The organism is Streptomyces sp. NPDC033845, assembly GCF_055576225.1.
On sequence record NZ_JBVIRI010000019.1, the window covers coordinates 56372 to 114042 of the forward strand.

The following is a 57671-nucleotide window of genomic DNA, read 5'->3' on the forward strand; positions in this document are numbered from 1 at the left end:
GTGCAGATCAACGTCATCGGCACGGCCATGTTCGTCATCGCGGTGCTGGTGGTCCTGTCCGGCCAGTGGGTCGGCAACCGCCGCAAGAAGGCACAACCCAAGTAACACCTCATGACTCTGTAGGGAGTTGGAAGACATGGCCCCAGTCGCCATGCGAAGCGCCACCCGGTCCCTGGCCGACGTCCTGCCCGTCTCGTACTGGCTGGACGACCCCGGCCGGCCCGCCCCGCAGCCCGCCCTCACCGGGGACGAGCACTGCGACCTGCTGGTCATCGGCGCCGGATACAGCGGTCTGTGGACCGCGCTGCTCGCCAAGGAGCGGGATCCCGCCCGGGACGTGGTCGTGATCGAGGGGAAGGAGGCGGGCTGGGCCGCCTCCGGCCGCAACGGCGGGTTCTGCGCCGCCTCCCTCACCCACGGGTTCTCCAACGGGCTGGCCCGCTGGCCGGAGGAGCTGCCCCGGCTGGAGGAGCTGGGCGCCCGCAACCTCGACGCCATCGAGGCGGCCGTCGCCCGCTACGGCATCGACTGCGACTTCGAACGCACCGGTGAGATCGACGTGGCCACCGAACCCCACCAGGTCGAGGAGCTCCGCGAGCTCCACCAGGAGGCCGAACGCCTCGGCTTCGGCGGCTCGGAGTTCCTCGACAGGGACGCGGTGCGCGCCGAGGTGGACTCCCCGACCTTCCTGGCCGGGCTGTGGGACCGGGACGGGGTGGCCATGCTCAACCCGGCCAAGCTGGCCTGGGGCCTGAAGGCGGCCTGCCTCGGGCTGGGCGTGCGGATCTACGAGAACACCCGCGGCCTGAAGATGGCCTCCACCGGCTCCCAGATGGCCGTGGCCACCCCCTACGGCCGGGTGTTCGCCCGCCGGGTCGCGCTCGGCACCAACATCTTCCCCTCGCTGGTCAAGCGGGTCCGCCCGTACACCGTCCCGGTCTACGACTACGCGCTGATGACCGAGCCGCTGACGCCCGCCCAGCTGGAGTCGATCGGCTGGCGGAACCGGCAGGGCCTCGGCGACAGCGCCAACCAGTTCCACTACTTCCGGATCACCCCGGACCACCGGATCCTCTGGGGCGGCTACGACGCCGTCTACCCCTACCGGGGCAGGCTCAACGAGGAGTACGACCACCGGCCGGAGACCTACCTCAAGCTGGCCGGCCACTTCTTCACCTGCTTCCCGCAGCTGGAGGGGGTGCGGTTCAGCCACGCCTGGGGCGGGGCCATCGACACCTGCTCCCGGTTCTCCGCCTTCTTCGGCACCGCCCACGCCGGAAAGGTGGCCTACGCGGCCGGGTTCACCGGGCTCGGGGTGGGCGCCACCCGCTTCGGCGGGGACGTGATGCTGGACCTGCTGGACGGGGCGGACACCGAGCGGACCCGGCTGCGGATGGTCCGCTCCAAGCCGATGCCCTTCCCGCCGGAGCCGATCGCCTGGACCGGCATCACCCTCACCAAGTGGTCGCTGGCCCGGGCCGACGCCCGGGGCGGCCGCCGCAACCTGTGGCTGAAGACCATGGACCGGCTGGGCCTCGGCTTCGACTCCTGAGCCCGGCCGACGGCCCGGGGCCGGGCCCCGGCGCCCGGTCCGCGCCCCGGCGCGCGTCCCGTCCCGGCCGTGTGATCCGTTTCACCCCCACGGGGTGCCGGAACCCGCGTCATGGTCCGGCCCGGCCCCGCTCTCTCCCGGTGACGGATGTCGACCACGGGGAGACGGAGGCCGGGCGATGCACGGCGCGGAGTTCACGACGGCAGTGGAATGGCTGGTCTCGGTGGCGCCCGACCCCGACACCTGCCGGTGGGACTGGGAGCGCCACCCGCTCGGGGTGGCGCTGCTGCCCGCCGGCCGGCGCTGGGACGTGCTGATCCTGCCGGGCCGGCTGGCCCGGGAGACCTTCGAGGTGCTGACCCGGCTGCTCGACCCGCCCGGCCCGGTGCTCGCCGATTTCGGCGACTCCCGGCTGGGCTTCTTCGTGCCCCCGGGCACCGCCTCCCGCTGGCTGGGCACCGGGGTGCGGGGGGCCGGTCCGGGCAGCTGGATCGTGGTGCCCTACCCCGGCCGGGCCACCGGCGGGGTGCGCTGGCTGGTGCTCCCGGACGGCCGCGGCACCCTGACCGACCCGGCCGTGCTGGAGCTCGCCATGCACGAGGCGGCGGCCAACGTGATGACGGAAGGGGACCGGAGGCCTTGACAGGGACATTGGTCTGGACCATGTTGTGGTGCGCGATCAGACCCCTCCATCCCCCCATGAACCGGAGGCAGTTGTGCGCCACGCCCTGCGCGGGAACCCACGCAGAACCCTGTCCGTCCTCACCGCCGCGGCGCTGGCCGCCGCCGGCCTCCTCGCCGCGGTCCCCACGGCCACGGCCGCCGACGCGGACCTGGTCCGCAACGGCGGATTCGAGACCGGCCTCACCGGCTGGAGCTGCTCGGCCGGCAGCGGAGCCGTCGTCGGCACCCCCGCCCACAGCGGGTCCGCCGCCCTCAAGGCCACCCCGGCCGGCCAGGACTTCGGCCGCTGCTCCCAGACCGTCACCGTCAAGCCCGGCTCCACGTACAGCCTCTCCGCCTGGGTGCAGGGCTCGTACGTCTACCTCGGCGCGACCGGCACCGGCACCACCGACGTCTCCACCTGGACCCAGTCCCCGGGCGCCTGGAAGCAGCTCACCACCAGCTTCACCACCGGCCCCGCCACCACCTCGGTGACCGTCTACACCAACGGCTGGTACGGCCAGCCCGCCCACTACACCGACGACGTCCAGCTGATCGGCCCCGACCCCGGCGGCTCCGTGCAGCTGCCCGCCGCCCCGGCCGGACTGGCCGCGGGCACCGCCACCTCCACGGCCGTACCGCTGAGCTGGCAGCCCAGCGCCGGCGCCACCGGCTACCGGGTCTACCGGGGCGACACCCAGGCCGCCCAGGTCACCGGCACCTCCGCCACCGTCACCGGGCTGAACCCCTCGACCTCGTACACCTTCCAGGTCGCCGCCTACAACGCGGCCGGGGAGTCCCCGAAGTCGGCCCCGGTCACCGTGGTGACCGGACCCACCGACCCCGGCGGTCCGGGCGGCCAGCTGCCCGCCCACGCCCTGGTCGGCTATCTGCACGCCAGCTTCGCCAACGGCTCCGGATACACCCGGATGGCGGACGTGCCCGCCTCCTGGGACGTCATCAACCTGGCCTTCGGCGAACCCACCTCGGTCACCTCGGGCGACATCCGCTTCCAGCTCTGCCCGGTCACCGAGTGCCCGAACGTCGAGTCCGTCGCCGAGTTCAAGGCCGCCATCAAGGCCAAGCAGGCCGCCGGCAAGAAGGTGCTGATCTCCATCGGCGGCCAGAACGGGCAGGTGCAGCTCGCCTCCACCGCGGCCCGGGACGCCTTCGTCAGCTCCGTCTCGAAGATCATCGACGAGTACGGGCTCAACGGCCTGGACATCGACTTCGAGGGCCACTCGCTGTCCCTGAACACCGGGGACACCGACTTCCGCAACCCCACCACCCCGGTGATCGTCAACCTGATCCAGGCGGTGAAGACCCTCAAGGCCAAGTACGGCCCGGACTTCATCCTGACGATGGCGCCCGAGACCTTCTTCGTCCAGCTCGGCTACCAGTTCTACGGCTCCGGGCCGTGGGGCGGCCAGGACCCCCGGGCCGGCGCCTACCTGCCCGTCATCCACGCCCTGCGCGACGACCTGACCCTGCTGCACGTCCAGGACTACAACTCCGGCCCGATCATGGGCCTGGACAACCAGTACCACTCCATGGGCGGCGCCGACTTCCACATCGCCATGACCGACATGCTGCTCACCGGCTTCCCGGTGGCCGGCAACACCGCCCGGGTCTTCCCGGCCCTGCGCGCCGACCAGGTGGCCATCGGCCTTCCGGCCACCACCAACGCGGGCAACGGCCACACCTCCCCGGCCGAGGTCAACAAGGCCCTGGACTGCCTCACCAAGAAGACCAACTGCGGCAGCTACCAGACCCACGGCACCTGGCCCGCCCTGCGCGGGCTGATGACCTGGTCCATCAACTGGGACCGGTTCGGCGGCTGGGAGTTCAGCCGGAACTTCGACGCGTACTTCCCCTGACCGAGGCCCCTGCCTCGCCCCTGACCACGGCCCGTACGGCCAACAGCAGGGGAACGCACAGCAGCACGCTGGCCAGCACGTCCAGCGGCCAGTGAAAACCCCTGAGGACCAGGCCGGTGGCCGTCGCCGCGGACAGCGACAGGGCGACGGGCACCGGCCAGGCCCGTTCGGTGGACGGGGCGGTCAGCAGGGCCGCCCCCAGATAGGCCACCAGCGCGGTGGCGGTGTGGCCGGACGGGAAGTAGCCGGCCGCCCAGGGCTCCAGCGGGCCCGGCCGCGCCGTCCACTCCTTCAGCGGCACGATGAGGGCCGGCACCAGGGCCATCGCCAGCCCGGCGGCCAGGGCCGCCCGGCGCAGCCCGCGCCGGAAGGCGAAGACCATGGCCAGCGCGAGGACCGGCACCGCGACCGGGATGTTGCCGAGATCGGCGAGGCGTTCGGTGACCGCGTCCGGGACCGTGCGCACCAGGGCCCGGCTCAGCGCCTCGTCCGGGACCAGCAGCGGGCCGGTGACCAGCACCTGCCAGGTGATCAGCGCGAAGAGCGCGACGCAGAGCAGCGAGAGCGGCAGCGGGGAGAGTGCGGAGAAGGTGGCCGGCCGCCCCGGAACAGGGGGGATGGTTCCGGGGCGGCCGCCCGGACCGGTTCGGCGCGCGCCCCGGGGGGTTTGGGGCGGGCGTTCGTCCGATCGGTGAGGAGTGATGTGCTGCGCGAACGCATGTCCAGTACGGCGCTGGGGAAGCCCGGTACCGGGATCGCCCGGGGTTTCCCGCGGGCGGTGTGTCTCACTCATCTGCAGAAACCGTACGGCAGCGAAAGGGGGACCGACAGCGGGAACGCGCTCCCGCCATCGGCCCCCCACACCTTCTTCACAGCCCCCGACCGGTTACCGGCGGTATCGGCCGGGTGAGGCGCTCAGGTGTTCCCGACCTTCGGTCAGATGCGCGCGAAAGCGGCCTCGATGATGTCCAGACCCTCGTTCAGCAGGTCCTCGCCGATCACGATCGGGGGCAGGAAACGGAGCACGTTGCCGTAGGTGCCACAGGTGAGGACGAGCACGCCCTCGGCGTGGCAGGCCTTCGCCAGGGCGGCGGCCGCCTCCGGGTTCGGGGTCTTGGACACCGGGTCCTTGACCAGCTCGATCGCGATCATCGCGCCGCGGCCGCGGATGTCGCCGATGATCTCGTGCTTCTCCTGCATGACCGCCAGACGGGCCTTCATCAGGGCCTCGATCCGCTGCGCCGCGGCGTTGAGGTCGAGCTCCCTCATGGTCTCGATGGAGCCCAGCGCACCGGCGCAGGCCACCGGGTTGCCGCCGTAGGTGCCGCCCAGGCCGCCCGCGTGCGCGGCGTCCATGATCTCGGCGCGGCCGGTCACGGCGGCCAGCGGCAGACCGCCGGCGATGCCCTTGGCGGTGGTGATCAGGTCCGGGACGATGCCCTCGTGCTCACAGGCGAACCACTGGCCGGTGCGGCAGAAGCCGGACTGGATCTCGTCCGCGACGAACACGATGCCGTTGTCGTTCGCGAACTTCACGATCGCCGGGAGGAAGCCCTCGGCCGGCTCGATGAAGCCGCCCTCGCCGAGCACCGGCTCGATGATGATCGCGGCGACGTTGTCGGCGCCGATCTGCTTGGTGATCTGGTCGATCGCCTGGGCGGCGGCCTCCGGGCCGCAGTTCTCGGCACCGGTGGGCCAGCGGTAGCCGTAGGCGACCGGGACACGGTAGACCTCGGGGGCGAACGGACCGAAACCGTTCTTGTACGGCATGTTCTTCGAGGTCAGCGCCATGGTCAGGTTGGTGCGGCCGTGGTAGCCGTGGTCGAAGACCACGACGGCCTGGCGCTTGGTGTACGCACGGGCGATCTTGACCGCGTTCTCCACGGCCTCCGCGCCCGAGTTGAACAGCGCCGACTTCTTGGCGTGGTCGCCCGGGGTCAGCTCGGCGAGCGCCTCGCACACCTCCACGTAGCCCTCGTACGGGGTGACCATGAAACAGGTGTGGGTGAAGTCCGCGAGCTGGGCGGAGGCGCGGCGCACCACGGCCTCGGCGGAGGCACCCACGGAGGTCACGGCGATACCGGAACCGAAGTCGATCAGACGGTTGCCGTCGACGTCCTCGATGATGCCGCCGCCCGCGCGCGCGGTGAAGACCGGCAGCACGGAACCCACGCCGCCCGCCACCGTCTGCAGGCGGCGGGCCTGCAGCTCCTGCGACTTCGGGCCGGGGATCGCGGTGACGAGCTTGCGCTCCTGCGGGACAGCGGTCATAGGGGGCTCCTGGGGGTGTTTTCGGACGCACTTGTGTCTTTGTCCGCAGGCTAGGCCCGGGGGAGGGGGTGCTGCATGCTCCGTTCGGTAGTGGTGCCCGCGTGTCCTTGTCCGCGACGGCCATACGAAACGTCCGAGGGACCACGACCGGATACCGCGGCCGGAGCGCCCACGGGCACTAGATTGATCCGGCGCAGCACCGGAACTGGCAGGGGGCAGGGGTTCATGGACACGGACGGCACACAGGACGCGGCGGCGCGCACCGGGGGCACCACCCCCGGCATCCCCCGGCCGGCATCCCCCCCGAAACCCCTCCACGCCCCCGGCGCCCACCCCCCGCCGCCCCCCACCCCCGCCGGCTCCCCCCTCACCGACTGGCTCCGCACACCGCGCCACTCGGACGGCCCGGGCATCTGGGCGTACGGCCATGTCCCGAGGGCCGCCGAGGAACCCGAGCTCACCCCCACCCGGCAACTGGTCAGCGGCGCCCTGATCGCCCTGCTGGCCGGGCTGCTGCTGTGGTCGCTGCTGTGGAACGGCTATCTGGGCGGCTTCTGGCTCTGGCCCCTCTACATGTTCACCCCCGACTCCTGGGCCGGCCGGACACCCTCCGTGGTCGCCGCCTACATCTGGTACGCCATCGTCGGAGGCGCCCTCCTGATCGGCTTCGGACGGCTCGGCCGGTGGGCCGAACTCGCCGCACGGATCGTCGGCGGTCCGTCCCGGCGGGCCGCCCGGACCGGCCGCCCCGCCGTCCCGCCCCCGCCGCAGCCCGGTGGGCCCGGGGATCCGGTCGGGTGGCCGGAGTTGCGGGAGGCCGGGCTGGCGGGGGCCGCCGAGCGGTTGAAGGGGGAGGCGGAGGCCGGGGGCGGGCGGATGAACGACGTGGACGTGGCCCGGATCCGGCGCGCCTTCGAGGGGGTGCTGGTGGACCCCGGGCGGCGGGCCGCCTTCGCCGAGGCCGTCCGGCAGAAGGGCGCCGCCGCCTGCGTGCACCCCTCCGGCGCCCGCGACCTGCCCGCCCGGTCCGCCCGGCACGACCTGCTCGCCCGCCAGGTCCGCCTCGGCACCGTCGAGGACGGCCCCCGCAACCCCTACCCCCGCCGCGGCACCGGCCTCGCCCTCGACCCCGCCGTCCTCGGCACCTCGCTGCTCGCCGTCGGCCCCTCCGGCGGCGGGAAGACCACCCGGCTGGTGCGCCCGGTCACGGAGTCCCTCGCCCTGCAGGCCCTGGCCGGGCAGGCCGCCGTGGTCGCGGTCGCCGCGGCCGGCACCCCGCTCGGCCCGGACCGGTCCTATGACGTGGTGATCCGGGTCGGCGACCCGGCCACCGTCTACGACCTCGACCTCTACGGCGGCACCACCGACCCCGACGAGGCCGCCGGCCTGCTCGCCGAGGCCTTCGCCGGGGACGTCCCCGACCTGGACATCCGCCGGGCCACCACCGCCCTCGCCCAGTTGCTGGGCCCCTTCCGGGCCGCCCACGGCCGCTTCCCCGGCGTCCCCGAGCTCCGCGAGCTCCTGGACCGGCTGCCGGCCGCCGTCGACGGACTCCGCGCCGCCCTGGAGGCCGCCGGAGCCCACGCCATGCTCCGCGAACTCGATGCCCGGGACCGGGCGCACGGAGCCCACGGTGACCCCGGACCGGTGCTCGCCGACCGGGTCGCCCTGCTGGACCGGCCCGCCTTCGCCGGCTTCTTCGACACCACCGGCCGGCAGGGCCGCCCGTTCTCCCTCCGCTCCCTCGAACACCCCGTGCGGGTCCGCATCGACCTCCCGGAACGCGGCCACGCCGACGCCTCCCGGATGCTGGCCCGGCTGCTGCTGGCCCAGTTCACCGCCGGGGCCGCGGCCCGCGCCGACCGCTCCCTGTTCGCCTTCCTGGTCCTCGACGACGCCGCCCACACCCTCACCCCGCGGACCGTCCGCGGCATCCAGCGGCTCCGCTCCGCCAACGCCGGCGTCCTGCTGACCCTGCGCACCCTGGACGAGGTGCCGGAGGCCCTGCGCACCCCGCTGCTGGGCGCGGTCGGCTGCCGGATGGCCTTCTCCGGGGTGACCACCTGGGACGGGCAGCGGTTCGCCGAGGCCTGGGGCACCGAGTGGGTGGAGGCCCGTGACGTCACCAGCCGGACCGTGTTCGCCGACCAGCCGCTGACCCGCGCCGTGCACGCCTTCCGCAAGCTGGTCACCGGCAAGGCGGTGACCACCGACGCGATCACCGTCCGGCAGGTGGAGCGGGAGCGCTGGTCGGCCTCCGACCTGGCGCACGCGGTCCCGCCCGGGCACGCGGTGCTGTCGCTGACCTCGGTGGCGGGGGAGCGGGCCGCCCCGCTGCTGGTCCGGCTGGACGGCTGAGCCCCGACCCGTACGGGGTGGCAGAATCGAACCGAGCCGTTCATACGACACGGCGAAAACGACACGGTCATGTCCGCGACGCCGTCCCGTCCCCCGAAAGCCGCCGATGCCGCTCACCCTCGCCTCGCTCGTCCAGCACTCGGCGCTCAAGCTCAGCGTCCGGGCCGGGGAGGACCGTCTCGACACCCCGGTCCGCTGGGCCCATGTCAGCGAGCTCGCCGACCCCGTCCCCTACATGGAGGGCGGGGAACTCCTGCTGATCACCGCGATGAAACTGGACGCGGAGGACCCGCAGGAGATGCGCCGCTACGTCCGCCGGCTCGCCGCCGCCGGAGTCGTCGGCATCGGCTTCGCCGTCGGCGTGAACTACGAGGCCGTCCCCGAGGCCCTGGTCGAGGCCGCCCGGGCCGAGGACCTCCCGCTGCTGGAGGTCCCCCGGCGGACCCCCTTCCTCGCCATCAGCAAGGCCGTCTCGGCGGCCCTGGCCGCCGACCAGTACCGGGCCGTCACCGCCGGGTTCGAAGCCCAGCGGGAACTGACCCGGGCCGCGCTCTCCGCCGACGGCCCCGCCGAACTCCTCAGCCGGCTCGCCGCCCACGTCCACGGCTGGGCCGCGCTCTACGACGCCTCCGGCGCGGTGGTCGCCGCCGCCCCCGACTGGGCCGCCCGCCGGGCCGCCCGGCTCACCGCCGACGTGGAGCGGCTGCGCGAGCGGCCCGCCCCGGCCAGCGCCGTGGTCGGCGGCTCCGAGGACCGGGTGGAACTCCAGTCCCTGGGCACCGGCCGCCGGGCCAGGGGCGCCCTCGCGGTGGGCACCGGGGCCCCGCTCGGCACCGCCGAACGCTACGCGGTGCACTCCGCGGTCGCCCTGCTCACCCTCACCACCGAACGCACCCGCTCCCTGCACGAGGCCGAGACCCGGCTCGGCTCCGCGATCCTGACGCTGCTCCTCGCCGGACAGCCCGACCACGCCCGGGCGGTCGCCGGGGACCTCTACGGGGCCCTCCTGGAGGCTCCGTTCCGGATGGTCCTGGCCGAACCGGCGCTGCCCGGCACCGCCCAGCCCGAGGGCCTCGCGCTGCTCGGCGACGCCGTGGAGACGGCCGCCGCCCGCACCGGCGAGGCGGTCCTGCTGGTGCCGGAGGAGGGCCGGCTGGTGGTCCTGGCCGCCGACGGCGGCGCCGCCGTCCAGGCCGTCACCGACCACGCCGAGGCCCTGGAGGCCCGCCGCGGCCGGGAGGCCACCGGACCCGAACCGGACGAACTGGTCATCGGCCTGTCCGCGCCGGCCGGCCCGGCCGGCGCCGCCGCCGCCCGCAAGCAGGCGGACCAGGCCCTGGCGGTGGCCCGCCGCCGCGGCCGCCCGCTGGTCGAGCACGCCGACCTCGCCGCCGGATCCGTCCTCCCGCTGCTCGCCGACGAGGCGGTCCGCGCCTTCGCCGACGGCACCCTGCGCGCCCTGCGCGAGCACGACGAGACCGGACGCGGCGACCTGGTGGCCTCCCTCCAGGCCTGGCTCTCCCGGCACGGCCAGTGGGACGCGGCCGCCGCCGACCTGGGGGTCCACCGGCACACCCTCCGCTACCGGATGCGCCGGGTGGAGGAGATCCTCGGCCGCTCCCTCGACGACCCCGACGTCCGGATGGAGCTGTGGCTGGCCCTCAAGGCCACCGCCCCCGGCAGCTGAGCCCGGAACCCGGAACTGACAAACCGGCGAAGACCGGGCGGGTGGTGCTCCACCGCGGACAAGCGCCGGATTCGGCCCGCACCCCTACCGTGAGGGGGACAGGCAGCAGCACCCACCGCACACACCCCGAAGGGCCGGGATTCGCATGACTTCCACCCACGCCTTCTGGCTCGCCGGCCGCCAGGCCACCGGCGAGGACAGCTTCGACGTCACGTCCCCCTGGGACGGCCGTCTCGTCGGCACCGTCAGCGTGCCCACCGACGCGCAGGTCGAAGAGGCCGTGGCCGCGGCGTACGCCGTGACGGCGGAGTTCTCCGCCACCCCCGCCCACGTACGGGCTGCTGCCCTGGACCACGTCTCCAAGCGGCTCACCGAGCGCACCGAGGAGATCGCCCAGCTGATCTCCGCCGAGAACGGCAAGCCCATCAAGTGGGCCCGCGGCGAGGTCGGCCGCGCCGTGTCCGTGTTCCGCTTCGCCGCCGAGGAGGCCCGCCGCTTCAACGGCGGTGACGCCCAGCGCCTGGACACCGACGCCGGCGGCACCGGCCGCCTCGCGCTGACCCGCCGCTTCGTCAAGGGCCCGGTCCTCGGCATCGCCCCGTTCAACTTCCCGCTGAACCTGTGCGCCCACAAGGTCGCCCCGGCCATCGCCGTCGGCGCCCCCATCATCCTCAAGCCGGCCCCGGCCACCCCGCTGTCCGGTCTGATCCTCGGCGAGATCCTCGCCGAGACCGACCTGCCGGCCGGCTCCTGGTCCGTCCTCCCGGTCGCGAACGACAAGATGCCCGCCCTGGTCAAGGACGACCGCCTGCCGGTCATCTCCTTCACCGGCTCCGACACCGTCGGCTACGCCATCCAGCAGTCGGTGCCCCACAAGCACTGCACCCTGGAGCTCGGCGGCAACGCCGCCGCCGTGGTCCTCGACGACTGGTCCTCCGAGGCCGACCTCGACTGGGCCGCCACCCGCATCGCCACCTTCGCGAACTACCAGGCCGGCCAGTCCTGCATCTCCGTGCAGCGCGTGATCGCCGACGCCTCCGTCTACGACCGGCTCGCCGAGAAGGTCGTCGAGAAGGTCCGCGCCCAGGTCACCGGCGACCCGAACGACTCCGCCACCGACGTCGGCCCGCTGGTCTCCGAGGCCGCCGCGATCCGCGTCGAGTCCTGGGTGGACGAGGCCGTCGCGGCCGGCGCCAAGCTGCTCACCGGCGGCGGCCGCGAGGGCGCCTCCTACGAGCCGACCGTGCTCGCCGACCTGCCCGACGGCGTCACCCTCGCCTGCGAGGAGGTCTTCGGACCGGTCCTGACCCTGCACCGGGTCGAGGGCACCGACGAGGCCTTCGCCAAGGTCAACGACTCCAAGTTCGGCCTGCAGACCGGCGTCTTCACCCGCAACGTCCAGACCGCGTTCCGCGCCCACCGGGAACTGGAGGTCGGCGGCGTGATCATCGGCGACGCCCCCTCCTACCGCGCCGACCAGATGCCCTACGGCGGCGTCAAGCAGTCCGGCGTCGGCCGCGAGGGCGTCCGCTACGCGATGGACGACTACACGTACGAGCGAGTCCTGGTCCTGACCGGCCTCGACATCTGATCCCGTACGGCCGAAGAGCCGACGGCCGGAGCCCACTGTGCGGGGGCTCCGGCCGTCCCCCTTTTCCCGGGCGGGCGGAACGGGTACGAGTCACTGGCAGAGCAACACCCACCGGTAGCTCCACCCCGACTCTCGGCGGCGAGGTGAGTCCCCTCATGTCCGCAACACAGCCCGACCGGTCCGCACCCTCCGGCCAGTCCGCGCCACCCGCACCCCCCGACGGGCCCGACCGGCCCAAGGTGACCGAGCGCGAGGCCCGGCAGGTCGCCGAGGCGGCCCGCGAGGCCGACTGGCGCAAGCCCAGCTTCGCCAAGGAGCTCTTCCTCGGCAGGTTCCGGCTCGACCTGATCCACCCCCACCCGATGCCCGCCGAGGAGGACGTCCGGCGCGGCGAGGCCTTCCTGGAGCGGCTGCGCGCCTTCTGCGAGACCTCGATCGACGGGGCCCGCATCGAACGCGAGGCGCGGATCCCCGACGAGACCGTGCGCGGGCTCCGGGAACTCGGCGCCCTCGGCATGAAGATCGACCCCGGGTACGGCGGGCTCGGCCTCACCCAGGTCTACTACAACAAGGCCCTCGCCCTCGTCGGATCGGTCAGCCCCGCCATCGGCGCCCTGCTCTCCGCCCACCAGTCGATCGGCGTACCACAGCCGCTGAAGATGTTCGGCACGCAGGCACAGAAGGACGCCTACCTGCCCCGCTGCGCCACCACCGCCATCAGCGCCTTCCTGCTCACCGAGCCGGACGTCGGCTCCGACCCGGCCCGGCTGGCCACCACGGCGGTGCCCGACGGCGAGGACGCGTACCTCCTGGACGGGGTGAAGCTCTGGACCACCAACGGGGTGGTCGCCGACCTGCTCGTGGTGATGGCCCGGGTGCCCCGGAGCGAGGGCCACCGGGGCGGCATCACCGCCTTCGTGGTGGAGGCCGACTCGCCCGGCATCACCGTGGAGCACCGCAACGCCTTCATGGGTCTGCGCGGCCTGGAGAACGGGGTGACCCGCTTCCACCGGGTCCGGGTCCCGGCCGACCAGCGCATCGGCGCCGAAGGGGCCGGCCTCAAGATCGCGCTGACCACCCTCAACACCGGCCGGCTCTCGCTGCCCGCCATGTGCGTCGGCGCCGGCAAGTGGTGCCTGAAGATCGCCCGCGAGTGGTCCGGGGTCCGCGAGCAGTGGGGCCGGCCGGTCGCGGAGCACGAGGCCGTCGGCGCCAAGATCTCCTTCATCGCGGCCACCACCTTCGCCCTGGAGGCGGTCGTCGACCTCGCCTCCCAGATGGCCGACGAGGACCGCAACGACATCCGCATCGAGGCCGCCCTCGCCAAGCTGTACGGCTCCGAGATGGCCTGCCTGATGGCCGACGAACTGGTCCAGATCCGCGGCGGCCGCGGCTTCGAGACCGCCGAGTCGCTGGCCGCCCGCGGCGAGCGGGCCGTCCCCGCCGAACAGATGCTCCGCGACCTGCGCATCAACCGGATCTTCGAGGGCTCCACCGAGATCATGCACCTGCTGATCGCCCGGGAGGCCGTGGACGCCCACCTGTCCGTGGCCGGAGACCTCATCGACCCCGACAAGGACCTCGGCGACAAGGCGAAGGCCGGCGCCCGGGCCGCCGGGTTCTACGCCCGCTGGCTGCCCAGGCTCGCCACCGGCGCCGGCCAGGTCCCCGGCACCTACCGGGAGTTCCACCCGCGCGGCCACACCGACCTCTCCACCCATCTGCGCTACGTGGAGCGCACCAGCCGCAAGCTGGCCCGCTCCACCTTCTACGCCATGTCCCGATGGCAGGGCCGGATGGAGACCAAACAGGGCTTCCTCGGCCGGATCGTGGACATCGGGGCGGAACTCTTCGCGATGAGCGCCGCCTGCGTCCGCGCCGAGCACCTGAGGGCCTCCGGGGACCACGGCCGGGAGGCGTACCAGCTGGCCGACGCCTTCTGCCGGCAGTCCAGGATCCGGGTGGAGGAACTCTTCGGCCGGCTCTGGAACAACACCGACGACCTCGACCGCAAGGTGGTCGCCGGAGTCCTCTCCGGAACCTACGCCTGGCTGGAGGAAGGGGTCCTGGACCCCTCCGGGGACGGCCCCTGGATCGCCGACGCCACCCCCGGCCCGACCCGGGGGGAGAACGTGCACCGGCCGATCCGCTGAGGCCGTGTCCGGACCGCTCCGGGTTGCGGCAACAATGGGGGGATGAGCGACAGCCCATCCCCCCTCGCCGATCCGCACCTCCTCTTCGACAGCGCGGACGGCCGCCGGGACATCGTGGTCCTCGGCTCCACCGGGTCCATCGGGACCCAGGCGGTCGACCTGGTCCTGCGCAACCCCGACCGCTTCCGGGTGACCGGTCTCTCCGCGGCCGGCGGCCGGGTGGGCCTGCTGGCCGAGCAGGCCCGGCTGCTGCGGGTGCGCACCGTGGCCGTGGCCGACGAGAGCGCCGTGCCGGCGCTGCGGGAGGCGCTCGCCGCGCAGTTCGCCGGCGAGCCGCTGCCCGAGGTCCTCGCCGGACCCGGGGCGGCGGCCCGGCTGGCCGCCTCCGAATGCCACACCGTCCTCAACGGCATCACCGGCTCCATCGGCCTCGCCCCCACCCTGGCGGCCCTCGAAGCCGGCCGGACCCTGGCCCTGGCCAACAAGGAGTCGCTGATCGTCGGCGGCCCGCTGGTCAAGGAGCTGGCCGCGCCCGGCCAGATCATCCCGGTGGACTCCGAGCACGCCGCGCTCTTCCAGGCCCTCGCGGCCGGCACCCGCGCCGAGGTCCGCAAGCTGGTGGTCACCGCCTCCGGCGGGCCGTTCCGCGGCCGCACCCGCGCCGAGCTCGCCGAGGTCACCGTCGAGGACGCCCTGGCCCACCCCACCTGGGCGATGGGCCCGGTCATCACCGTCAACAGCGCCACCCTGGTCAACAAGGGCTTGGAGGTGATCGAGGCCCACCTCCTCTACGACATCCCGTTCGAGCGGATCGAGGTGGTCGTCCACCCCCAGTCGTACGTCCACTCGATGGTCGAGTTCACCGACGGCTCCACCCTCGCCCAGGCCACCCCGCCGGACATGCGCGGCCCGATCGCCGTCGGCCTCGGCTGGCCCCGGCGGGTCCCCGACGCGGCCCCCGCCTTCGACTGGACCAAGGCCTCCACCTGGGAGTTCTTCCCGCTGGACACCGAGGCCTTCCCGGCGGTGGGCCTGGCCCGGCACGTGGGCGCCCTGGGCGGCACCGCCCCGGCCGTGTTCAATGCGGCGAACGAGGAGTGCGTGGAGGCGTTCCTGGCCGGTCGGCTGCCGTTCACAGCAATCATCGATACGGTCGCTGCCGTGGTCGATGAGCACGGGACGCCGGCGCGGGGAACCTCCCTGACCGTCGAGGACGTCCTCGAAGCGGAGACCTGGGCCAGGGCCCGGGCCCGGGAGATGGCGGCGAAGGCCGCCGTGGAGGCGCGCGCATGACAGCTTTCATGACGGTGCTGGGCATAGTCGTCTTTGTCGTCGGCCTGCTCGTGTCCATCGCCTGGCACGAGCTGGGGCACCTCTCCACCGCCAAGATGTTCGGCATCCGGGTGCCCCAGTACATGGTCGGCTTCGGCCCCACCCTCTGGTCCCGGAAGAAGGGCGAGACCGAGTACGGGATCAAGGCCATCCCGATGGGCGGCTACATCCGCATGATCGGGATGTTCCCGCCCGGCGAGGACGGCAGGATCACCGCCCGCTCCACCTCCCCGTTCCGGTCGATGATCGAGGACGCCCGCTCGGCGGCCTACGAGGAGCTCAAGCCCGGGGACGAGAGCCGGCTCTTCTACACGCGCAAGCCGTGGAAGCGCGTGATCGTGATGTTCGCCGGACCCTTCATGAACCTGGTCCTGGCCGTGGGGATCTTCGTCACCACCCTGATGGCCTTCGGGGTGAACACCCAGACCACCGTGGTCAACTCGGTCTCCGACTGCGTCATCCAGCAGAGCGAGAAGCGGGACAAGTGCGCCCCCGGCGACCCCGCCGCCCCCGCCAAGGCCGCCGGCCTGCTGCCCCGGGACCGGATCGTCGCCTTCAACGGACACCCGACCGAGGACTGGAGCACCCTCCAGAAGGACATCCGGGCCACCACCGGCCCCGCCGTGATCACCGTGGAGCGGGCCGGACAGCGGGTGGACCTCAAGGCGGACGTCATCGCGAACACGGTCGCCAAGACCGACGCCGACGGCCGCTACGTGGAGAACCAGTACGTCACCGCCGGATTCCTCGGCTTCACCCCGTCCGTCGGCTACGTCAAGCAGTCCTTCGGCCAGTCCGTGGACCGGATGGGCGAGATGATGGAGTCCGGGGTGCAGTCGCTGATCGACCTGCCCTCCCGGGTCCCCGCCCTGTGGGACGCCACCTTCAACGGCGCCGAACGCGAACAGGACGGCCCGATGGGCATCGTCGGCGCGGCCCGGGTCAGCGGCGAGATCGCCGGCCTGGAGATGCCCGCGGAGGAGCGGCTGGTCTTCTTCCTCCAGCTGCTGGCCGGCTTCAACCTCTCGCTGTTCCTGTTCAACATGCTGCCGCTGCTCCCGCTGGACGGCGGGCACATCGCCGGCGCCCTGTGGGAGTCGGTCCGGCGCAACACGGCCCGGCTGTTCCGGCGCCCCGACCCCGGCCCGTTCGACGTGGCCACGCTGATGCCGGTGGCCTACGTGGTGGCCGGCGTGTTCGTCTGCTTCACCGCGCTGGTGATGATCGCCGACGTGGTGAACCCCATCAAGATCACCTGATTCCGCGGCGTATACCCGCGGGACCCCGGAGCCGGGCACGATTCGTGCCCGGCTCCCTACGTTCGGGTGGCGGACCCCCTCGGATGCGCGTGCGGAGCACGGGTTGGCGTAATCTCGAAGGCTGGAGCCCGCCGAATTCGGGACCTTGATCCACACCTTGGGGTTGCACAGCAGATGACTGCTATCTCTCTCGGAATTCCCTCCGTGCCGACGAAGCTCGCCGACCGCCGGGTCAGCCGCAAGATCCAGGTCGGTTCCGTGGCCGTGGGCGGCGACGCGCAGATCTCGGTGCAGTCCATGACCACCACCCGGACCTCCGACATCGGCGCCACCCTCCAGCAGATCGCCGAGCTGACCGCGGCCGGCTGCAACATCGTCCGGGTGGCCTGCCCCACCCAGGACGACGCCGACGCCCTCGCGGTCATCGCGAAGAAGTCGCAGATCCCGGTCATCGCCGACATCCACTTCCAGCCCAAGTACGTGTTCGCCGCGATCGACGCCGGCTGCGCCGCCGTCCGCGTGAACCCGGGCAACATCAAGCAGTTCGACGACAAGGTCAAGGAGATCGCGAAGGCCGCGAACGAGACCCGCACCCCGATCCGCATCGGGGTCAACGCCGGCTCGCTCGATGCCCGCCTGCTCCGCAAGTACGGCAAGGCCACCCCCGAGGCCCTCGTCGAGTCCGCCCTCTGGGAGGCCTCCCTCTTCGAGGAGCACGGCTTCGGCGACATCAAGATCTCGGTCAAGCACAACGACCCGGTGGTCATGGTCAACGCCTACCGCCAGCTCGCCGCCGCCTGCGACTACCCCCTCCACCTCGGCGTCACCGAGGCCGGCCCCGCCTTCCAGGGCACCATCAAGTCCGCCGTCGCCTTCGGCGCCCTGCTCTCCGAGGGCATCGGCGACACCATCCGGGTCTCCCTCTCCGCCCCGCCCGTCGAAGAGGTCAAGGTCGGCAACCAGATCCTGGAGTCCCTCAACCTCAAGCCCCGCCGCCTGGAGATCGTCTCCTGCCCCTCCTGCGGCCGCGCCCAGGTCGACGTCTACAAGCTGGCCGAGGAGGTCACCGCCGGTCTGGAGGGCATGGAGGTCCCGCTGCGCGTGGCCGTCATGGGCTGTGTGGTCAACGGCCCCGGCGAGGCCCGCGAGGCCGACCTCGGCGTCGCCTCCGGCAACGGCAAGGGCCAGATCTTCGTCAAGGGCGAGGTCATCAAGACCGTCCCCGAATCGAAGATCGTCGAGACCCTGATCGAGGAAGCCCTCAAGATCGCCGAGCAGATGGAGAAGGACGGCATCCCCTCCGGGGAGCCCACCGTCGCCATCGGAGTCTGACCGGACGGGCCCCGTCCGACCCGGCCGCCGAAACCCGGCCCCGGCCCGTTCCCGCAGTTCGCGGGCGGTCCGGGGCCCTTTCGTGACCGCGTGGGGGCGGCATCCTCGGGGCGGGCCGGGTACAGTGCGGAGATCAGCAGACCTGCACGGTGAGGCCCCCCACGTGTTGACGCAGACCACCACCCGGGTCCTCGAACCCAGCGATCTCGCGCTCGCCCTCGAACTCCTCGACCGCGAGCCGGTAGCGAACGCCTTCGTCACCTCCCGCGTCCGGGTCGCCGGACTCGACCCCTGGCGCCTGGGCGGCGAGATGTGGGGTTTCTACAGCGACGGGGAGCTCCGCTCCCTCTGCTACGCCGGGGCCAACCTGGTGCCCGTCTGCGCCACCCCCGAGGCCGTCCGGGCGTTCGCCGACCGGGCCCGCCGCACCGGCCGCCGCTGCTCCTCCATCGTGGGCCCCGCCGAGGCCACCGCCCTGCTGTGGCGGCTGCTGGAACCCCACTGGGGACCCGCCCGCGAGGTCCGCTCGCACCAGCCCCTGATGACCACCGAACGGCCCTCCCCGGAGATCGCCCCGGATCCGCTGGTCCGCCGCATCCGCAAGGACGAGATGGACCTGATCATGCCCGCCTGCGTGGCCATGTTCACCGAGGAGGTCGGGGTCTCCCCGCTGGCCGGCGACGGCGGACTCCTCTACCAGGCCAGGGTCGCCGAGCTGGTCTCCACCGGGCGCTCCTTCGCCCGGATCGAGGACGGCACCGTGGTCTTCAAGGCGGAGATCGGCGCCGCCACCTCCCGCGCCTGCCAGATCCAGGGCGTCTGGGTGGCCCCCGAGTACCGGGGCCGCGGCCACTCCGAGACCGGGATGGCCGCCGTGGTCGCCCACGCCCTGCGCGATGTCGCCCCGGTGGTCAGCCTCTACGTCAACGACTACAACACCGCCGCCCGCGCCGCCTACCGCCGGGTCGGCTTCCGCGAGGTCGGCGCGTTCATGAGCGTCCTGTTCTGATCGCGACCGAGCCCTTCCGCCGCGGCCGCCGAAGTAAGGTCTCCGCATGTCTGAAACCCCCGCCGGCCTCAGCATCGGCCCCCTGGACCTCGCCGCACGCGTCGACGAGGCGCTGCGGGTCCAGGCCGTGGCCTTCGGACTCGGCGAGGAGGAGGTCTGCATCCGGCGCCACATCGTCCAGCGCCACATGACCTGCCCGGGCGCCCGCGCCCTCGGCGCCTTCACCGAGGACGGGGCCCTCGCCGGATTCGTCTACGGCATGCCCAACGACCGCGGCCACTGGTGGTCCACCATCGTCGAACCCCATCTGCGGGCCCGGGGCGAGGACCACTGGCTCGACGACTCCTTCGCCATCACCGAACTCCACGTCCACCCCGGCTTCCAGGGCCGCGGCGCCGGCCGCGCGCTGATCACCGAGATCACCGACACGGCCACCGAACCCCGCTCCATCCTCTCCGCCATCGACACCGAGTCCCCGGCCCGGGCGCTCTACCGCTCGCTGGGCTACACCGACCTGGCCCGCCGGGTCCTCTTCCCCAGTGCCGCCCGCCCCTACGCGGTCATGGGCGCGCCGCTGCCGCTGCTCCGGCGGTAGCCTCCGGGCATGCCCACGCACCAGACCCCCCGAACCCCCGCCGTGCCGGTCCAGCGGATGTCCCGGCTGATGGCCCGCACCCTGCGCGAGGACCCGGCGGACGCCGAGACCCTCAGCCACCGCCTCCTGGTCCGCGCCGGATACGTCCGCCGCTCCTCCGCCGGGGTGTGGATCTGGCTGCCGCTGGGCAAGCGGGTCCTGGACCACGTCAGCCGGGTCGTCCGCGAGGAGATGGACGCCATCGGCGCCCAGGAGGTGCTGCTGCCCGCCCTGCTGCCCCGCGAGCCGTACGAGGCCAGCGGACGCTGGAGCGAGTACGGGGACCTGCTGTTCCGGCTGAAGGACCGCAAGGGCGCCGACTACCTGCTGGGCCCCACCCACGAGGAGGTCTTCACCCAGCTGGTGAAGGACCAGTGCGCCTCCTACAAGGACCTCCCGGTGATGCTCTACCAGATCCAGACCAAGTACCGGGACGAGGCCCGGCCCCGCTCCGGAGTGCTCCGCGGCCGCGAGTTCCAGATGAAGGACTCCTACTCCTTCGACACCGACGACGCGGGCCTGGCCGCCTCCTACGCCCTGCACCGCGCCGCCTACCAGCGGATCTTCACCCGGCTCGGGCTGGACCACCGGATCGTCTCCGCCGTCTCCGGCGCCATGGGCGGCTCCGCCTCCGAGGAGTTCCTCGCCCCCGCCGCCGCCGGCGAGGACACCTTCGCGGACTGCCCCTCCTGCGGGTTCGCCGCCAACACCGAGGCGGTCACCTTCCCGCTCGTCCCGGCGGCCGCGCCCGCGCCCGACGGGCACCCCGCCGCGCGCGAGCTGGACACCCCCGACACCCCCACCATCGAGTCCCTGGCCGCGCTGCTCGGCGTACCGGCCTCCGCCACCCTGAAGAACCTGCTGGTCACGGTGGACGGGGAGATCGTGGCCGTCGGAGTGCCCGGGGACCGCGAGGTGGACCTCGGCAAGCTCGGCGAGCACTTGGCCCCGGCGGTGGTGGAGCTGGTCACCGCGGAGGACTTCGCCGACCGGCCCGACCTGGTCCGCGGCTATGTCGGCCCGCAGGGCCTGGACAAGGTCCGCTATCTCGCCGACCCCCGGATCGCCCCCGGCACCGCCTGGGTCACCGGGGCCAACCGGCCCGGCACCCACGCCGAACACGTGGTCTGCGGGCGGGACTTCGAGGTCGACCAGTACCTCGACGTGGTCGTGGTCCGCCCCGGCGACCCCTGCCCGGCCTGCGGCACCGGGCTGCGGCTGGACCGGGCCATCGAGGTCGGCCACATCTTCCAGCTGGGCCGCAAGTACGCCGACACCTTCGGCCTGGACGTGCTGGGCCGGGAGGGCAAGCCGGTCCGCGTCACCATGGGCTCGTACGGGATCGGGGTCTCCCGGGTGGTCGCGGCGCTCGCCGAGCAGACCGCCGACGAACGCGGGCTGTGCTGGCCCGCCGAGGTGGCCCCGGCCCGGGTGCACGTGGTGGCGGCGGGCAAGGCCCCGCAGCTCGCCCTGGCCGAGGAGGCCGCCGAGGCGCTGGCCGCGGCCGGCCTGACCGTCCTGCTGGACGACCGCCCCGGACTGTCCCCGGGCGTGAAGCTGACCGACGCGGAACTGATCGGCGCCCCCTGGATCCTGGTGGCCGGCCGCCGGACCGCCGAGGGCGTCCTGGAACTCCAGGACCGCCGCACCGGCACCCGCGAGCACCTCACCCTCCCCGAGGCCCTCACCCGCCTGACGGCCCTCTAGGCGGCGGGCGGGTCGGCGGCGGCGGGCGGGCCGGCCGCGGCGGGCGGGCCGGCCGGCGGCTCCGCTCCCGGCGGGGCCGCGGCCGGCGCGGCGCGCTCCAGGAAGCGGAGCAGCTCCACCGGGAACGGCAGCACCAGCGTGGAGTTCTTCTCCGCCGCGACCGCCACCACGGTCTGGAGCAGCCGCAGCTGGAGCGCGGCCGGCTGCTCGGCCATCACCCCCGCCGCCTCGGCCAGCTTCCTCGACGCCTGGAGCTCCGCGTCCGCGTTGATCACCCGGGCCCGCCGCTCCCGGTCCGCCTCCGCCTGCCGGGCCATCGACCGCTTCATGGTCTCCGGCAGCGACACGTCCTTGATCTCCACCCGGTCGATCTGCACCCCCCAGCCCACCGCCGGGGAGTCGATCATCAGCTCCAGCCCCTGGTTCAGCTGCTCCCGGTTGGACAGCAGGTCGTCCAGGTCGGACTTGCCGATGATCGAGCGCAGCGAGGTCTGCGCCATCTGGGAGACCGCGAACCGGTAGTCCTCGACCTCCACCACCGCGTTCCTCGGGTCCACCACCCGGAAGTACACGACCGCGTCCACCCGCACGGTGACGTTGTCCCGGGTGATGCCCTCCTGCGCGGGCACCGGCATCGTCACGATCTGCATGTTCACCTTGTGCAGCCGGTCCACCACCGGCACCACCAGGGTGAACCCGGGCGCCCGCACGGCCGGCCGCAGCCGGCCGAACCGGAAGACCAGCCCCCGCTCGTACTGGCGGATCACCCGCGCCGCCGCGGCGGTGTAGAGCGCGATGCCGGTGCCCGCGGCTGCCGCCGCGACCAGCAGTTCTTCGACCATGACGGCCCCCTGCCGGGCGAATGCCTCTTTTCGGGAGTATTCCCCTACGGGCAGCCCGCGAACTCACAGCCAGCCCGCGAACTCCAGCAGCAGCTCCGAGTCCCGGTACCGGCCGGCCGCCCGGGCCCGCAGCCCCGACTCCACCGCCCGGAACAGCGTCCAGCCGCGCAGCCGGTCCCGGTCCACCGCCAGCGAGTCGGCCAGCTTGGTGACCCGGCGGCGCGCCCCGGCCGGACCCGCCGAGGAGGCGACCTGGTCCTCCAGCCGGTCCCGGACCAGCCGGGCCAGGTCGTAGGCCCGCTCGCCGACCAGCGGTTCGGGGCCGACCGCCAGCCAGGGCGCCCGCTCCCCGGAGAGCACCTTGCCCTGCCGGAAGTTCCCGTGCAGCAGGACCTCCTCCGGCGGCAGCGCGGTCAGCTCCTCGCGGGCCGCCAGCGCCGTGCCGGCCAGCTCCCGCAGCTCCTCCGGGGCGGCCTTGAGCCCCTCCGACTGCCGCTCGGTGCGCTCGGCCACCGAGGGGAAACCGTGCTCCGCCGGCGGGGCCACCCACAGCCGGCGGATCGTCCCGGACGCCTCCAGCAGGGCCTTGGCCTCCGGCAGCGAACGCAGCGACACCTCCGGCTGGAGCCGCTCCAGCAGCAGCGCCCCGTCCTCGTGCCGGGTGTCCAGCAGCCGTACGGCCCCGAACCCGCCCCAGTGCGCCAGCGCGGCCAGCTCCCGGTCGGGCCGGGCGGCCGGCGGGGCCAGCTTCAGCGCGGCCGGGGTCCCGTCGGGGTAGCGGACGAGCACCAGCAGACTGCTGCGGCCGCCCGGGGCCTGCACCCGCTGGGCCCGGACCCCGCGCCGGTCGAGCGCCTCCTCGGCGAGGCCGGGGAGCCGGTCCAGCCAGTCCTCGTGCCCCGCCGTGTCGGGCTGCTCGCCGAGCGCCCGTACGAGACGCTCCGGCGGTTCGAAAGCCATGCGCGCGTGATCCCTTTCAGCTGTGCCGGGCCGGCCGCGCCTGTCCCGCGCGTTCCGTGAGCCCAGGGAAGGCTACGCCGACACCGCGCCAGCGTGCCGCCCGGACCGCCGCCGCGCTCAGCGCGTCGGCCGCCTCGCGGCGCAGCGGGCCGGTGGAGGCCCGCACCAGATCGGAGTAGGCGCCGGCCACCCGGTCCTCGATCTCGGCGGCCAGCCGTGCGGCGTCCGCGGGGGTGCGGACCGGGAACGGCAGCCGGTAGCCGGCCTCGGCGGTGCGCGGCGATCCGCCCAGCCCGCGGACCGTCCGGGTGAGCGCGTCCCGGCGGGCGAGGTGTCCGCCGTAGGCCTGTCCGGCCTCGGCGGCGCGGTCCGCGGCGGCCCGGGCGCCGATCACCCCGTAGGCGTAGGCGGCCGCGTGCTCGGCGGCCAGCGCGGCCTGGGCGGCTGCCAGGGCCCGGTCCGGTCCGGGGTTCGGTTCGGGCTTCATGCCGGGGCTCCCGTACGGGTCAGCAGATGGTGGTGGACGGCCCCGCAGGCGGCGACCGAGGCCAGCAGCCGGGCCAGCTCGCCGGGGGCCGAGGCCAGGGCGATCGTCCGGTTCTCGGCCAGGCTGCGCTCCGCGCCGGCCAGCGCGGCCAGCGCCTCGGCGGGGGCGCCGGGCACCGGCGGCGGCGGGGGAGCGGCCACCGGGGTGGGGGTCCCGGGTGCCGTGCCGGTCCGGGAGGGGTCCGCGGTGTGCCCGCGGGGGGCCGCCGGCTCCGGGTCCAGCGCGCCCTCGTGCTCGGCCACCGCGGCCCGCAGCGGGGCGAGCCGTCCGGCCAGTGCCGGATGGGCCGCCAGGGTGGCGTCGTAACGTTCCAGCAGGTTCCGGGTGTCCCGGACGGCGGCTTCCCGCATCCGCCGTTCGAGGGATTCCGGCGTGTCGGACGCGGACCCGCCACCACCCCCCGGATCCGAACAGCCGGACAGCAGGGCGGCGCCCAGCACCCCGGCGGTGCCGGTGAGCAGGGTTCTTCGCGAAGGCGGGGTCCAGGGCACGGCACGGTCCTCGGGAGCGGGGCGGCAGGTGGCAGGCGGTGAACGCAGTGATCACGGTACCCGGGGCGGCCGGAACGGGGCGGGCGGCAACACCCCCCGCGAGCGGATACCCTTTGTCCTGACGCGCGATCCACGCGACGGAAACACAACAGCACACGCGGCCGAGGAGTCACCCGGATGAGCACCCCCCAGAGCGACAGGCTGCGCGGACTGCTGGAGCCGCTGGTCGCCGCGAAGGCCCTGGACCTGGAGGACATCGAGCTCTCCAAGGCGGGCAAGCGGCGGATGCTCCGGATCATCGTGGATTCCGACGAGGGCGTGGAACTGGACACCTGCGCCGAGCTGAGCCGCGAGATCTCCGACACATTGGACGAGACCGACGCGATGGGCGAGGACGAGTACGTCCTCGAAGTCAGCTCCCCGGGCGCGGACCGCCCGCTCACCGAACACCGGCACTACGTGCGTGCCACCGGCCGGCTGGTCAAGTTCCAGCTGGCCGAGAGCGGCGAGCTCGTCGCCCGGATCCTCGGCGTCGACGAGGACGGGCTGGACCTGGAGGTCCCGGGCGTGAAGGGCCGCAAGGCCACCGCCCGCCGCATCGCCTTCTCCGAGATCGCCAGGGCGCGCGTCGAGATCGAGTTCAACCGCAAAGACAAGAAGGAAGAGGAGGCGTAGTCGTGGACATCGACATGAGTGCCCTGCGGGGTCTGGTCCGGGAGAAGGAGATCTCCTTCGACCTGCTCGTCGAGGCGATCGAGTCGGCCCTCCTCATCGCGTACCACCGCACCGAGGGCAGCTTCCGGCGGGCCCGCGTGGTGCTCGACCGGACCAACGGCCATGTGGTCGTGTGGGCGACCGAGGACCCCAAGGACCTCGAAGAGGGCCAGGAGCCCAAGGAGTTCGACGACACCCCGTCGGACTTCGGGCGGATCGCCGCGACCACCGCCAAGCAGGTGATCCTCCAGCGTCTGCGCGACGCCGAGGACGACCTGACCTTCGGCGAGTTCGCCGGCCGCGAGGGCGATGTCATCACCGGCGTCGTCCAGCAGGGCAAGGACCCCAAGAACGTCCTCGTCGACATCGGCAAGCTGGAGGCCATCCTGCCCGTGCAGGAGCAGGTCCCCGGCGAGGACTACACCCACGGACTGCGCCTGCGCACGTACGTGGTGCGGGTGGCGAAGGGTGTCCGCGGTCCGTCCGTGACCCTCTCGCGCACCCACCCGAACCTGGTGAAGAAGCTGTTCGCGCTGGAGGTCCCGGAGATCGCCGACGGAAGCGTCGAGATCGCCGCGATCGCCCGCGAGGCCGGCCACCGCACCAAGATCGCCGTGCGGTCCACCCGCTCGGGCCTCAACCCCAAGGGCGCCTGCATCGGCCCGATGGGCGGCCGGGTCCGCAACGTGATGGCCGAACTGCACGGCGAGAAGATCGACATCGTCGACTGGTCGGACGACCCGGCGGAGATGGTGGCCAACGCGCTGTCCCCCGCCCGGGTGAGCAAGGTCGAGGTCGTGGACTGGGACTCCCGGTCCGCCCGGGTGACCGTGCCCGACTACCAGCTGTCCCTGGCCATCGGCAAGGAGGGCCAGAACGCCCGCCTCGCCGCCCGGCTCACCGGCTGGCGCATCGACATCCGTCCCGACACCGAGGGCGACCCCGGTGACCGGAACGGGTCCGCGGAATAAACCGGTACCGGTCCGGGGTTCCGGGCCGGTAGACAGGTGTCCACCCAGCTGACGACCGAGATAGAGACAACGTCCGTTCGATTTTTCGCCTGAAGGGGTGAGGTCGGTACGGGGAGGTAGACTGAGCGTGTCTGGCCGTACGCATGCCCGCACATGCCCCGAGCGCACCTGCCTGGGGTGCCGGGAGCGAGCGGCCAAGAGCGATCTGCTGCGCATCGTGGCGGTCGGGGACGCATGCGTCCCGGACCCTCGCGGTACGCTGCCCGGCCGGGGTGCGTATCTGCACCCCGCCGTGGTCTGCCTCGACCAGGCGGTTCGCCGCCGGGCGTTCCCCCGGGCCCTCAGGGTCCAGGGGACTCTCGACACCGCCGCCCTGCGGACGGTCATCGAGGCGACACCGTAAGACAGAAGTACGGCACGGATCCCCGTGCGGTCAGGTACCTCGCGAGTTGGAAGTAGGTCGAGATTGCGATGAGCACTCGATGAGTACGCGATGAGTACGCCCATGAAGTAGCGACGGTCCGGCGTAACCCGGACCTAAAAGGAGCGAAGTGGCTAAGGTCCGGGTATACGAACTCGCCAAGGAGTTCGGGGTCGAGAGCAAGGTCGTCATGGCCAAGCTCCAAGAACTCGGTGAATTCGTCCGTTCGGCGTCCTCGACGATCGAGGCGCCTGTTGTACGCAAGCTGACCGACGCATTGCAGGGGCCCGGCACCGCCGGCAAGTCCGCTGCGAAGCCCGGCGCGCCCCGCAAGGCCGCGCCCGCCAAGCCCGCGGCGCCCTCCCCGGCCGCCGCGGCACGTCCCGCTGCCCCGAAGCCCGGCGCCCCGGCCCCCAAGCCGGCCGTCGCGGAGGCTCCGGCCGCAGCAGCCCCGGTGACCCCGGCCGCCTCCGGCCCGCGTCCCGGTCCCAAGGCTCCGGCCCCGAAGCCCGCCCCGGCGGCTCCGGCTCCGGTCGCCGCCGAGTTCCAGGCGCCGCCGTCGGCCCCGGCCGCCCCGGCGCGCCCCGCCGGCGCCACCCCGGGCCCGCGCCCGGCCGCCGCGCAGCGTCCGGCCGGCCCCGGCCAGGCCGGTGCCCGTCCCGGCGCGCCGCGTCCGGCCGGCTCGGCCCCCGGTGCCCAGGCCCCCCGTCAGGGTGGCGCGCAGGCCCCGCGTCCGGGCGGTGCCCGTCCGGCCGGCCCGCGTCCGGGCAACAACCCCTTCACCTCCGGTGGCTCCACCGGCATGGCCCGCCCGCAGGCCCCGCGCCCGCAGGGTGCCCCCCGTCCCGGTGCCCCCGGCGCCGGCGGCGGCCAGGGTGCTCCCCGCCCGCAGGGCGGCCCCGGCGGCGCCCCGCGTCCGCAGGGTCCCGGCGGCGCCCGTCCCACCCCGGGCGGCATGCCCCGTCCGCAGGGCGGCGCGCGTCCTGCCGGTGGCCCTGGCGGTGCTCCCGGCGGTAACCGTCCCAACCCGGGCATGATGCCGCAGCGTCCCGCTGCCGGCCCGCGTCCGGGCCCCGGTGGCGGCGGTCGCGGTCCCGGCGGTCCCGGCGGCCGTCCGGCCGGCGGCGGCGCCGGTCGTCCCGGTGGCGGCGGCTTCGCCGGCCGTCCGGCCGGTCCGGGCTCGCGTCCGGCCGGTGGCGGCGGCTTCGGCGGTCCCCGTCCGGGTGGCGGCGGCTTCGGCGGCGGTCCCGCCGGTGGCGGCGGCGGTCGTCCCGGCTTCGCGGGCCGTCCCGGCGGCCCCGGTGGCCGCGGTGGCACGCAGGGCGCCTTCGGCCGTCCCGGCGGACCGGCCCGTCGTGGCCGCAAGTCGAAGCGGCAGCGGCGCCAGGAGTACGAGGCCATGCAGGCCCCGTCGGTCGGCGGCGTGATGCTGCCCCGCGGTGGCGGCGAGACCATTCGCCTGTCCCGCGGTGCCTCCCTCACCGACTTCGCCGAGAAGATCGGCGCCAACCCGGCGTCGCTCGTCGCGGTGATGATGAACCTCGGCGAGATGGTCACGGCCACGCAGTCGGTCTCCGACGAGACCCTGCAGCTCCTCGGCGACGAGATGAACTACCGGGTTCAGATCGTCAGCCCCGAGGAGGAGGACCGCGAGCTCCTGGAGACCTTCGACATCGAGTTCGGCGAGGACGAGGGCGGCGAGGAACTCCTCATGCCGCGTCCGCCGGTCGTCACCGTCATGGGTCACGTCGACCACGGAAAGACCCGCCTCCTCGACGCCATCCGCAAGACCAACGTGGTCGCGGGCGAGGCCGGCGGCATCACCCAGCACATCGGTGCGTACCAGGTCGGTACCGAGGTCAACGGTGAAGAGCGCAAGATCACCTTCATCGACACCCCCGGTCACGAGGCGTTCACCGCCATGCGTGCCCGTGGTGCCAAGTCCACCGACATCGCGATCCTGGTGGTCGCGGCCAACGACGGCGTCATGCCGCAGACGATCGAGGCGCTGAACCACGCCCAGGCGGCCGGCGTGCCGATCGTGGTCGCGGTCAACAAGATCGACGTCGAGGGTGCCGACCCGGTCAAGGTGCGCGGTCAGCTCACCGAGTTCGGTCTGGTCGCCGAGGAGTACGGCGGCGACACGATGTTCGTCGACATCTCCGCCAAGCAGGGTCTGCACATCGACTCCCTGCTGGAGGCCGTCGTCCTCACCGCCGACGCCTCGCTCGACCTCCGGGCCAACCCGGAGCAGGACGCGCAGGGTATTGCGATCGAGTCCCACCTCGACCGCGGCCGCGGCGCCGTCGCCACCGTCCTCGTCCAGCGCGGTACCCTCCGCGTCGGCGACACCATGGTCGTGGGCGACGCCTACGGCCGGGTGCGCGCCATGCTCGACGACAAGGGCAACAACGTCGAGGAAGCGGGTCCGTCGACCCCCGTCCTGGTCCTGGGTCTCACCAACGTCCCCGGCGCCGGCGACAACTTCCTCGTCGTCGACGAGGACCGCACCGCCCGTCAGATCGCCGAGAAGCGTGCTGCGCGAGAGCGCAACGCCAACTTCGCCAAGCGCGTCCGCCGGGTGTCCCTGGAAGACCTCGACTCGGTCCTCAAGGCCGGTCTGGTCCAGGAACTCAACCTCATCATCAAGGGCGACGCGTCCGGTGCGGTCGAGGCCCTGGAGTCCTCCCTGCTCCAGCTCGACGTCGGCGAAGAGGTCGACATCCGCGTCCTGCACCGCGGTGTGGGTGCGGTCACCGAGTCGGACATCAACCTGGCGATGGGCTCCGACGCCATCGTCATCGGCTACAACGTCCGTGCGGCCGGCCGTGCCGCGCAGATGGCGGAGCGCGAGGGCGTCGACGTCCGGTACTACTCGGTGATCTACCAGGCCATCGAGGAGATCGAGGCGGCCCTGAAGGGTCTCCTCAAGCCGGAGTACGAAGAGGTCGAGCTCGGTACCGCGGAGGTCCGCGAGGTCTTCCGCTCGTCCAAGCTGGGCAACATCGCCGGTGTCCTCATCCGGTCCGGCGAGGTCAAGCGCAACACCAAGGCGCGGCTCCTGCGCGATGGCAAGGTCATCGCCGAGAACCTCACCATCTCTGGTCTGCGCCGCTTCAAGGACGATGTCACCGAGATCCGCGAAGGCTTCGAGGGCGGTATCAACCTCGGAAACTTCAACGACATCAAGATCGACGACGTCATCGCGACGTACGAGATGCGCGAGAAGCCGCGCGCCTGACGCACGTCGGACGCACAGCGATCGTGACGGTGTCACCACCGGGGCCGGTCGGCGGAATTTCCGTCGATCGGCCCCGGCCGTTCCGTGTACGGTTTCAGGTGTCCCTGCCACCCGGTTGGCTGGCAGGTCACCGAACCCGAACCGGCGGGACATCCGGCACCGCATGTACGTGGGGACCCTGTCCTTCGATCTGCTCCTCGGCGACGTCCACTCGCTGAAGGAGAAACGCTCCGTCGTCCGGCCCATCGTCGCCGAGCTCCAGCGCAAGTTCGCTGTGAGCGCGGCCGAGGTGGGCGACCAGGACCTCCACCGCAGGGCCCGCCTAGGGGTCGCGCTGGTGTCCGGGGACGCCGGATTCCTGTCGGACGTGCTCGACCGCTGCGAGCGGCTGGTCGCGGCACGTCCGGAAGTGGAGCTGCTGTCGGTGCGACGGCGGCTCCACGGTGATGAAGACTGACTGCAAGGAAAAGAAGGAGACGGACCAGTGGCCGACAACGCGCGGGCGAAGAAGCTGGCGGACCTCATCCGGGAGGTGGTCGCCCAGAAGCTGCAGCGAGGCATCAAGGACCCGCGCCTCGGTACGCACGTGACGATCACCGACACCCGGGTCACCGGCGACCTGCGGGAGGCCACGGTCTTCTACACGGTCTACGGGGGCGACGAGGAGCGGGAAGCCGCCGCGAAGGGGCTGGAGAGCGCCAAGGGCATCCTCCGCTCGGCGGTCGGCCAGGCGGCGGGCATCAAGTTCACGCCCACCCTGACCTTCGTCGCCGACGCCCTGCCGGAGACCGCGAAGACCATCGAGGACCTCCTCGACCAGGTGCGCGCCTCCGACGAGCAGGTGCGTCAGGCCTCCTCGGGAGCCACGTACGCCGGCGAAGCCGACCCGTACAAGAAGCCCGACGAGGACGACGCTGCCGAATGAGCGACAAAGCAACCCCGACGCCGGACGGCCTTGTCATCGTCGACAAGCCGTCCGGCTTCACTTCGCACGACGTGGTCGCCAAGATGCGCGGGATCGCCCGGACCCGCCGGGTCGGCCACGCCGGCACCCTCGACCCGATGGCCACCGGTGTGCTGGTGCTCGGCGTGGAGAAGGCCACCAAGCTGCTCGGCCACCTCGCGCTCACCGAGAAGGAGTACCTCGGGACGATCCGGCTCGGCCAGAACACGCTGACCGACGACGCCGAGGGCGAGATCACCTCCACCACGGACGCCTCCGCGGTCACCCGCGAGGCCGTGGACGAGGGCATCCGCAAGCTGTCCGGCGAGATCATGCAGGTCCCCTCCAAGGTCAGCGCCATCAAGATCAACGGCGTGCGGTCCTACAAGCGGGCCCGCGACGGCGAGGAGTTCGAGATCCCGGCCCGGCCGGTCACCATCTCCTCGTTCCAGGTCTACGACATGCGCGAGGCCATGGCCGAGAACGCCGACGGGACCACCACCCCGGTCGTCGACCTGGTCGTCTCCGTGGTGTGCTCCAGCGGCACCTACATCCGGGCCCTGGCCCGCGACCTCGGCGCCGACCTCGGCGTCGGCGGGCACCTGACCGCGCTCCGGCGCACCCGGGTGGGCCCGTACAAGCTGGACCGGGCCCGGACCCTGGACCAGCACCAGGAGGAGCTCACCGTGATGCCGATCGCCGAGGCGGCGGCCGCGGCGTTCCCCCGCTGGGACCTGGACGCCCGCCGCTCCTCGCTGCTGGCCAACGGGGTCCGGCTGGACATGCCGGAGGAGTACCCGGCCGGCCGGACGGTCGCCGTGTTCGGCCCCGAGGGCCGGCTGCTGGGCCTGGTGGAGAACAAGAACGGCAAGGCCAAGTCCCTGGCCGTCTTCGTCTGACCCCCTCGGGGGCCCGACCCGGGGCGGGGGACGGCGGTCCGGTGGCCACCGGGTCACCGTCGCCCCCCGCCCCGCGGCACGGGACCGCCCGGCCGGCCCCGGGGCCGCCGGGCCGGGCTTTCCATGCCGATGCGGGGCGCCGCCCGGCGGCATGGCAGTCTTAGACCTGCAATCTCAACTAGGTACACACGGGTTCGGGCGAGGAGCGGTCACAGTGCAGCGCTGGCGTGGCTTGGAGGACATCCCCCAGGACTGGGGACGCAGCGTCGTCACCATCGGCTCCTACGACGGGGTGCACCGGGGCCATCAGCTGATCATCGGACGGGCCGTGGCCTGGGCCCGGGAGCTCGGCGTCCCCGCCGTCGTGGTCACCTTCGACCCGCACCCCAGCGAGGTCGTCCGGCCGGGCAGCCACCCGGCGATGCTGGCCCCGCACCACCGGCGGGCCGAGCTGATGGCCGAACTGGGCGTGGACGCGCTGCTGATCCTGCCGTTCACCGCGGAGTTCTCCCAGCTGTCCCCGGCCGACTTCATCGTCAAGGTGCTCGTCGACAAGCTGCACGCGCGCGGGGTCATCGAGGGCCCCAACTTCCGTTTCGGCCACCGTGCCGCGGGGAACGTCGCGTTCCTCGCCGAGCTCGGCGCCACCTACGACTACCAGGTCGAGGTGCTCGACCTGGTGGTCCGCGGGGAGGCGGGCGGCGGCGAGCCGTTCTCCTCCACCCTGGCCCGCAGGCTGGTCGCCGAGGGCGATATGACGGGCGCCGCCGAGATCCTCGGCCGGCCGCACCGGGTGGAGGGCGTGGTGGTGCGCGGGGCGCAGCGCGGACGCGAGCTCGGCTACCCGACCGCGAACGTGGAGACCCTGCCGCACACCGCGATCCCCGCCGACGGGGTCTACGCGGGCTGGCTCACCGCGGACGGCGAGCGGATGCCGGCCGCCATCTCGGTCGGCACGAACCTGCAGTTCGACGCCACCGAGCGGACCGTGGAGGCGTACGCCATCGACCGGGTCGGACTCGACCTCTACGGGCTGCACGTCACCGTGGACTTCCTGGAGTACGTCCGGGGCATGGCGAAGTTCGAGTCCCTGGAAGGGCTGCTGGAGGCCATCGGCGACGACGTCAAGCGGTCCCGGACGCTCACCGAGAACTACGACGCGGTCCGCTGACCCGCGGACCCGCCCGACGGCGGGGGCCGGTTCCGTCCCCGGGGACGGAACCGGCCCCCGCCGTTTCTCAGTGGCCCTGCCTCGGGTCCTGCGGCCAGCCCTGGCCGGCCGGGGGCTGCTGGGGCCCGCCGTACGGGGGCTGCGGCTGGGGCTGCGGCTGGTAGGGCTGCTGGTACGGCTGCGGCTGGGGCTGCGCCGGGTGTTGCGGCTGGTGCTGGTGCTGGGGCTGCTGGTGCTGCTGCGGGTACGGGGGCTGGGCGCCCCAGTGGCCCTGGGTCTGCTGGGCCCGGATGAAGTCCTCGGCCACCAGCGCCGAGAGGTTGAAGTACGCCTCCCGGGTCTTCGGCCGCATCATGTCGAGGTCCACCTCCGCACCGGCGGCCAGGTGCTCGTCGAAGGGCACCACGACCACCCCGCGGCAGCGGGTCTCGAAGTGCTGCACGATGTCCTCGACCTTGATCGTCTTACCGGTCTCGCGGACCCCGGAGATCACCGTCAGCGAACGGGACACCAGGTCGGCGTAACCGTGCGCGGACAGCCAGTCGAGGGTGGTGCTGGCGCTGGAGGCACCGTCCACCGAAGGCGTCGAGATGATGATCAGCTGATCGGCCAGGTCCAGGACCCCGCGCATCGCGGAGTACAGCAGCCCGGTGCCCGAGTCGGTGAGGATGATCGGGTACTGCCGTCCGAGGGTCTCTATCACCCTCCGGTAGTCCTCGTCGTTGAAGGTGGTCGAGACCGCCGGGTCCACGTCGTTCGCGATGATCTCCAGGCCGGACGGGGCCTGCGAGGTGAACCGCCTGATGTCCATGTAGGAGTTCAGGTACGGGATCGCCTGCACGAGGTCGCGGATGGTGGCACCGGTCTCCCGCCGGACCCGGCGGCCGAGGGTGCCGGCGTCCGGGTTGGCGTCGATGGCCAGGATCTTGTCCTGGCGCTCGGTGGCCAGGGTGGCGCCGAGCGCGGTGGTGGTCGTGGTCTTCCCGACCCCGCCCTTCAGACTGATCACGGCGATCCGGTAGCAGGACATCACCGGGGTGCGGATCAGCTCCAGCTTGCGGCGCCGCTCGGCCTCGGCGGCCTTGCCGCCGAACCGGAACAGCGAACCGCCGCCGCCGGGGCCGCCGGTCCGGCTGCTCTTCGGCTTCTGCTTGTTGCCGCGCAGCAGCCGGTCGGAGGACAGCTCCACCGCGGCCGTGTAGCCGAGCGGCGCCCCGCCGCCCGGGGCCGCCTGGTACCGCGGGTCCTGCGCGCCGGGGCCACCCGGGCCACCGGTCGGCGCGGGGCCGTTCGGTCCCGCCGGTCCACCGGCGGCCATCGGCCCGGCCGACTGCGGCGGAGCGCCCTGCCCGGCGGGGGCGGCGGCCGGGCCGTTGTCCGGGGCCGGGGCCGGGGCCTGGGGCTGGGGCTGGGCCTGGGGCTGCGGCCAGTGGCCGCCCGCCCGGGGATCGCCCTGCGGAACCCCCTGCTGCGGAACCCCCTGACCGGCCGGCGGGCCCGCCCAGCCCGGGCCCGGCTGCGGCAGGCCGAACTGCGGCTGCGGCTGCTGGGACCCGTATCCGGGCTGCGCGGGCGGCAGACCGTACTCCTGGGGCGGGTTCGGCTGGTGCTGCTGGTGCGAGGGCGCCTCCGGGTGGGCCGGCGGGAAGCCGTACCCCTGCGGGGGAGCCTGCTGTTCCGGGGCCGGGGCGTGTGCCTGGGCCTCCTGGGCGGGGGAGTCCGGCCGGGCCGGGGGGAACCCGTAGCCGTCCGGTTGCGGCTCGGCCGCGTCCTGCGTGGCGGCCGGCGGGAAGCCGTAGCCGTCCGGGCGGACGGCGGGCCGGGCGTCCTCGGGTTCGGCGGAGGCCTCGGGCACGGGGGCGGACGCCGTCGGCTCCGGTACCGGGACCCCGGCGGGCGGGGTGGCCGTGTAGCCCGGGGGCACCGAGTCCATCGGCTCCGGGGTCCCCGGTTCGGGTGAACCCGCCGCCGGAGCGGCCGCCCCTGCGGCCTCGGCCACCGGAACCACCGGAGTGGGCTCGGGCCGGGGCTCGACCGGCGGGACCGCCCCGAACGGCGGGGCCGGCGGGGCGGCGGGCGCCTGCGGGTACGCGGGGTACGGGGATGCCGGCGCCACGGGCTCCGCCGGGGCGGCCGACGGGGCAGCCGGGCCAGGCTCCGGCGCCGCGGGCTCGGCCGGATACCCGGCCGGGGCGGCGGCCCCGGAGGCCCCGGAGGCCCCGGAGGCCCCGGAGGCCCCGGAAGTCCCCTCCCGCGGTACTCCGAAGCCGGAGCCCTCCGGGGCCGCCGGGCCCGTTCCGTACGGGGAGGGGGCCGGGGCGGCGGGCGGCGCGGCCGCCGGGCGGTGCGGTTCGAAACCGCTGCCGGCCGGCAGCTCGGGCACCACGGGCGGGGTCGGCGCGCTCTGCGTGTACCAGGCCGGCGGCGTGTAGTCGATGGTGAACTCGCCCGTCAGCTCGGGCTCCGCGTCGGACTGATCGTCCGTCGGGACGTCCCACGCCCCGTCGCGGCTCTCGTTCCGATCGCCGTTCACTCGAATGTCCTCCTGGTCTGGTCGGGCCCCGGGGCCCGTCTCGCCGGTCGTCGGGCCTCCCACCACATCCCGGAAGGGCGCGGGCGGCTTCATGGCACCCTACGCCGGGGGCCGGTCCGACCCCGAAGCGCTTCCGCCCCCGGTACCCGGCGGCCCTGTCGGCGCCGAGCCCACGACCAGCCTAATGGCGTACCGGCCGCACACCGGGGCCGCACCCGCTAGTCGATCCGGCGGGCGGTGCCGAGCAGCCCCGTCTCCCCTTCGGTGCCCTGGGTCATGACGAACTGTCGGTCCCGGGGGGTGCACCACAGGGTCACCCCGTCGCCGAGGGTCGGCAGCGACTCCACCGCGGGCGCGGGCAGGTGCATCAGCCGGCCGATCCGCTCGGCCTCGTCGGGGGAGACCCGCTGGACGCCGACCAGGGCCGAGTTCTGCAGCAGCCGGGGGGCCGTCGGGCTCAGATAGGGGAGCAGGGTGAGGACCGACTGCCAGGGTCCGGCCACCACCCGGCCGCGCGGCGGCCGCATCCCGCAGTCGCGGACCACCAGAACCGGGCTGCCCGCCGAGGCGCCCTGCGGCGGCACCCGGCCCACGTCGTGCAGGGTCACACAGGGCTGCCCGCCGCCCGCCGCCTGGGCCAGCGCCGACCACACCTGGGCGCGGCCGGTCTCCACGGCCACCCGGGCCCCGGTCGCCGCCGCCCGCAGGGCCAGCACCTGGGCCGTCCACAGGCCGCCGATCAGGGTGACCTCGTACGCCGTGGGGCGGTTGATGCCGAGCACCGCCGGCCGGCCCTCGGCGTCCACCCCGATCACGACCCCGTCGTCGCCGACCGGCACGGCCAGGCCGTCGAGTTCCTCCGCCGCCAGGACGTGCCGCTCCCGGCGCGGGCCGATCAGCCCGAAGCCGGTCCGGCCGGCCGCACCGCCGCGCGCACCCCGGTCAGCCGTCCCGGCCGTCCAGGCCGTTCCACCCGTCCCGCTCATCGGGCCCCTCCCAGCGGCAGCGAGGCCAGCAGCCCCGGCAGTTGCTCACGGTCCAGCCGGACCAGTCCGGTCCGGATCCCGCGGGCGGTGCGCTCCAGTTCCCGGCGGGCCGTCACCAGCTCCTCCTCGCTGCGCCCGGTGACCCGGACGTGCCCGGTCAGGGCGACCCCCTGCCGGTCGGCCGGGGCCATCGTCAGACTGAAGTTGGTGGCCAGTGCGGGCAGCGAGGTCAGCAGGGCCACGAACTGGGTGAGCGGGGCGGCGGGGCCGCCGAGCTGGGGCCAGCGCCCGATCCAGTAGGTGGTGTGCCGCCGGTCGTCGCACCGCCAGGTCCGCGCGGTCTCCTCGGTGCGCCGCCCGGTGCTCGCCGACCGGCCGGCCTGGGTGATGGCCATCGGGTTGGCGCAGGTGGAGGTGGCCAGGGCGGCCGTCAGCTCCTGCTCGGTGAGCACGGTGGCCCGGAAACCGGCCCCGGTCAGCCGGCTGGCCAGCTGGTCGGCGACCCGCACCACACAGCGCTGGGCGCCCGCCATCCCGCCGCCGCGCGCGGTCACCGCCTCCGGGCAGAGCTCCGGGTCGAGTTTGAGCGCCACCCAGGTGAGCCGCACCGCCGGACTGCCCGTCCGGGCCTGCAGCGGGGCGTAGTTGCGGGTGGCCATCGACTGGGCGGGCAGGTGCGGGGCGGGGGCCGGCTGGGTGTGCTGCACCAGCTGCGCCGACTCCAGCCTGATCCCGTCCACTTCGAGGACCTCGCGGACCAGCCCGAGGGGCAGCGGGCGGGCGGCCCGGTCGGGGCGCAGCGCCGTCGCGTCCATGTCGACCTGGACCACCACGGTCAGGAAGGTGCCGTCGCCGATCATGCCGACCGGCCGCCGGTCGCGGTCGCTGAAGGTGTAGGTGCGCAGGGCCGGATCGGCCTCGACCACCGGGGCCAGCCCCGGTTCCACCCCGGCCGGCGGGACCTGGGCGGCGGCCCGGCGGCGCCGGGCGCGCAGCCCCAGCGCGGTGCCGATCCACTCGGGCAGCGAGCGCTGGTGGCGGCGTACCACCGCGAGGACCAGCAGGACGGCGGCGACCGCGCCGGCCGGCACCAGGAGCAGCGGATCTGTCACCCAGGCGACCAGCAGCAGGGCGGCCGCGACCTGGAGGAGCGCCAGTTGTTGCAATCGGAACGGGCCGAACCGCCCCGGTCCGGACCTCGGATGCGGGCTCACCCCGGACCCGGCCCCGCGGGCCGGTGCCGTTCCGGCCGCCGCCCGTCGTTCCGTTGCGATGGCCATCGCCCGGACACCTCCCCAACACGCCCCGGCCGGGCCTGAAAAGCCCGGATCGCCCCGTACCAAAGCCCTTGAGCCGCACGGAGCGGCGGCCTCACCCTACCCGCCCCCCGGGTGCCCCTGGGCAACAGGCATAGTAGGTGGCCGGTCCGACGATCGAGGCCCGGGGACCGTACCCACCGACCGGGCCGGGCGGGGAGAAGCAGGCGGCCATGGCATCGCGACGTGATGAGCTCAACGCGTACACCTTTGCGAAGCGGCGTACGGTGGCCGCGTTCCTCCAGCCTTCGGCCACCGGCACCGAGGAGGGGGCCCCGCGCCCGCTGCGGGCGGTGGTGCCCTCGCTGGTGGTCGCCCTCGTGGTCCTCGCGGGCTTCGGCGCCTGGGGGCTGATCAAACCGCAGGCCCCCAAGGACTGGGACGCCCCCGGCACCCGGGTGATCGTCGGCAAGGAGTCGACGACCCGGTACGTGGTCCTGAACACCGACGGCCAGCCGCGGCTGCACCCGGTGCTCAACCTGGCCTCGGCCCGACTGCTGCTGGATCCGGGCAAGTTCCAGGTGATCCAGGTCGCCGACAAGACCCTGGACCGGGGCAAGCCGCCGCGCGGCCCCATCATCGGCATCCCCTACGCCCCCGACCGGCTGCCGTCCGCCAAGGACGCCGGCACCGCCAAGCGGTGGGCGGTCTGCCAGCAGCCCGGCGGCAACGGCAAGGGGGTGCAGACCGCCACGTTCGTGCTGGCCGAGCGGGAGGCCGGGCTGATGGACGGCGGGATGCGGCTCGACGACGGCGAGGCCCTCTACGTCCAGGCGAAGACCCGCGGCGCCGACGGCCGGGAGAGCACCACCCGCTATCTGGTGGACGCCCAGGGCGTGAAGTACCGGTTCCCGGAGAAGGCCGCCGGGGCGGGGACGCTGACCACCGCGCTGGTGGGCAGCGGCCGGCCGCAGCAGGTCACCCGGCAGTGGCTGGACACCCTCGCCTCGGGGGAGGACCTGGCCTTCCCGAAGGTGGCGGGCCGGCCCGGGGAGGACGCCGGGGTGGAGGGCCTCAGCACCGAGGACAACCGGGTCGGGATGGTGCTGCTGGCCAACACCGGCTCCGGACCGCAGCACTACGTGGTGCAGCCGGGGAAGGTGTCCCGGGTCTCCTCGTTCACCGCCTGGCTGCTGGTGCACGCGCCCGGCAGCGAGCGGCTCAACATGAACGGCCGGCCCAAGGAGGTCGACCTCCAGTCCCTCCCGCTGGACGGCAGCCAGTTCGGCGAGAAGAAGCGCTGGCCCAGGACGAAGACCCAGCAGGTCAACAGCGGCACCACCGGCACCACCGGCTCCGCCGGCACCCCGGGCGGGTCGCGCGCCACCGTCTGCAACGTGCTGCGCTCGGTGGACGGGCAGGGCCGCGCCACCCTGAGCACCTGGGCGGGCCCGGCCTTCCCGGTGGACATCTCGGCCAGCGGCACCAGCGCGTACGTCACCCCCGGGACGGGGCTGCTGTACACCCAGTTCCAGGGCCGGCGGGCCGAGGGCGGCGGGTCGCTGTTCCTGGTGACCGACACCGGGCTGCGGTACGCGGTGCAGGCCAACGGCGACAGCGACGCCGGGCGCTCGGACATCGGGGCGGCCTCCCCGGAACCCGGCGCGGCGGAGGGCGGCCAGGACGCCCCGCCGGAGGCCAGCCAGGCCCAGGCACGGCTCGGCTACAAGGACGTGGCCCCGGCACTGGTGCCCATCGCCTGGTCGGAGTTCCTGTCCAAGGGGCCCCGGCTGGACACCAACGCCGCCCGCCAGCCGCAGGGTTCCTGAGATGGCCGGCAGCGGGCGGGGCGTGCTCCCCGCCGTACTGGTCCTTGCCGCGGCCCTCGGCACCACGGGGGCGGCGGCCCCCGGCACGGCCCCCGACAGCGTGCCCCGCACGGCCCCGCGGGCGCTGCTGGGCCCGGACGGCGCCGGCGAGTGCACCTTCCCGATGCGGAAGCAGATCGCCGGCCGGCCCTGGGCGCTCCAGCGGCTGCTGCTCGACGAACTGTGGGCCGGGGGCAAGGGCAAGGGGGTGCGGGTGGCGGTCGTCGACACCGGGGTGGACCGGGTCAACCGGCAGCTCAGCGGTGCCCTCGACATCGGGGCCGGCAAGGACTTCATCGACACCAAGGGCGACGGCACCAAGGACACGGTCGGCCACGGCACCAAGGTCGCGGGACTGATCGCGGCCCGTCCCCGCACGGGCACCGGGTTCGTGGGGCTGGCCCCCGAGGCCACCATCATCCCGATCCGGCAGAACGACGGCCAGGGCAAGGGGAACGCGGACACCCTCGCCAAGGCCATCGACCACGCGCTCGCCAAGGGCGCCCACATCATCAACGTCTCGCAGGACACCGATCTGCCGATGGCCGAGTCCTCCGTGCTCGGCCGGGCCGTCGCGCGGGCGGTGGACAAGGGCGTGCTGATCGTCGCCTCGGCCGGCAACGAGGGCCTCGACGGCCGCAAGGGCTCCACCTATCCCGCGGCCTTCCCCGGAGTGCTGGCCGTGGGCGCCTCCGACCGCAACAACGAGCGGGCGGCCTTCTCCCAGCCCGGCAGCTTCGTCTCGGTGGCGGCCCCCGGCGTGGACATGGTGTCCACGGTGCCGGGGGACGGCCAGTGCGTGGACAACGGCACCAGCTTCTCCGCCCCCTACGTCGCCGGGGTCGCGGCCCTGCTCAAGGGCCGGCACCCGGACTGGACCCCGCAGGAGATCGTCTGGCAGATCCAGCAGACCGCCGAGCGCTCGGTCAACGGCCGCGACGACTACGTGGGATGGGGGGTGGTCGACCCGGTGCGCGCGGTCGGCCAGGACCACGAGCGGCCCCGGCCGCCGGTCGCCGACCCGGGCCCGCCGCCGGCCGCCGCCCCGGAGCCGGCCGCGATGCCGACGGCGGAGACCGCGCAGCAGCGCCAGGAGCGGCTGGGCACCTACGCGCTGGGCATCGGGGGCGTGGCGATCGCCGTGATCGCGGGCGCGGCCACGGTCGTCCGGGATGCCCGGAACCGCCGACGCCGTTTGCAGTGAACGTCACGGTTCGCCCACGGCACCCCCCGGCCGGTGTTGGGCCCGGAGGATGAACTGACTAGAGTGACAACAGCCTTCACGACTGTGACCGGGGAACGTGAGTAAAGAAGTGAGGAGCTTCGGATGAGCAACCCTGCAGGTGGATTCGGACTCGCCGACGATCCGATCGTCCAGGCGAAGAACAAGATCAACACGACGGGCAACGCCGTCAGCAACCAGGCCCGCGAACTGGCCGACATCCTGGCCACCGTGAGCGCCGGCTGGACCGGTTCCGGTGCCGCCGGGTTCACCCAGGCGCAGACCATGGTGAACGAGGACCACGACGCGATCCGCCGGCTGCTCGGCGTGCTGCACCACGCCGTGGCCGAGACCAAGAACCTCAGCAACGCCCAGGACGACGAGGTCCGCGCCGCGTTCAGCAGCGTCCAGGCGCAGAGCGCCAACTCGTCCGGTCTCAACTCGATCTGAGCGTCCGGGCATCCGACGGCTCGTCACCCCACACCACCAGGCCGGTTCCCCCGGCCGGCGTTAAGGAGAAGAACATGTCCGGTGCCGATGGCGCCATGCGGGTCCGGTACGAGAGCGTCCAGGAGATGGCGAACCGCCTCCGGGCCGTCTCCAAGAAGATCGTCGACGACCTCACGGAGATGGACCAGGCACTGAAGGTCGTCACCGACACCTGGGACGGCGAGGCGCACGCCCAGTACATCCAGCTCCAGGCCAAGTACAAGGGCCGCGCCGAGCACATGCGCGACACCCTGGAGAACGTCGCCAAGATCATCGAGCAGGGCAAGGGCGACTACCGCGCCACCGACGTCCGGGCCTCGCGCCTGTTCACCGAGGCCTTCTGAGCCCGGTCGCGGACGAACCGACACCAAGGGGGCGCACCCGCACGGGTGCGCCCCCTTCGTGTCCTGACCGGCCCGGCCGGCCGCGGGCTACGCGATGTCGAACTCCCCGTCCCTGGCCCCCAGCACGAAGGCCTCCCACTCGGCCGCCGTGTACCGCAGCACCGTCTCCCGGTCCAGCGAGGACCGCATGGCCACCCCGCCGCCCGGCAGGTGCGCGATCTCCACCCGCTCCTCCTCGGCGCTGGTCCCGGGCGGGCCCTCCCACTCCACCCCGCTGATGTCCAGCGCGTAGAGCTCGTCCTTCTCCGACTGCGTGCCCATGGGCGGCCTTTCCCTCGGTGGTGCGCGTCCACCACCGATTATCGGCCCACGGACGCCCGCCCGTGGGCCTCTTGCCACATCCCGGCCCGCTACAGCCCGGGCAGCCGGCCCAGCTGCACCAGCGAGGTCCCCCGCTTGCGGGAGGCGAAGTACCCCCGGCCCGGCGGCATCGGCCGCGGCCGGACACCGCCCACCAGATCGCCCTCCGACGGATCCCCGGACAGCACCAGGCCCTGCGCGCCCAGCTCCTTGATCCGCTGCATGAACGGCTCGTACATGGACCGCGAGGCGCCCGCCGAGTTCCGGGCGATGACGAAGCGGACCCCGGTGTCCCGGGCGAACGGCAGGTAGTCCACCAGCGGCGCCAGCGGATTGCCCCCGCTGGTGGCCACCAGGTCGTAGTCGTCGACGATGATGAACACGTCCGGGCCGGTCCACCAGCTGCGGTCCCGCAGCTGCTGCGGGGTGACGTCGTCCGGCGGCTGCCGGCGCGCGAACACCCCGGCCAGCGCCTCCATGTGCGTCTGCATCGAGCTCGCCATCGGCGCGTACTCCAGCAGGTGCTCCTCCGGCAGCGCCCCCAGCAGGGTCCGCCGGTAGTCGGCCACCACCAGCCGCGCCTGGTCCGGGGTGTAGCGCTCGGCGATCCGCTGCGCGATCAGCCGCAGCAGGTTCGTCTTCCCGGACTCGCTCTCCCCGAACACCAGCAGGAACGGATCCGTCCCGAAGTCCACGAACACCGGCTCCAGAGCCGTCTCGTCGATCCCGATCGCGATCCCGCGCTCCGGGAACTCGGCCCCCTTGGGCAGCTGTTCGGCGTGCAGCAGCCGCGGCAGCAGCCGCACCCCGGGCGCCGCCGGCCCCGACCAGCCGGACCGCACCGCCGCCACGAACGCGGCCGTGGCCTCCGACAGGTCGTGCGCCTCGTGCGAACCGTCGATCCGCGGCAGCGCGCCCAGGAAGTGCAGCTTCTCCGCCACCTGGCCCCGGCCCGGCATGCCCGGCGGCACGTTCGCGGCGACCTTCCGGTCGAACTCCGAGTCCATGACGTCGCCCAGCCGCAGCTCCAGCCGGCCCAGCATCTGGTCCTTCAGGGCCGACCGCACCTCCATGTACCGGGCCGCGGTGATCACCACATGGATGCCGTAGCCCAGACCGCGGCCGGCGATGTCGGTGACCACCGGCTCCAGGCCCTCGTACTCGGAGCGGAAGCCGCCCCAGCCGTCGATCACCAGGAACACGTCGCCGAAGGGCTCCCCGGGCAGCTCCCCGGCCGCCCGCCGGCGCCGGTAGGTCGCGATGGAGTCGATCCCGTTCGCCCGGAAGAACTCCTCCCGCCGGTTCAGGATCCCGCCCACCTCGGCGACCGTGCGCCGCACCCGCTCCGGGTCCAGCCGGGAGGCGATCCCGCCCACGTGCGGCAGCTCCTGCACCGCGGACAGCCCGCCGCCGCCGAAGTCCAGCCCGTAGAACTGCACCTCGCGCGGGGTGTGGGTGAGCGCGAACGCGGCGATCAGCGTCCGCATCAGCGTGGACTTGCCCGACTGCGGACCGCCCACCACCATCATGTGGCCGGCCGCCCCCGAGAAGTCCCGGTAGAGCACCTCGCGCCGCTGCTCGAACGGCTTGTCGATCAGACCCAGCGGCACCACCAGCCCGCCCGGCCGGGTGTACCCGTCCGCGTGCAGCCCGCGCGCCTCCCCGGTCGCCAGCGCCGGAAGCAGCTGGTCCAGCGGCGGGGCCTGGTCCAGCGGCGGCAGCCACACCTGGTGCGCGGGCACCCCCTGGCCCTCCAGCCGGCCCACGATCACGTCCAGCACCGTGTCCGCCAGCGCGTCGTCCTCCCGGGCCGCCGCCGAGGCGGCCAGGTACGCCGGGTCCGGGGCCGCGTACACCACCGGCACCGGGGCCGCCGTGAACAGCGCCGGCCGCCGCTCCACCGGGAACCGGCCCACCGACAGGTCCGGGCCGCCCGACCGGTAGGTGCCCGACACGTACGCCGCCTTGAAGCGGGTCATCTCGTCCGTGCCGAACTTCAGGTAGCCCGAACCCGGCACCGACGGCAGGTGGTAGGCGTCCGGCACCCCGATCGCGGTCCGCGACTCCGCCGCCGAGAAGGTCCGCAGACCGATCCGGTACGACAGATAGGTGTCCAGCCCCCGCAGCTTGCCCTCCTCCAGCCGCTGCGAGGCCAGCAGCAGGTGCACGCCCAGCGACCGGCCGATCCGGCCGATCTGGATGAACATGTCGATGAAGTCCGGCTTCGCCGTCAGCAGTTCGGAGAACTCGTCGATCACCAGCACCAGCGAGGCCAGCGGCTCCAGCGGGGCGCCCGCCGCCCGCGCCTTCTCGTAGTCGTGGATGTTGGCGTAGTTGCCGGCCGACCGCAGCAGCTCCTGCCGCCGCTGGAGCTCACCCCGGATCGAGTCGCCCATCCGGTCCACCAGCGTCAGGTCGTCCGCCAGGTTGGTGATCACCGCCGCCACGTGCGGCATCTGCGACATCCCGGTGAAGGTCGCACCGCCCTTGAAGTCCGCCAGGACGAAGTTCAGCGTCTCCGAGGTGTGCGTGACCGCCAGCCCCAGCACCAGCGTCCGCAGCAGCTCCGACTTCCCGGAACCGGTCGCACCCACACAGAGCCCGTGCGGCCCCATGCCCTCCTGCGCCGCCTCCTTCAGGTCCAGCATCACCGGACCGCCGTCCTCGCCGACCCCGATCGGCACCCGCAGCCGCTCGCCCGCCGACCGCGGCCGCCAGGTCCGCGCCACGTCGATGGAACCCGCGTCCCCCAGGTTCAGCAGGTCCGTGAAGTCCAGGTTGGCCAGCAGCGGTTCGTCCTCGTCGCCGCCGCCGGTCCGCAACGGCGCCAGCTGCCGGGCCAGCGCCTCCGCGGCCGGCAGCGACAGCACGTCCGGCACGCCCTCGTACGCGACCCCGCCGCCCGACTCCAGCCGCAGCCGGCCCGGACGCACCACCACCGACAGCCCGCCCCGCGGCTCGTCCAGCTCACCGGCCACCACCTCCACGATGGTGACGCCCTGCAGACCCTCCGCCGCCGCGAACACCGAGTCCGCCGGCACCAGTCCGCCGCGCGAGTTCGCGTCCAGCACCAGCACCACGTGCGGCTGGTCCAGCACCGGGGACACGTCCCGGGAGAACCGGGGCCGCCCCTCCAGCCGGCCCGCCAGCAACCCCTCCACCTCGGACAGGTCGTCACCGAACAGCCGCCTGGTGCCCGCCCCGTCCACCTGCCCCGGAACCTGGCAGTGCGGAAGCCACTTCACGAAGTCCCACTCCGGCACCGCTCCCGGCGCCGCCACCACGGCCACCAGCAGGTCCTCGGGGGAGTGCAGGGTCGCCAGCTGGGCCACCAGGGCCCGCGCCGCCCCGCGCGCCGACCCCGGCTCCCCGGACACCGTCACGTGGTAGAACGCCCGCATCGACACCGCCACCGGCAGCCCGTCCAGCGAGGAGTGGATCCGCAGGAACCGCTGCATCGCCCCCGCGGCCAGCGGCTCCAGCTCGTCCACCGGCGCCGTCTCCGGCGCCACCAGCGGGGTCGCCAGCCGCTGCGCGCCCAGCCCCAGCCGGGCCTGCCCGAAGTCCGCGTCGCCGACCCGCCGCTCCCACAGCCGCGAACCCTCCGCCACCACCGACCACAACTGCTCCGGCGCCGGGTGCAGGTACAGCTGCGCGTCCCGCTGCACCCGCGCCGTCCGCCGCACCTGACGGCGGGTCTGGGCCAGGTACTTCAGGTAGTCCCGGCGGACGTCCGCCATTTGCCCCTGCGTACCGCGCCGGTGCCGCACGATCTGCGCGACCACCATGGCCACCGTCGAGACCAGCATCAGCACGCCCATGATCTTCATGAACGGCATCCCGGTCGGCATGAAGAAGAACACCGCCGAGGAGCCCATGCCGAGCATCGGCAGGAGCTGCATCGCCATGCCCTCCTGCTGCCCCCGCGGAAGCTCCGGAGGAGCCTCCAGCCTCAGCTCGTCCGAAGGGACTTCGGGCGGCAGGGACCGTGGCGGGCGTTTGACGACGATCTGGCTCACCGGAGCACCAATCCCTCGAAAACGGACGGGACGTCGCTGCCGGCGCCCCCAAGTCCCGGACACGGAGGGGGTCTCCTCCGCGCGACGGTGATCCTACTTGCCGACAGTCACGCATACTCCGGGTAGGGTGTCGCGGGCATCGCCCGCGCACCGTGCGCAACCGCGAACGCGGCCGCGGGCCAGCCGAGAACCAGCACGCCAACCACGGGGGTCACACAGGTGAGTACGGCCGCAACCACGGGTTTCTGCCGGGTCACCGTCGTGGCCCCGGACAGCCGCATCGACGTAGCCCTCCCCGAGGACATCGCCGTCGCCGACGTCTACCCCGAACTGCTCCGGCTCACCGGCCAGACCCAGCCCGTCGGCGCCCCCACCGGCTACCACCTGGTCCGCCGCGACGGCTCCGTCCTCGACGGCGCCCGCACCCTCGCCGCCCAGACCGTCCTGGACGGAGAGGTCCTCAGCCTCCGCCCGTTCGCCGAGTCCCTGCCGCCCGCCGTCTTCGACGACGTCTCCGACGCCGTCGCCGCCGCCGTGGTCCGCGACCGGCACCGCTGGAGCGAGGACATGCTCCGCGCCGCCGGCCTCACCGCCGCCGCGGTCCTCCTCGTCCTCCTCGGCCTCGTCCTCTGGTACGCCGACCCCGTCCGGCACGACATGCACGCGCTGCCCGGGATCATCGCCGGCTCCGTCGGACTGCTCCTCACCGCCGCCGCCGGAGTCCGCGCCCGCGTCTACCGCGACCGCGGCTCCGCCGTCGCCCTCGGACTCGGCGCCCTCCCGCTGCTGCTCATCGCCGGCTCCGGGATCATCGCCCCCGAAGCCGGCGAGGGGCCCGGCCGGCTCCAGTTCCTGCTCGGCTGCGTCTGCGTCCTGGTCGCCTCGGTGGCCCTGGTCGCCCTCACCCCCAGCGGCGACGCCCCCTTCGTGGCCGCCACCTTCCTCGCCGTCACCGGCACCCTCGCCACCTTCCTGGCCATCGTCACCGAGGCCACCGCCACCCGCACCGCCGCCGTCTGCGCCCCCGTCGCCATCGCCCTGGTCGCCTTCCTCCCCGCCCTCTCCGCCCGCTTCGCCCGGCTGCCCATCGGCTACGCCGCCCCGCACAGCGCCACCGAGGAGTACGAGAGCCCCGACCGCCAGGACCACCGCTACGGCACCCGCACCGGCCGGCAGACCACCCCCTACCAGGACCCGGCCGCCCCCTACCAGGACCCCGCCGCGGAAACCCCCGAGCACACCGCCCCGCTCGACGCCGAACTGATCGCCGCCCAGGCCCGCCGCGGCCACGAGATGCTCCTCGGCCTGGTCGGCGGCTGCGCCGCCGTCGCCGTCGGCTCCGCCGCCGTCCTCGGCTTCTCCGACAACACCTGGGGCCGGCTCCTCGCCCTGGCCACCGGCCTCGCCATGCTGCTGCGCGCCCGGCTCTTCCGCTACACCTCCCAGGTGGTCTGCGCCCTCGCCGCCGGCCTCGCCGCCCTCGCCCTGCTGGTCCTCGGCCTCGCCCTCAACCCGCCCCACGAGCTGGTCGCCGAACTCGCCGAGCACGGCCACAGCGGCGGACTCGACCTGCGCACCATCTGGCTGTCCGCCGCCGTCGCGGCCGGCGCCGCCCTGGTCGCCGCCATCGGGCTGGTCATCCCCAGCAAGGGACTGTCACCCTTCTGGGGGAGGCTCCTCGACCTCACCGAGGCCGCCGTCCTGCTCAGCCTGATCCCGCTGGCCCTCGCGGTCCTCGACCTCTACTCCCGGGCCCGCTCGCTCACCAGCTGAGACGGCCCGCCCCGGCACCCTGGTACGCTGTGTGACGGTCGTCTGTGCTCGCACCCCCACGCCGCGCCGGGAATCGCGCGGCGAATCCGCGAGGAATCACGGGAGGAAGCACCGACGGACCCGTCTCCCGAGTCACGGAAGCTCCCCAGAGATGCAGACCTGGGGCACTCGGAGACACCGCTCACTCACGAGGAGTACACGTGTCGCTCGACACCGCCACGAAGAAGCAGATCATCGCCGAGTTCGGCCAGAAGGAGGGCGACACCGGCTCCCCCGAGGTTCAGGTCGCCATGCTCTCCCGCCGCATCTCGGACCTGACCGAGCACCTCAAGGCCCACAAGCACGACCACCACTCCCGTCGTGGTCTGCTGATCCTGGTCGGCCAGCGCCGCCGCCTGCTGCAGTACCTGGCCAAGAAGGACATCCAGCGCTTCCGCGCGCTGGTCGAGCGCCTCGGCATCCGCCGCGGTGCCGCCGGCGCCAAGTAACACGCTGATGAGGGAGCGGTTCCCACACCGACGGGGACCGCTCCCTTTGCCGTACGTGCGGGACGTACCGGACGCTTTGTAGTCTGGTCGCAGCACGGAAGACGCACGCACAACTGAAGAGGGGAAGCGCCCTCCCTTCCGCACGCCGGTCCTCGGTAGTGGCATCCGGAGAGCCCGTACGGGCCCCGTCCCGGCTGCTTCGATCGAAGACCGGCCCGCACCCAAGGCGCGCTTCTCCGAAACCGTCCACACCACACGGGTGGAGGACGGAGACGACGAAAATGGAGAGAACGCTAGTGGAGAACGAGACCCACTACGCCGAGGCCGTCATCGACAACGGCTCCTTCGGCACCCGCACCATCCGCTTCGAGACCGGCCGTCTGGCCCGTCAGGCCGGCGGCTCCGCCGTGGCCTACCTGGACGACGACACCATGGTGATGTCCGCCACCACCGCGTCCAAGAAGCCCAAGGACCAGCTCGACTTCTTCCCCCTCACGGTGGACGTCGAGGAGCGGATGTACGCCGCCGGCCGCATCCCCGGCTCCTTCTTCCGCCGCGAGGGCCGCCCCTCCGAGGACGCCATCCTCACCTGCCGCCTGATCGACCGCCCGCTGCGCCCGTCCTTCAAGAAGGGCCTGCGCAACGAGATCCAGGTCGTCGCCACGGTCATGGCGCTCAACCCCGACCACCTGTACGACGTCGTCGCGATCAACGCCGCGTCCGCGTCCACCCAGCTGGCCGGCCTGCCCTTCTCCGGCCCGGTCGGCGGCGTCCGCGTCGCGCTGATCCGCGGCCAGTGGGTCGCCTTCCCGACGCACACCGAGCTCGAGGACGCCGTCTTCGACATGGTGGTCGCCGGTCGCGCCCTGGAGGACGGCGACGTCGCCATCATGATGGTCGAGGCCGAGGCCACCGAGCGCACCATCCAGCTTGTCAAGGGCGGCGCCGAGGCGCCGACCGAGGAGATCGTCGCGGCCGGCCTCGAAGCCGCCAAGCCGTTCATCAAGGTCCTCTGCAAGGCCCAGTCCGACCTCGCCGCCAAGGCCGCCAAGCCCACCGGCGAGTTCCCCGTCTTCCTGGACTACCAGGACGACGTCTACGCGGCCCTCTCCGACGCCGTCCGCGGCGAGCTCGCCCAGGCGCTCACCATCGCCGGCAAGCAGGACCGTGAGACCGAGCTGGACCGCATCAAGGAGATCGCCGCCGGCAAGCTCCTCCCGGCCTTCGAGGGCCGCGAGAAGGAGATCTCCGCCGCCTACCGCTCCCTGACCAAGGCCCTGGTGCGCGAGCGCGTCATCAAGGACAAGGTCCGCATCGACGGCCGCGGCGTCACGGACATCCGTACGCTGGCCGCCGAGGTCGAGGCGATCCCGCGGGTCCACGGCTCCGCCCTGTTCGAGCGCGGCGAGACCCAGATCCTGGGCATCACCACCCTCAACATGCTCCGCATGGAGCAGCAGCTGGACACCCTCTCCCCGGTGACCCGCAAGCGCTACATGCACAACTACATCTTCCCGCCGTACTCCGTCGGCGAGACCGGCCGCGTCGGCGCCCCCAAGCGCCGCGAGATCGGCCACGGCGCCCTGGCCGAGCGCGCGCTCGTCCCGGTGCTGCCCACCCGCGAGGAGTTCCCCTACGCGATCCGCCAGGTGTCCGAGGCCCTCGGCTCCAACGGATCCACCTCCATGGGCTCCGTCTGCGCCTCCACCATGTCGCTGCTGAACGCCGGTGTGCCCCTCAAGGCCCCCGTCGCCGGCATCGCCATGGGCCTGATCTCCCAGGAGATCGAGGGCGAGACCCACTACGTCACCCTCACCGACATCCTCGGTGCGGAGGACGCCTTCGGCGACATGGACTTCAAGGTCGCCGGCACCAAGGAGTTCGTCACCGCCCTCCAGCTCGACACCAAGCTGGACGGCATCCCGGCCTCCGTCCTGGCCGCGGCCCTCAAGCAGGCCCGCGACGCCCGCCTCCACATCCTCGACGTGATGATGGAAGCGATCGACACCCCGGACGAGATGTCCCCCAACGCCCCGCGGATCATCACCGTCAAGATCCCCGTGGACAAGATCGGCGAGGTCATCGGCCCCAAGGGCAAGATGATCAACCAGATCCAGGAGGACACCGGCGCCGAGATCACGATCGAGGACGACGGCACCATCTACATCGGTGCCGCCGACGGCCCGGCCGCCGAGGCCGCCCGCGCCACGATCAACGGCATCGCCAACCCGACCATGCCGGAGGTCGGCGAGCGCTACCTGGGCACGGTCGTCAAGACCACCACCTTCGGTGCCTTCGTCTCCCTGCTCCCGGGCAAGGACGGCCTGCTGCACATCTCGCAGATCCGCAAGCTCGCCGGTGGCAAGCGCGTGGAGAACGTCGAGGACGTGCTCGCGGTCGGCACCAAGGTCCAGGTCGAGATCGCCGAGATCGACCAGCGCGGCAAGCTCTCCCTGATCCCCGTGATCGACGGCGAAGCGGCCGGCGACGACGCGGACGCGGACGCCGCCGGGGGCACCGAGAAGTGAGCTCCCGTAGTTCCCGTGCGACGGCCCGCCCCTCTTCGGAGGGGCGGGCCGTCGCCCGTACCCAAACCCTCCTCAAGGGCCAGAACGGCATCGGCACCGTCCGCCGCACCGTCCTCCCCGGCGGACTCCGCGTCGTCACCGAGACGCTGCCCTCCGTCCGCTCCGCCACCTTCGGGATCTGGGTCAACGTCGGCTCCCGTGACGAGACCCCCACCCTCAACGGCGCCACGCACTACCTGGAGCACCTCCTCTTCAAGGGCACCCGCAAGCGGACCGCCCTCGACATCTCCTCCGCCATCGACGCGGTCGGCGGGGAGATGAACGCCTTCACGGCGAAGGAGTACACCTGCTACTACGCGCGGGTCCTCGACACCGACCTGCCGCTGGCCATCGACGTGGTCTGCGACATGCTCACCGGCTCCCTCATCGAGGAGTCCGACGTCGACGCCGAACGCGGGGTCATCCTCGAAGAGATCGCCATGACCGAGGACGACCCCGGCGACATGGTCCACGACCTCTTCGCCCAGACCATGTTCGGCGACAGCCCGCTGGGCCGCCCCGTCCTCGGCACCGTGGACACCATCAACGCCCTCACCCGGGACCAGATCGCCCGCTTCTACCGGAAGCACTACGACCCCACCCACCTGGTCGTCGCCGCCGCCGGCAACGTCGACCACGCCAAGGTCGTCCGCCAGGTCCGCGCCGCCTTCGAGAAGGCCGGCGCCCTCGGCCGCACCGACGCCGTGCCCACCGCACCCCGCGGCGGCACCAAGCGGTTGCGCACCGCCGGCCGGGTCGACCTGGTCGACCGCAGGACCGAGCAGGCCCACGTGGTCCTCGGCATGCCCGGCCTGGCCCGCACCGACGACCGCCGCTGGGCCCTGGGCGTCCTCAACACCGCCCTCGGCGGCGGCATGTCCTCCCGCCTCTTCCAGGAGGTCCGGGAGAAGCGCGGCCTGGCCTACAGCGTGTACTCGTACACCTCCGGCTTCGCCGACACCGGACTCTTCGGGGTCTACGCCGGCTGCCGCCCCAGCCAGGTCCACGACGTGCTGCGGATCTGCCGGGACGAGCTCGACAAGGTCGCCTCCGACGGGCTCACCGACGAGGAGATCCGGCGGGCCGTCGGCCAGCTGTCCGGCTCCACCGTCCTGGGCCTGGAGGACACCGGCGCCCTGATGAACCGCATCGGCAAGAGCGAGCTGTGCTGGGGCACCCAGATGTCCGTCGACGAGATGCTCGCCGGCATCGCCGCGGTGACCCCGGACGAGGTCCGCGCCGTGGCACAGGATGTACTGGCCCAGCGGCCCTCCCTCTCGGTGATCGGCCCGCTCAAGGAGAAGCAGGCCGCCCGCCTCGACGAAGTGGTCGGCTGAGTCCGTACGGAACGAAGGAAGCGAAGGCATGAGTAAGCTGCGCGTGGCGGTCATCGGGGCCCGGGGCCGCATCGGCTCCGAGGCGGTCAAGGCCGTCGAGGCCGCCGAGGACATGGAACTGGTCGCCGCCCTGTCCCGCGGTGACGACCTCGACGCCCTGGCCGCGGCCGGCGCCCAGGTCGCCGTCGAGCTGACCACCCCCGCCTCGGTGATGGACAACCTCGACTACTGCGTCCGCCACGGCATCCACGCGGTGGTCGGCACCACCGGGTGGAACGAGGACCGCCTCGCGCAGCTGGACGGCTGGCTCGCCGCCTCCCCGGAGACCGGTGTGCTCATCGCCCCCAACTTCTCCATCGGCGCCGTCCTCACCATGAGGTTCGCTGCCCAGGCCGCCCGCTACTTCGACTCCGTCGAGGTCGTGGAACTGCACCACCCGAACAAGGTCGACGCCCCCTCCGGCACCGCCACCCGCACCGCCCAGCTGATCGCCGAGGCCCGGTCGAAGGCAGGCTGCGCCCCGCAGCCCGACGCCACGGCCACCGCCCTCGACGGCGCCCGCGGCGCGGACGTGGACGGGATCCCGGTGCACGCGATCCGTCTGCGCGGCCTGCTGGCCCACCAGGAGGTGCTGCTCGGCGGCGAGGGCGAGACCCTGACGATCCGCCACGACTCCCTGCACCACAGCAGCTTCATGCCGGGCATCCTGCTCGGCGCACGCCGCGTGACGCGGACCCCGGGCCTCACCTTCGGCCTGGAACACTTCCTCGACCTGGGCTGACAGATGCGCGCGAAGATCATGTACCTGTTCACGGCCGCCGTGCTGGCCGTGTACTTCGTCCTGGCCGGCGGGCGGGGCCTGGCCCTGATCCGGATCGGCACCCCGCTCACCGTCCTCTTCGGGGTGATGGTGCTGATCCTGCCGGTCATCGGCGGCTGGTTCCTCTGGATGAACACCAAGTTCGTCCGCAGGGCCCACCGGCTCTCCACCGAGCTGGAGGCCGAGGGCGGGCTGCCCGTCGACGAGCTGGCCCGGGACGAGTACGGCCGGATCCTGAAGGACTCCGCCGACGAGGTCTTCGCCCGCCGCAAGGCCGAGACCGAGGACGCGCCGGGGGACTGGCGCACCTGGTACCGGCTCGCGGTGGCCTACCACGACGCCCGCGACACCCCGCGGGCCCGCAAGGCCATGCAGCGGGCCATCGCCCTGCACGACAGGAAGCCCGTACGGGCCTGAGGGGAACCGCTCCCCCCAGGTCCCGCACGGGCTTCCTGCAAAGGTCCTCCGGGGCCCTCAGCGGGCCGCCACCGGCCGGTACTCCGCCGCCCAGGCCTCCACCGTGTCCGCGGCCCGTTCGAAGGCCTCCGCGCGCGCCAGGAAGTCCGGGCTGTGGTCGGTGAGCAGTATCGCCACCCGGCGGCCGTCCTGGCCGTCCACCACCAGCGCCTGCCCCTGCACCGTCCGCGGCAGCCCCAGCCAGCGCACCGGCTGCTGGACCGTGCGGACCACCGCGATCTTCCGCCAGGCCACCGAGCGGGTCCCGAAGAACCCGACCCGGCGCAGACCCGAGCTGCTGACCCAGACCCCGGCGCGCAGCATCCGGCCGGTGGCGCCGACCACGGCGAGCGCGGCGGCCAGGCAGAAGGCCGCGCCGGTCCACTCCCCGGCGAAGGCGATGATCATCGTGGCGAGCAGCATGAACGAGGCGACCAGCAGCAGCACCGCGCCGATGGCGACCCGCCAGGGACCCGGCCGGTAGGGCCGGCGCCAGCGTTCGTGGTCCTCGTGGGGCAGCGCGATGTCGCTGTCGTCCGGCTCGGCCGTCAGGAAGGGCAGGGGCACGGCTGGTCCTCACTCATTTGCACAACGGCGGGCGGCCGTCAGCGTCCCTCGGAGGCCTCGGACTGCTGGGCCTTCTCGGGCGCCTTGTGCGGCTGCAGTGCGGGCATGCCGAAGAGGAGCGAGCCGACGAGCCCCGCCACCACGGTCAGTCCGACCAGGGTACGGGCGGCGAGCTGGGTCCTGCTCAGGCGCTCCGGTGGAGGTGGAGTGACGTTACTGCGGAAGCGGTCTGCCTCGGCGACGAAGGCGAACGGGACGGGCTCGCGCCGGCGGAACATGTCGGGCCTCACTCCTCAGGATGTCAGGACGTTGCACCCTGTAGGACGCACGGGGGGCGCCAGAGGTGCCGCATTTCGCCGATATGGTGTCCGGGACTTTTGAACGACCTGGAAGGACCTCGTGAGCGACACCCCCGAGCTGAAGATCGACTTCCGGAGCGACGTGACCGTCGAGCTGGTGAAGTCCGCGGCCTCCGACTCCGACGTGCTGTGGGCCGCCCGGGTCTCCACCGCCGGAGAACAGTCCCTGGAGGAGCTCCAGAAGGACCCCGAGCGCTCCAAGGGCCTGATCAACTACCTGATGCGGGACCGCCACGGCAGCCCCTTCGAGCACAACTCGATGACCTTCTTCGTCAGCGCGCCGATCTTCGTGTTCCGGGAGTTCATGCGGCACCGGGTCGGCTGGTCCTACAACGAGGAGTCGGGCCGCTACCGGGAGCTCCAGCCGGTCTTCTACGTGCCGGGCGCCGACCGCAAGCTGGTCCAGGAGGGCCGCCCGGGCAAGTACGTCTTCGTCGAGGGCACCGAGGCCCAGACGGAGCTGACCGCCAAGGTCATGGAGGACTCGTACCGCCAGGCCTACGCCTCGTACCAGGAGATGTTGGCGGCGGGCGTGGCCAGGGAGGTTGCCCGTTCGGTCCTGCCGGTCGGTCTTTTCTCCTCGATGTACGCCACCTGCAACGCGCGCTCGCTGATGCACTTCCTCGGACTGCGCACCCAGCACGAGCTGGCGGCGGTGCCGTCCTTCCCGCAGCGGGAGATCGAGATGGTCGGCGAGAAGATGGAGGAGCACTGGGCGCGGCTGATGCCGCTGACCTACGCGGCCTTCAACACCAACGGCCGGGTGGCTCCGTAACCGCATCCGTGCGGATGTCCGAAGCCCCCGACCGAAGTGTCCGTATTGCGACGTTTCGCGAAGTTCATCTAGGCTGATCAAACGGACCCGGCACTGCTTGAACCCCCGAGCAGGCAGTGCCGGGCTCCTCACCCCGCCGACGTACCCCGGACGTCCACGGACGTACTCCGACGTGCCCCCAAGGGGACACCGAGAGCATGGCAGCGAGTAGCGTGTTACCCATGGCTCCGATCTCGACTCCGCAGACCCCCTTCGGGCGGGTCCTCACCGCCATGATCACGCCCTTCACGGCGGATGGCGCACTCGACCTCGACGGCGCGCAGCGGCTCGCCGTCCACCTGGTGGACGCAGGCAACGACGGCCTGATCATCAACGGGACCACCGGCGAGTCCCCGACCACCACCGACGCGGAGAAAACCGACCTCGTACGAGCCGTACTCGAAGCGGTCGGAGACCGCGCCCACGTGGTGGCCGGCATCGGCACCAACGACACCCGCCACAGCATCGAGCTCGCCCGCGAGGCCGAGCGCACCGGCGCACACGGCCTCCTGGCCGTCACGCCCTACTACAACAAGCCCCCCCAGGAGGGCCTGTACCAGCACTTCTCGGCGATCGCCGACGCCACCGGCCTGCCGGTCATGCTGTACGACATCCCCGGCCGCAGCGGCGTCCCGATCAACACCGAGACCCTGGTCCGGCTCGCCGAGCACCCCCGGATCGTCGCGAACAAGGACGCCAAGGGCGACCTCGGCCGCGCCAGCTGGGCCATCGCCCAGAGCGGCCTGGCCTGGTACTCCGGCGACGACATGCTCAACCTTCCGCTGCTGTCGGTCGGCGCGGTCGGCTTCGTCTCGGTGGTCGGCCACGTGGTCAGCCCCGAGCTCCGCTCCCTGCTGGAGGCCCACCTCGGCGGCGACGTGCAGAAGGCCACCGAGATCCACCAGAAGCTGCTCCCCGTGTTCACCGGCATGTTCCGCACCCAGGGAGTCATGACCACCAAGGCGGCGCTGGCCCTCCAGGGCCTGCCCGCCGGCCCGCTGCGGCTGCCCATGATCGGCCTGACCGCGGAAGAGACCGCGCAGCTCAAGATCGATCTTGCCGCCGGCGGGGTACAGCTCTGACAACGGACTTCACAACTGAACAAGCACCATCCACACAGACAACGGCAAGTGCACGAATGTCATGCGCGCCACGTGCCCAGAGGTGCGTGGCGCGTGTGGTGAGGAGAGACTTTTGAGCCATCCGCATCCCGAACTCGGCGCCCCGCCGAAGCTCCCCAAGGGCGGCCTCCGGGTCACCCCGCTGGGCGGCCTCGGCGAGATCGGCCGGAACATGACCGTCTTCGAGTTCGACGGCCGCCTGCTGATCGTCGACTGCGGCGTCCTCTTCCCCGAGGAGGAGCAGCCGGGCATCGACCTGATCCTGCCGGACTTCTCGTCCATCAGGGACCGCCTCGACCAGATCGACGGCATCGTCCTGACCCATGGGCACGAGGACCACATCGGCGCCGTCCCCTACCTCCTCCGGGAGAAGCCGGACATCCCGCTGATCGGTTCCAAGCTGACCCTCGCGCTGATCGAGGCGAAGCTCCAGGAGCACCGCATCCGCCCCTACACCCTTGAGGTGAAGGAGGGCGACCGCGAGCGCCTCGGCAACTTCGACTGCGAGTTCATCGCCGTCAACCACTCCATCCCGGACGCCCTGGCCGTCGCGATCCGCACCCCCGCGGGCCTCGTCGTCGCCACCGGCGACTTCAAGATGGACCAGCTGCCGCTGGACAACCGCCTCACGGACCTGCACGCCTTCGCGCGACTGAGCGAGGAGGGCATCGACCTGCTGCTCTCGGACTCGACGAACGCCGAGGTCCCGGGCTTCGTCCCGCCGGAGCGCGACATCTCCAACGCCATCCGCGGAGTCTTCGCGGGTGCCCAGAAGCGGATCATCGTGGCCTCGTTCGCGAGCCATGTGCACCGCATCCAGCAGATCCTGGACGCCGCCCACGAGTACGGCCGCCGGGTCGCCTTCGTCGGCCGCTCCATGGTCCGCAACATGGGCATCGCCCGTGACCTGGGCTACCTCCGGGTCCCGGCCGGCCTGATCGTCGACGTCAAGACCCTCGACGACCTGCCGGACGACGAGGTCGTGCTGGTCTGCACCGGATCCCAGGGCGAGCCGATGGCCGCCCTGTCCCGGATGGCCAACCGCGACCACCAGATCCGGATCGTCCCCGGCGACACCGTGATCCTGGCGTCCTCGCTGATCCCCGGCAACGAGAACGCGGTCTACCGCGTGATCAACGGCCTGACCCGCTGGGGCGCGAACGTGGTCCACAAGGGCAACGCCAAGGTCCACGTCTCGGGCCACGCCTCGGCCGGCGAGCTGCTGTACTTCTACAACATCTGCAAGCCGCGGAACCTGATGCCGGTCCACGGCGAATGGCGCCACCTGCGCGCCAACGCCGAGCTCGGCGCCCTGACGGGGGTCCCCAAGGACCACATCGTCATCGCCGAGGACGGCGTGGTCGTCGACCTGATCGACGGCCGGGCCCGGATCACCGGCAAGGTCCAGGCCGGCTACGTCTACGTGGACGGCCTCTCGGTCGGCGATGTCACCGAGGTCCACCTCAAGGACCGCAAGATCCTCGGGGACGAGGGCATCATCTCGGTCTTCGTGGTGGTCGACAGCACCACCGGCAAGGTCGTGGGCGGCCCGAACATCAACGCCCGGGGCTCCGGCATCGAGGACTCCGCCTTCACCGCGGTGCTCCCGAAGATCGAGGAGGCCATCGCCAAGGCCGCCTCGGACGGGGTCGCCGAACCGCACCAGC

48 protein-coding genes (2 of these 48 running past the window's edge) are annotated in these 57671 nt (G+C 73.0%); 35 read left to right on the forward strand and 13 right to left on the reverse strand.

Features of this window, described 5'->3' with window-relative positions; genetic code table 11:
- The 4 genes from ACZ50K_RS30280 to ACZ50K_RS30295 all read left to right on the forward strand — a co-directional run.
- Positions 1–105, forward strand: partial view of an ABC transporter permease gene (locus ACZ50K_RS30280; protein ID WP_468908742.1) — the 3' end only. It extends 702 nt beyond the left edge of the window; the window shows 105 of its 807 coding nt (coding positions 703–807); its start codon lies off the left edge, out of view; the stop codon is at positions 103–105.
- Between the two features lie 31 nt (positions 106–136).
- The gene (locus tag ACZ50K_RS30285; RefSeq protein ID WP_468908745.1) at positions 137–1552 is read left to right on the forward strand and encodes an NAD(P)/FAD-dependent oxidoreductase; all 1416 of its coding nucleotides are present in this window, start codon (positions 137–139) and stop codon (positions 1550–1552) included.
- Between the two features lie 178 nt (positions 1553–1730).
- Positions 1731–2195, forward strand: a complete 465-nt coding sequence (locus tag ACZ50K_RS30290; protein WP_468908748.1) for a hypothetical protein — start codon at positions 1731–1733, stop codon at positions 2193–2195.
- A 73-nt stretch (positions 2196–2268) separates the two neighbouring features.
- Complete coding sequence (locus ACZ50K_RS30295) at positions 2269–4092, forward strand: chitinase (RefSeq protein ID WP_468908751.1); 1824 nt, start codon at positions 2269–2271, stop codon at positions 4090–4092.
- Here the strand turns inward: ACZ50K_RS30295 and ACZ50K_RS30300 are convergent.
- Both ACZ50K_RS30300 and gabT read right to left on the reverse strand, forming a co-directional pair.
- Complete coding sequence (locus ACZ50K_RS30300) at positions 4061–4885, reverse strand: phosphatase PAP2 family protein (RefSeq protein WP_468908753.1); 825 nt, start codon at positions 4883–4885, stop codon at positions 4061–4063. The two genes, ACZ50K_RS30295 and ACZ50K_RS30300, sit on opposite strands and share 32 nt — an antisense overlap.
- Positions 4886–5028: 143 nt before the next feature.
- Positions 5029–6363, reverse strand: a complete 1335-nt coding sequence (gene gabT, locus ACZ50K_RS30305; protein ID WP_468908755.1) for a 4-aminobutyrate--2-oxoglutarate transaminase — start codon at positions 6361–6363, stop codon at positions 5029–5031.
- Positions 6364–6588: 225 nt separating this feature from the next.
- On the opposite strand from gabT, the gene ACZ50K_RS30310 reads away from it, so the two are divergent.
- From ACZ50K_RS30310 to ACZ50K_RS30355, 10 genes are all read left to right on the forward strand, one after another.
- Positions 6589–8721, forward strand: coding sequence for an ATP-binding protein (locus ACZ50K_RS30310; protein ID WP_468908758.1), 2133 nt, complete (start codon positions 6589–6591; stop codon positions 8719–8721).
- 106 nt (positions 8722–8827) lie between these two features.
- A complete protein-coding gene (locus ACZ50K_RS30315) occupies positions 8828–10408 on the forward strand; it encodes a PucR family transcriptional regulator (RefSeq protein WP_468908761.1) in 1581 nt (526 codons plus the stop codon).
- Positions 10409–10553: 145 nt separating this feature from the next.
- On the forward strand, positions 10554–11999 hold the full coding sequence (locus ACZ50K_RS30320) for an aldehyde dehydrogenase family protein (RefSeq protein WP_468908764.1): 1446 nt from the start codon (positions 10554–10556) through the stop codon (positions 11997–11999).
- A 155-nt stretch (positions 12000–12154) separates the two neighbouring features.
- On the forward strand, positions 12155–14152 hold the full coding sequence (locus ACZ50K_RS30325; RefSeq protein WP_468908766.1) for an acyl-CoA dehydrogenase family protein: 1998 nt from the start codon (positions 12155–12157) through the stop codon (positions 14150–14152).
- A 42-nt stretch (positions 14153–14194) separates the two neighbouring features.
- Positions 14195–15445, forward strand: a complete 1251-nt coding sequence (gene dxr / locus ACZ50K_RS30330; protein WP_468908769.1) for a 1-deoxy-D-xylulose-5-phosphate reductoisomerase — start codon at positions 14195–14197, stop codon at positions 15443–15445.
- Entirely contained in the window at positions 15442–16743 is a 1302-nt protein-coding gene (locus ACZ50K_RS30335) for a M50 family metallopeptidase (RefSeq protein ID WP_468908771.1), read from the forward strand. The genes dxr and ACZ50K_RS30335 overlap by 4 nt, the downstream gene beginning before the upstream one ends.
- A 174-nt stretch (positions 16744–16917) precedes the next feature.
- Positions 16918–18075 (forward strand): flavodoxin-dependent (E)-4-hydroxy-3-methylbut-2-enyl-diphosphate synthase, encoded by a 1158-nt coding sequence (ispG, locus tag ACZ50K_RS30340; RefSeq protein WP_468908773.1) that lies wholly within the window; start codon positions 16918–16920, stop codon positions 18073–18075.
- 166 nt (positions 18076–18241) lie between these two features.
- Positions 18242–19084, forward strand: a complete 843-nt coding sequence (locus ACZ50K_RS30345) for a GNAT family N-acetyltransferase (protein WP_468908874.1) — start codon at positions 18242–18244, stop codon at positions 19082–19084.
- A 46-nt stretch (positions 19085–19130) separates the two neighbouring features.
- Positions 19131–19679 carry a GNAT family N-acetyltransferase gene (locus ACZ50K_RS30350; protein WP_468908775.1) on the forward strand — a complete coding sequence of 183 codons (549 nt, stop codon included), beginning with the start codon at positions 19131–19133 and terminating at the stop codon, positions 19677–19679.
- Between the two features lie 9 nt (positions 19680–19688).
- Positions 19689–21425: a proline--tRNA ligase gene (locus ACZ50K_RS30355; protein ID WP_468908777.1), complete on the forward strand. Its 1737-nt coding sequence runs from the start codon at positions 19689–19691 to the stop codon at positions 21423–21425.
- Here ACZ50K_RS30355 and ACZ50K_RS30360 read toward each other — a convergent pair.
- The 4 genes from ACZ50K_RS30360 to ACZ50K_RS30375 form a co-directional block, all read right to left on the reverse strand.
- Positions 21422–22267 carry a slipin family protein gene (locus ACZ50K_RS30360; RefSeq protein ID WP_468908780.1) on the reverse strand — a complete coding sequence of 282 codons (846 nt, stop codon included), beginning with the start codon at positions 22265–22267 and terminating at the stop codon, positions 21422–21424. The two genes, ACZ50K_RS30355 and ACZ50K_RS30360, sit on opposite strands and share 4 nt — an antisense overlap.
- Positions 22268–22330: 63 nt before the next feature.
- The gene (locus ACZ50K_RS30365) at positions 22331–23227 is read right to left on the reverse strand and encodes an aminoglycoside phosphotransferase family protein (RefSeq protein ID WP_468908783.1); all 897 of its coding nucleotides are present in this window, start codon (positions 23225–23227) and stop codon (positions 22331–22333) included.
- Between the two features lie 16 nt (positions 23228–23243).
- Positions 23244–23714, reverse strand: coding sequence for a ferritin-like domain-containing protein (locus ACZ50K_RS30370; protein ID WP_468908786.1), 471 nt, complete (start codon positions 23712–23714; stop codon positions 23244–23246).
- A complete protein-coding gene (locus ACZ50K_RS30375; RefSeq protein WP_468908789.1) occupies positions 23711–24265 on the reverse strand; it encodes a hypothetical protein in 555 nt (184 codons plus the stop codon). The genes ACZ50K_RS30370 and ACZ50K_RS30375 overlap by 4 nt, the downstream gene beginning before the upstream one ends.
- A gap of 177 nt (positions 24266–24442) precedes the next feature.
- Here ACZ50K_RS30375 and rimP point away from each other — a divergent pair, with 177 nt between their 5' ends.
- The 8 genes from rimP (at position 24443) to ACZ50K_RS30415 (ending at position 32625) form a co-directional block, all read left to right on the forward strand.
- Entirely contained in the window at positions 24443–24940 is a 498-nt protein-coding gene (rimP, locus tag ACZ50K_RS30380; protein ID WP_468908791.1) for a ribosome maturation factor RimP, read from the forward strand.
- 2 nt (positions 24941–24942) lie between these two features.
- Entirely contained in the window at positions 24943–25950 is a 1008-nt protein-coding gene (nusA, locus tag ACZ50K_RS30385; protein WP_468908794.1) for a transcription termination factor NusA, read from the forward strand.
- Positions 25951–26077: 127 nt separating this feature from the next.
- Complete coding sequence (locus ACZ50K_RS30390; protein WP_468908797.1) at positions 26078–26353, forward strand: YlxR family protein; 276 nt, start codon at positions 26078–26080, stop codon at positions 26351–26353.
- Between the two features lie 148 nt (positions 26354–26501).
- Positions 26502–29612: a translation initiation factor IF-2 gene (gene infB / locus ACZ50K_RS30395; RefSeq protein WP_468908800.1), complete on the forward strand. Its 3111-nt coding sequence runs from the start codon at positions 26502–26504 to the stop codon at positions 29610–29612.
- Positions 29613–29775: 163 nt separating this feature from the next.
- Positions 29776–30069, forward strand: coding sequence for a DUF503 domain-containing protein (locus ACZ50K_RS30400; RefSeq protein WP_073910844.1), 294 nt, complete (start codon positions 29776–29778; stop codon positions 30067–30069).
- 27 nt (positions 30070–30096) lie between these two features.
- Positions 30097–30537, forward strand: a complete 441-nt coding sequence (gene rbfA / locus ACZ50K_RS30405; RefSeq protein WP_468908802.1) for a 30S ribosome-binding factor RbfA — start codon at positions 30097–30099, stop codon at positions 30535–30537.
- Positions 30534–31454: a tRNA pseudouridine(55) synthase TruB gene (truB, locus tag ACZ50K_RS30410; RefSeq protein ID WP_468908805.1), complete on the forward strand. Its 921-nt coding sequence runs from the start codon at positions 30534–30536 to the stop codon at positions 31452–31454. The genes rbfA and truB overlap by 4 nt, the downstream gene beginning before the upstream one ends.
- 214 nt (positions 31455–31668) lie before the next feature.
- Positions 31669–32625 (forward strand): bifunctional riboflavin kinase/FAD synthetase, encoded by a 957-nt coding sequence (locus ACZ50K_RS30415; protein WP_468908807.1) that lies wholly within the window; start codon positions 31669–31671, stop codon positions 32623–32625.
- A gap of 67 nt (positions 32626–32692) precedes the next feature.
- Here the strand turns inward: ACZ50K_RS30415 and ACZ50K_RS30420 are convergent, their stop codons facing one another.
- From ACZ50K_RS30420 to eccE, 3 genes are all read right to left on the reverse strand, one after another.
- On the reverse strand, positions 32693–35158 hold the full coding sequence (locus tag ACZ50K_RS30420; RefSeq protein ID WP_468908810.1) for an SCO5717 family growth-regulating ATPase: 2466 nt from the start codon (positions 35156–35158) through the stop codon (positions 32693–32695).
- A 218-nt stretch (positions 35159–35376) separates the two neighbouring features.
- Positions 35377–36144, reverse strand: a complete 768-nt coding sequence (locus tag ACZ50K_RS30425; RefSeq protein ID WP_468908813.1) for a hypothetical protein — start codon at positions 36142–36144, stop codon at positions 35377–35379.
- Positions 36141–37424, reverse strand: a complete 1284-nt coding sequence (gene eccE / locus ACZ50K_RS30430) for a type VII secretion protein EccE (protein ID WP_468908816.1) — start codon at positions 37422–37424, stop codon at positions 36141–36143. Before eccE ends, ACZ50K_RS30425 begins: the two co-directional genes overlap by 4 nt.
- Positions 37425–37633: 209 nt before the next feature.
- Here eccE and eccB point away from each other — a divergent pair, with 209 nt between their 5' ends.
- From eccB to ACZ50K_RS30450, 4 genes are all read left to right on the forward strand, one after another.
- Positions 37634–39229, forward strand: coding sequence for a type VII secretion protein EccB (gene eccB, locus ACZ50K_RS30435; RefSeq protein ID WP_468908819.1), 1596 nt, complete (start codon positions 37634–37636; stop codon positions 39227–39229).
- Between the two features lies 1 nt (position 39230).
- Positions 39231–40472: a type VII secretion-associated serine protease mycosin gene (mycP, locus tag ACZ50K_RS30440; protein WP_468908822.1), complete on the forward strand. Its 1242-nt coding sequence runs from the start codon at positions 39231–39233 to the stop codon at positions 40470–40472.
- A 123-nt stretch (positions 40473–40595) separates the two neighbouring features.
- Positions 40596–40940 carry a WXG100 family type VII secretion target gene (locus ACZ50K_RS30445; RefSeq protein ID WP_468908825.1) on the forward strand — a complete coding sequence of 115 codons (345 nt, stop codon included), beginning with the start codon at positions 40596–40598 and terminating at the stop codon, positions 40938–40940.
- Positions 40941–41014: 74 nt separating this feature from the next.
- A complete protein-coding gene (locus ACZ50K_RS30450; protein WP_468908828.1) occupies positions 41015–41323 on the forward strand; it encodes a WXG100 family type VII secretion target in 309 nt (102 codons plus the stop codon).
- A gap of 87 nt (positions 41324–41410) precedes the next feature.
- Here the strand turns inward: ACZ50K_RS30450 and ACZ50K_RS30455 are convergent, their stop codons facing one another.
- Both ACZ50K_RS30455 and eccCa read right to left on the reverse strand, forming a co-directional pair.
- Positions 41411–41644, reverse strand: coding sequence for a DUF397 domain-containing protein (locus ACZ50K_RS30455; protein WP_468908831.1), 234 nt, complete (start codon positions 41642–41644; stop codon positions 41411–41413).
- Between the two features lie 89 nt (positions 41645–41733).
- Positions 41734–45702, reverse strand: coding sequence for a type VII secretion protein EccCa (gene eccCa, locus ACZ50K_RS30460; RefSeq protein ID WP_468908834.1), 3969 nt, complete (start codon positions 45700–45702; stop codon positions 41734–41736).
- A 219-nt stretch (positions 45703–45921) separates the two neighbouring features.
- Between eccCa and eccD the strand changes: the two genes are divergently transcribed.
- The 6 genes from eccD (at position 45922) to ACZ50K_RS30490 (ending at position 53104) form a co-directional block, all read left to right on the forward strand.
- A complete protein-coding gene (gene eccD / locus ACZ50K_RS30465) occupies positions 45922–47475 on the forward strand; it encodes a type VII secretion integral membrane protein EccD (RefSeq protein WP_468908836.1) in 1554 nt (517 codons plus the stop codon).
- 200 nt (positions 47476–47675) lie between these two features.
- Entirely contained in the window at positions 47676–47963 is a 288-nt protein-coding gene (gene rpsO / locus ACZ50K_RS30470) for a 30S ribosomal protein S15 (protein ID WP_468908840.1), read from the forward strand.
- 296 nt (positions 47964–48259) lie between these two features.
- A complete protein-coding gene (locus tag ACZ50K_RS30475) occupies positions 48260–50491 on the forward strand; it encodes a polyribonucleotide nucleotidyltransferase (protein ID WP_468908876.1) in 2232 nt (743 codons plus the stop codon).
- Positions 50488–51867: a M16 family metallopeptidase gene (locus tag ACZ50K_RS30480; protein WP_468908843.1), complete on the forward strand. Its 1380-nt coding sequence runs from the start codon at positions 50488–50490 to the stop codon at positions 51865–51867. Before ACZ50K_RS30475 ends, ACZ50K_RS30480 begins: the two co-directional genes overlap by 4 nt.
- A gap of 28 nt (positions 51868–51895) precedes the next feature.
- On the forward strand, positions 51896–52648 hold the full coding sequence (dapB, locus tag ACZ50K_RS30485; RefSeq protein WP_468908845.1) for a 4-hydroxy-tetrahydrodipicolinate reductase: 753 nt from the start codon (positions 51896–51898) through the stop codon (positions 52646–52648).
- Between the two features lie 3 nt (positions 52649–52651).
- Complete coding sequence (locus tag ACZ50K_RS30490) at positions 52652–53104, forward strand: hypothetical protein (protein ID WP_468908848.1); 453 nt, start codon at positions 52652–52654, stop codon at positions 53102–53104.
- Between the two features lie 57 nt (positions 53105–53161).
- Here the strand turns inward: ACZ50K_RS30490 and ACZ50K_RS30495 are convergent, their stop codons facing one another.
- Entirely contained in the window at positions 53162–53710 is a 549-nt protein-coding gene (locus ACZ50K_RS30495; RefSeq protein ID WP_468908851.1) for a PH domain-containing protein, read from the reverse strand.
- Positions 53711–53748: 38 nt separating this feature from the next.
- Positions 53749–53988 (reverse strand): hypothetical protein, encoded by a 240-nt coding sequence (locus ACZ50K_RS30500; RefSeq protein ID WP_468908854.1) that lies wholly within the window; start codon positions 53986–53988, stop codon positions 53749–53751.
- 121 nt (positions 53989–54109) lie between these two features.
- Here ACZ50K_RS30500 and thyX point away from each other — a divergent pair, with 121 nt between their 5' ends.
- The 3 genes from thyX to ACZ50K_RS30515 form a co-directional block, all read left to right on the forward strand.
- Positions 54110–54844, forward strand: a complete 735-nt coding sequence (gene thyX, locus ACZ50K_RS30505; protein ID WP_468908856.1) for an FAD-dependent thymidylate synthase — start codon at positions 54110–54112, stop codon at positions 54842–54844.
- Between the two features lie 221 nt (positions 54845–55065).
- Positions 55066–55965: a 4-hydroxy-tetrahydrodipicolinate synthase gene (gene dapA, locus ACZ50K_RS30510; protein ID WP_468908858.1), complete on the forward strand. Its 900-nt coding sequence runs from the start codon at positions 55066–55068 to the stop codon at positions 55963–55965.
- 112 nt (positions 55966–56077) lie between these two features.
- Positions 56078–57671, forward strand: partial view of a ribonuclease J gene (locus tag ACZ50K_RS30515; protein ID WP_468908860.1) — the 5' portion only. It continues 92 nt past the right edge of the window; the window shows 1594 of its 1686 coding nt (coding positions 1–1594); it begins with the start codon at positions 56078–56080; its stop codon lies off the right edge, out of view.

Excerpts from the sequence above, each read along its gene's own strand:
- truB (WP_468908805.1), top strand. The coding sequence starts at position 30,534 with ATGAGCGACAAAGCAACCCCGACGCCGGACGGCCTTGTCATCGTCGAC.
- ACZ50K_RS30325 (WP_468908766.1), top strand. The coding sequence starts at position 12,155 with ATGTCCGCAACACAGCCCGACCGGTCCGCACCCTCCGGCCAGTCCGCG.
- ACZ50K_RS30355 (WP_468908777.1), top strand. The coding sequence starts at position 19,689 with ATGCCCACGCACCAGACCCCCCGAACCCCCGCCGTGCCGGTCCAGCGG.
- gabT (WP_468908755.1), bottom strand. The coding sequence starts at position 6,363 with ATGACCGCTGTCCCGCAGGAGCGCAAGCTCGTCACCGCGATCCCCGGC.
- ACZ50K_RS30455 (WP_468908831.1), bottom strand. The coding sequence starts at position 41,644 with ATGGGCACGCAGTCGGAGAAGGACGAGCTCTACGCGCTGGACATCAGC.
- ACZ50K_RS30360 (WP_468908780.1), bottom strand. The coding sequence starts at position 22,267 with ATGGTCGAAGAACTGCTGGTCGCGGCGGCAGCCGCGGGCACCGGCATC.
- rimP (WP_468908791.1), top strand. The coding sequence starts at position 24,443 with ATGAGCACCCCCCAGAGCGACAGGCTGCGCGGACTGCTGGAGCCGCTG.
- ACZ50K_RS30320 (WP_468908764.1), top strand. The coding sequence starts at position 10,554 with ATGACTTCCACCCACGCCTTCTGGCTCGCCGGCCGCCAGGCCACCGGC.
- ispG (WP_468908773.1), top strand. The coding sequence starts at position 16,918 with ATGACTGCTATCTCTCTCGGAATTCCCTCCGTGCCGACGAAGCTCGCC.
- ACZ50K_RS30285 (WP_468908745.1), top strand. The coding sequence starts at position 137 with ATGGCCCCAGTCGCCATGCGAAGCGCCACCCGGTCCCTGGCCGACGTC.
- ACZ50K_RS30365 (WP_468908783.1), bottom strand. The coding sequence starts at position 23,227 with ATGGCTTTCGAACCGCCGGAGCGTCTCGTACGGGCGCTCGGCGAGCAG.
- ACZ50K_RS30350 (WP_468908775.1), top strand. The coding sequence starts at position 19,131 with ATGTCTGAAACCCCCGCCGGCCTCAGCATCGGCCCCCTGGACCTCGCC.
- dapB (WP_468908845.1), top strand. The coding sequence starts at position 51,896 with ATGAGTAAGCTGCGCGTGGCGGTCATCGGGGCCCGGGGCCGCATCGGC.
- ACZ50K_RS30290 (WP_468908748.1), top strand. The coding sequence starts at position 1,731 with ATGCACGGCGCGGAGTTCACGACGGCAGTGGAATGGCTGGTCTCGGTG.
- ACZ50K_RS30400 (WP_073910844.1), top strand. The coding sequence starts at position 29,776 with ATGTACGTGGGGACCCTGTCCTTCGATCTGCTCCTCGGCGACGTCCAC.
- ACZ50K_RS30425 (WP_468908813.1), bottom strand. The coding sequence starts at position 36,144 with ATGAGCGGGACGGGTGGAACGGCCTGGACGGCCGGGACGGCTGACCGG.
- ACZ50K_RS30335 (WP_468908771.1), top strand. The coding sequence starts at position 15,442 with ATGACAGCTTTCATGACGGTGCTGGGCATAGTCGTCTTTGTCGTCGGC.
- dapA (WP_468908858.1), top strand. The coding sequence starts at position 55,066 with ATGGCTCCGATCTCGACTCCGCAGACCCCCTTCGGGCGGGTCCTCACC.
- ACZ50K_RS30370 (WP_468908786.1), bottom strand. The coding sequence starts at position 23,714 with ATGAAGCCCGAACCGAACCCCGGACCGGACCGGGCCCTGGCAGCCGCC.
- eccE (WP_468908816.1), bottom strand. The coding sequence starts at position 37,424 with ATGGCCATCGCAACGGAACGACGGGCGGCGGCCGGAACGGCACCGGCC.
- eccB (WP_468908819.1), top strand. The coding sequence starts at position 37,634 with ATGGCATCGCGACGTGATGAGCTCAACGCGTACACCTTTGCGAAGCGG.
- ACZ50K_RS30315 (WP_468908761.1), top strand. The coding sequence starts at position 8,828 with ATGCCGCTCACCCTCGCCTCGCTCGTCCAGCACTCGGCGCTCAAGCTC.
- ACZ50K_RS30490 (WP_468908848.1), top strand. The coding sequence starts at position 52,652 with ATGCGCGCGAAGATCATGTACCTGTTCACGGCCGCCGTGCTGGCCGTG.
- ACZ50K_RS30445 (WP_468908825.1), top strand. The coding sequence starts at position 40,596 with ATGAGCAACCCTGCAGGTGGATTCGGACTCGCCGACGATCCGATCGTC.
- ACZ50K_RS30300 (WP_468908753.1), bottom strand. The coding sequence starts at position 4,885 with ATGAGTGAGACACACCGCCCGCGGGAAACCCCGGGCGATCCCGGTACC.
- ACZ50K_RS30450 (WP_468908828.1), top strand. The coding sequence starts at position 41,015 with ATGTCCGGTGCCGATGGCGCCATGCGGGTCCGGTACGAGAGCGTCCAG.
- dxr (WP_468908769.1), top strand. The coding sequence starts at position 14,195 with ATGAGCGACAGCCCATCCCCCCTCGCCGATCCGCACCTCCTCTTCGAC.
- ACZ50K_RS30500 (WP_468908854.1), bottom strand. The coding sequence starts at position 53,988 with ATGTTCCGCCGGCGCGAGCCCGTCCCGTTCGCCTTCGTCGCCGAGGCA.
- mycP (WP_468908822.1), top strand. The coding sequence starts at position 39,231 with ATGGCCGGCAGCGGGCGGGGCGTGCTCCCCGCCGTACTGGTCCTTGCC.
- ACZ50K_RS30310 (WP_468908758.1), top strand. The coding sequence starts at position 6,589 with ATGGACACGGACGGCACACAGGACGCGGCGGCGCGCACCGGGGGCACC.